This window comes from Polaribacter sp. IC066, assembly GCF_007997085.1.
Taxonomy (GTDB): Bacteria; Bacteroidota; Bacteroidia; order Flavobacteriales; family Flavobacteriaceae; genus Polaribacter.
In genome coordinates, this window is record NZ_VORR01000018.1 from 1 (window position 1) to 57,671 (window position 57,671).

The 57,671-nt window shown below is 32.3% G+C and carries 42 protein-coding genes (1 of these 42 running past the window's edge); 16 read left to right on the forward strand and 26 right to left on the reverse strand.

Annotated elements, in window-relative coordinates; translation table 11 throughout:
- Nucleotides 1-139: 139 nt before the first annotated feature.
- The 11 genes from ES044_RS07935 to ES044_RS07980 all read right to left on the reverse strand — a co-directional run bounded on the left by ES044_RS07935 (nt 140) and on the right by ES044_RS07980 (nt 11,680).
- Nucleotides 140-3,076, reverse strand: coding sequence for a S41 family peptidase (locus tag ES044_RS07935; protein WP_147186986.1), 2,937 nt, complete (start codon nt 3,074-3,076; stop codon nt 140-142).
- A gap of 84 nt (nt 3,077-3,160) precedes the next feature.
- Nucleotides 3,161-3,928 (reverse strand): tryptophan synthase subunit alpha, encoded by a 768-nt coding sequence (gene trpA, locus ES044_RS07940; RefSeq protein ID WP_147118192.1) that lies wholly within the window; start codon nt 3,926-3,928, stop codon nt 3,161-3,163.
- A 14-nt stretch (nt 3,929-3,942) separates the two neighbouring features.
- Nucleotides 3,943-4,713, reverse strand: coding sequence for a DUF3050 domain-containing protein (locus ES044_RS07945; RefSeq protein WP_147118191.1), 771 nt, complete (start codon nt 4,711-4,713; stop codon nt 3,943-3,945).
- Between the two features lie 6 nt (nt 4,714-4,719).
- The gene (gene trpB / locus ES044_RS07950; protein WP_147118190.1) at nt 4,720-5,904 is read right to left on the reverse strand and encodes a tryptophan synthase subunit beta; all 1,185 of its coding nucleotides are present in this window, start codon (nt 5,902-5,904) and stop codon (nt 4,720-4,722) included.
- 69 nt (nt 5,905-5,973) lie between these two features.
- Nucleotides 5,974-6,669 (reverse strand): phosphoribosylanthranilate isomerase, encoded by a 696-nt coding sequence (locus ES044_RS07955; RefSeq protein ID WP_189663184.1) that lies wholly within the window; start codon nt 6,667-6,669, stop codon nt 5,974-5,976.
- Nucleotides 6,666-7,190 carry a DNA-deoxyinosine glycosylase gene (locus ES044_RS07960; RefSeq protein WP_147118189.1) on the reverse strand — a complete coding sequence of 175 codons (525 nt, stop codon included), beginning with the start codon at nt 7,188-7,190 and terminating at the stop codon, nt 6,666-6,668. Before ES044_RS07960 ends, ES044_RS07955 begins: the two co-directional genes overlap by 4 nt.
- Before the next feature lie 76 nt (nt 7,191-7,266).
- A complete protein-coding gene (gene trpC / locus ES044_RS07965; protein ID WP_147118188.1) occupies nt 7,267-8,055 on the reverse strand; it encodes an indole-3-glycerol phosphate synthase TrpC in 789 nt (262 codons plus the stop codon).
- Between the two features lie 201 nt (nt 8,056-8,256).
- The gene (locus ES044_RS18500; protein WP_189663183.1) at nt 8,257-8,430 is read right to left on the reverse strand and encodes a hypothetical protein; all 174 of its coding nucleotides are present in this window, start codon (nt 8,428-8,430) and stop codon (nt 8,257-8,259) included.
- A gap of 140 nt (nt 8,431-8,570) precedes the next feature.
- Complete coding sequence (trpD, locus tag ES044_RS07970) at nt 8,571-9,560, reverse strand: anthranilate phosphoribosyltransferase (RefSeq protein WP_147186988.1); 990 nt, start codon at nt 9,558-9,560, stop codon at nt 8,571-8,573.
- Nucleotides 9,561-9,639: 79 nt separating this feature from the next.
- On the reverse strand, nt 9,640-10,218 hold the full coding sequence (locus tag ES044_RS07975) for an anthranilate synthase component II (protein WP_147118186.1): 579 nt from the start codon (nt 10,216-10,218) through the stop codon (nt 9,640-9,642).
- 70 nt (nt 10,219-10,288) lie between these two features.
- Nucleotides 10,289-11,680, reverse strand: coding sequence for an anthranilate synthase component I family protein (locus tag ES044_RS07980; protein ID WP_147118185.1), 1,392 nt, complete (start codon nt 11,678-11,680; stop codon nt 10,289-10,291).
- Between the two features lie 915 nt (nt 11,681-12,595).
- On the opposite strand from ES044_RS07980, the gene ES044_RS07985 reads away from it, so the two are divergent.
- From ES044_RS07985 to gyrB, 5 genes are all read left to right on the forward strand, one after another.
- Nucleotides 12,596-12,862 (forward strand): hypothetical protein, encoded by a 267-nt coding sequence (locus ES044_RS07985; protein ID WP_189663182.1) that lies wholly within the window; start codon nt 12,596-12,598, stop codon nt 12,860-12,862.
- 65 nt (nt 12,863-12,927) lie between these two features.
- Nucleotides 12,928-14,325, forward strand: coding sequence for an amidase family protein (locus ES044_RS07990; protein WP_147118184.1), 1,398 nt, complete (start codon nt 12,928-12,930; stop codon nt 14,323-14,325).
- Nucleotides 14,325-17,660 carry a bifunctional amidotransferase subunit GatB/aspartate--tRNA ligase AspS gene (gene gatB/aspS / locus ES044_RS07995; RefSeq protein WP_147118183.1) on the forward strand — a complete coding sequence of 1,112 codons (3,336 nt, stop codon included), beginning with the start codon at nt 14,325-14,327 and terminating at the stop codon, nt 17,658-17,660. Before ES044_RS07990 ends, gatB/aspS begins: the two co-directional genes overlap by 1 nt.
- A gap of 190 nt (nt 17,661-17,850) precedes the next feature.
- A complete protein-coding gene (locus tag ES044_RS08000) occupies nt 17,851-18,102 on the forward strand; it encodes a hypothetical protein (RefSeq protein ID WP_147118182.1) in 252 nt (83 codons plus the stop codon).
- Nucleotides 18,103-18,783: 681 nt separating this feature from the next.
- Nucleotides 18,784-20,724, forward strand: a complete 1,941-nt coding sequence (gene gyrB, locus ES044_RS08005; RefSeq protein ID WP_147118181.1) for a DNA topoisomerase (ATP-hydrolyzing) subunit B — start codon at nt 18,784-18,786, stop codon at nt 20,722-20,724.
- Between the two features lie 81 nt (nt 20,725-20,805).
- Here gyrB and ES044_RS08010 read toward each other — a convergent pair whose 3' ends face one another.
- Together ES044_RS08010 and ES044_RS08015 are read right to left on the reverse strand one after the other, a co-directional pair.
- Nucleotides 20,806-21,807: a DUF6588 family protein gene (locus ES044_RS08010; RefSeq protein WP_147118180.1), complete on the reverse strand. Its 1,002-nt coding sequence runs from the start codon at nt 21,805-21,807 to the stop codon at nt 20,806-20,808.
- 50 nt (nt 21,808-21,857) lie between these two features.
- Nucleotides 21,858-22,361, reverse strand: coding sequence for a hypothetical protein (locus ES044_RS08015; protein ID WP_147118179.1), 504 nt, complete (start codon nt 22,359-22,361; stop codon nt 21,858-21,860).
- Between the two features lie 297 nt (nt 22,362-22,658).
- Between ES044_RS08015 and mdh the strand changes: the two genes are divergently transcribed.
- The 4 genes from mdh (at nt 22,659) to recQ (ending at nt 26,799) form a co-directional block, all read left to right on the forward strand.
- Nucleotides 22,659-23,585, forward strand: coding sequence for a malate dehydrogenase (gene mdh / locus ES044_RS08020; protein ID WP_147118178.1), 927 nt, complete (start codon nt 22,659-22,661; stop codon nt 23,583-23,585).
- A 179-nt stretch (nt 23,586-23,764) separates the two neighbouring features.
- Nucleotides 23,765-23,980 carry a hypothetical protein gene (locus ES044_RS08025; RefSeq protein WP_147118177.1) on the forward strand — a complete coding sequence of 72 codons (216 nt, stop codon included), beginning with the start codon at nt 23,765-23,767 and terminating at the stop codon, nt 23,978-23,980.
- A gap of 282 nt (nt 23,981-24,262) precedes the next feature.
- Nucleotides 24,263-24,493, forward strand: coding sequence for a hypothetical protein (locus ES044_RS08030; RefSeq protein WP_147118176.1), 231 nt, complete (start codon nt 24,263-24,265; stop codon nt 24,491-24,493).
- Between the two features lie 185 nt (nt 24,494-24,678).
- Nucleotides 24,679-26,799: a DNA helicase RecQ gene (gene recQ / locus ES044_RS08035; protein ID WP_147118175.1), complete on the forward strand. Its 2,121-nt coding sequence runs from the start codon at nt 24,679-24,681 to the stop codon at nt 26,797-26,799.
- Between the two features lie 200 nt (nt 26,800-26,999).
- On the opposite strand, the gene ES044_RS08040 is transcribed toward recQ, so the two are convergent.
- A complete protein-coding gene (locus tag ES044_RS08040; protein WP_147118214.1) occupies nt 27,000-28,676 on the reverse strand; it encodes a formate--tetrahydrofolate ligase in 1,677 nt (558 codons plus the stop codon).
- Nucleotides 28,677-28,859: 183 nt separating this feature from the next.
- Between ES044_RS08040 and ES044_RS08045 the strand changes: the two genes are divergently transcribed.
- From ES044_RS08045 to obgE, 4 genes are all read left to right on the forward strand, one after another.
- Nucleotides 28,860-29,462 (forward strand): hypothetical protein, encoded by a 603-nt coding sequence (locus ES044_RS08045; RefSeq protein WP_147118174.1) that lies wholly within the window; start codon nt 28,860-28,862, stop codon nt 29,460-29,462.
- 153 nt (nt 29,463-29,615) lie between these two features.
- Nucleotides 29,616-32,597 (forward strand): protein translocase subunit SecDF, encoded by a 2,982-nt coding sequence (gene secDF / locus ES044_RS08050; RefSeq protein ID WP_147186990.1) that lies wholly within the window; start codon nt 29,616-29,618, stop codon nt 32,595-32,597.
- A gap of 198 nt (nt 32,598-32,795) precedes the next feature.
- Nucleotides 32,796-33,914, forward strand: a complete 1,119-nt coding sequence (locus ES044_RS08055; RefSeq protein WP_147118172.1) for an adenylate kinase — start codon at nt 32,796-32,798, stop codon at nt 33,912-33,914.
- 88 nt (nt 33,915-34,002) lie between these two features.
- Nucleotides 34,003-34,992, forward strand: coding sequence for a GTPase ObgE (obgE, locus tag ES044_RS08060; protein ID WP_147118171.1), 990 nt, complete (start codon nt 34,003-34,005; stop codon nt 34,990-34,992).
- Here the strand turns inward: obgE and ES044_RS08065 are convergent.
- The 8 genes from ES044_RS08065 to ES044_RS08100 form a co-directional block, all read right to left on the reverse strand.
- A complete protein-coding gene (locus tag ES044_RS08065) occupies nt 34,989-36,176 on the reverse strand; it encodes an ATP-binding protein (RefSeq protein ID WP_190311492.1) in 1,188 nt (395 codons plus the stop codon). The genes obgE and ES044_RS08065 overlap by 4 nt on opposite strands.
- Before the next feature lie 170 nt (nt 36,177-36,346).
- Nucleotides 36,347-36,769, reverse strand: coding sequence for a hypothetical protein (locus tag ES044_RS08070; protein WP_223269116.1), 423 nt, complete (start codon nt 36,767-36,769; stop codon nt 36,347-36,349).
- A gap of 101 nt (nt 36,770-36,870) precedes the next feature.
- On the reverse strand, nt 36,871-38,121 hold the full coding sequence (locus ES044_RS08075; protein ID WP_147118168.1) for a tetratricopeptide repeat protein: 1,251 nt from the start codon (nt 38,119-38,121) through the stop codon (nt 36,871-36,873).
- Between the two features lie 10 nt (nt 38,122-38,131).
- The gene (locus ES044_RS08080) at nt 38,132-39,685 is read right to left on the reverse strand and encodes a M56 family metallopeptidase (RefSeq protein ID WP_147118167.1); all 1,554 of its coding nucleotides are present in this window, start codon (nt 39,683-39,685) and stop codon (nt 38,132-38,134) included.
- 181 nt (nt 39,686-39,866) lie between these two features.
- Complete coding sequence (locus ES044_RS08085) at nt 39,867-40,229, reverse strand: BlaI/MecI/CopY family transcriptional regulator (protein ID WP_147118166.1); 363 nt, start codon at nt 40,227-40,229, stop codon at nt 39,867-39,869.
- Nucleotides 40,230-40,580: 351 nt separating this feature from the next.
- The gene (locus ES044_RS08090) at nt 40,581-41,180 is read right to left on the reverse strand and encodes a PhnA domain-containing protein (RefSeq protein ID WP_147186993.1); all 600 of its coding nucleotides are present in this window, start codon (nt 41,178-41,180) and stop codon (nt 40,581-40,583) included.
- 163 nt (nt 41,181-41,343) lie between these two features.
- The gene (ade, locus tag ES044_RS08095; protein WP_147186995.1) at nt 41,344-42,987 is read right to left on the reverse strand and encodes an adenine deaminase; all 1,644 of its coding nucleotides are present in this window, start codon (nt 42,985-42,987) and stop codon (nt 41,344-41,346) included.
- Nucleotides 42,988-43,028: 41 nt separating this feature from the next.
- Entirely contained in the window at nt 43,029-44,345 is a 1,317-nt protein-coding gene (locus ES044_RS08100) for a S28 family serine protease (protein WP_147186996.1), read from the reverse strand.
- Between the two features lie 300 nt (nt 44,346-44,645).
- On the opposite strand from ES044_RS08100, the gene ES044_RS08105 reads away from it, so the two are divergent.
- From ES044_RS08105 to ES044_RS08115, 3 genes are read left to right on the forward strand one after another with little or no spacing between them, the layout of a single operon-like run.
- Nucleotides 44,646-47,675, forward strand: a complete 3,030-nt coding sequence (locus ES044_RS08105) for an aminotransferase class III-fold pyridoxal phosphate-dependent enzyme (RefSeq protein WP_147186998.1) — start codon at nt 44,646-44,648, stop codon at nt 47,673-47,675.
- A gap of 48 nt (nt 47,676-47,723) precedes the next feature.
- A complete protein-coding gene (locus tag ES044_RS08110; RefSeq protein ID WP_147187000.1) occupies nt 47,724-50,999 on the forward strand; it encodes an amidohydrolase family protein in 3,276 nt (1,091 codons plus the stop codon).
- 60 nt (nt 51,000-51,059) lie between these two features.
- Nucleotides 51,060-52,019: an ornithine cyclodeaminase family protein gene (locus tag ES044_RS08115; protein WP_147187002.1), complete on the forward strand. Its 960-nt coding sequence runs from the start codon at nt 51,060-51,062 to the stop codon at nt 52,017-52,019.
- A gap of 62 nt (nt 52,020-52,081) precedes the next feature.
- Here ES044_RS08115 and ES044_RS08120 read toward each other — a convergent pair whose 3' ends face one another.
- The 4 genes from ES044_RS08120 to ES044_RS08135 form a co-directional block, all read right to left on the reverse strand.
- Nucleotides 52,082-53,293, reverse strand: a complete 1,212-nt coding sequence (locus ES044_RS08120; RefSeq protein WP_147118159.1) for a M24 family metallopeptidase — start codon at nt 53,291-53,293, stop codon at nt 52,082-52,084.
- A 48-nt stretch (nt 53,294-53,341) separates the two neighbouring features.
- A complete protein-coding gene (locus ES044_RS08125) occupies nt 53,342-55,615 on the reverse strand; it encodes a S9 family peptidase (RefSeq protein WP_147187004.1) in 2,274 nt (757 codons plus the stop codon).
- 150 nt (nt 55,616-55,765) lie between these two features.
- On the reverse strand, nt 55,766-57,448 hold the full coding sequence (locus ES044_RS08130) for a DUF885 domain-containing protein (protein WP_223269118.1): 1,683 nt from the start codon (nt 57,446-57,448) through the stop codon (nt 55,766-55,768).
- A gap of 50 nt (nt 57,449-57,498) precedes the next feature.
- On the reverse strand, nt 57,499-57,671 hold the 3' portion of the coding sequence (locus tag ES044_RS08135) for an MmcQ/YjbR family DNA-binding protein (protein ID WP_147118156.1). It continues 196 nt past the right edge of the window; 173 of the gene's 369 nt are visible here — the last part of the coding sequence; its start codon lies off the right edge, out of view — the gene reads right to left on this strand; it ends in the stop codon at nt 57,499-57,501.

A 57,671-nucleotide genomic window follows, 5' to 3' on the forward strand; every position in this document is an offset into this window, starting at 1 on the left:
CGATAAATACATCTATAACTTTATTCTTGGGTTGAGTCTTAATATCCATTAAAACCCAGGGGTTACTAATTCCTAATAAGTCTGATAAACCGTTTAATTCCATCCTGAAATGTAATCATTTTTAACAGATCCATTGTTTTTAGCGAAGAGCCAAACTTTTAAAAGCATGCGCAAAAATTTCTGCATTAGAATAGCTACTTTCATTTGCTAAAGCCACCAGCGGTTTTGTGTTTACAGATAAAATAGCACGCTCATTAAAAGGATAATTACCCGCAAAATTCTTGTTGTTTTTTTGTAAATCATTTGTAGCGCCTCTTGGCACTGTATACGCGTGTTGTTTCACGGTAAGAACTGCCATTAGTCGATCTGTAGTCCAACCGCCACCATTATTCCTAACATCAATTACAATACCTTTTTTTCCATAACCACTTGCTTTTAACTCTCTTTCAAAACGCTCAAAGCTAGGTAAGTTCATTCCTTGAATGTGAATATATCCTAATTTTCCGTTAGAAAATTCTTCTACTAACTTTTTACGAGAATTTACCCATTCTTCATACAATAAACCTCTAATTGTTCCGGTAGATGACGTTCTTAAAACGATATCAGTCCCATCTATCAAGGTCAACAAAATTTCATTATTTACCGTATTTTTTAGAAGACTGTAAAAGTTTGTGTTTTTGTCTATTTTTTTTCCATTCACAGCGGTTATCACATCCCCTAACTTGAGAGAAACATTTGTTTTTGCCGCAACAGAATTTGGAAGTATGTATTTAATTTCAACCCCATTTTTTACATTAGCAACATCTAAACCTAACAAACCAATAGTATCTTCAGACGTTTCCTCTGGCGTGCTTCCTCGATACCCCATATGACTTGCATTTAATTGCCCTAACATCATATTAAACATAAAAGAATAGTCTTGTTTTGTACTGGCAGTTAAAACCCAAGGTCTGTACCTTTTTACAATCTTATCCCAATTATATCCGTGATATTTTGGGTCATAAAAACCGGCGGTTATGGCTCTAACACCTTCTTCAAAAACTTGCTCATTTAACTTACTAAAATCTGTGGTGTACGTAGCAGAATGCCCAAATGATGAAACTTTATCTGACTTTAAGTCGAACGATTTCAATTTCCCTTTAGACGAATAATATAGCGTACTTTTATGAAAATTTGAGCTCCCCACATTAGATACTCCTTTTACTTCTGTTGGTGTTCCGCCAGTAATTTCAACTTTATAAAAACCGTTTTGATTGGTAACAGGGTTAGTCGCAGAAATATATACGCTTTTACTATCTTCACTAAACATAGCGCCAAGTTCATTACCTGCCCAACTTGTTAACTGAACCAATCTGTCAAAAATTCTATCTTCATCGATTTTCACGACTACTTCTTGCTCTTCTTTTTTATCTTTTGATTTTTCTTCTGTTGGTTGGTAATAGTCACCTTCTTTAAAATCTGCCTTTGTTTTTTCCCAATCCGTTTTTTGCAACCAAACCATCCAAGTGTCATAATTAATTCCACCTCGATCTCCTGCTCTATTTGATACAAAAGAAAGTTTTTTACCATCTGGACTCCAAGCTGGAGAGAAATCTGATCTTGGATGCATAGAGACATTCATTTTTATGGATGCATCTTCTGCTGACTGAATATATATTTCGCTATCGAAATCTAAATCTTGTTGAGAATACGCAATGTATTTGCTATCCGGACTCCAAGAAACGCCATTTGCAGAGGCCCAAGAATCTGAAAACGATTTTGGTTTTTCTATCTTACCCTCTTTAATGTTAGCAATAACCAATTGACCTCTGCCAATTCTATAAGAAATTTTTTCTCTATTTGGTGATAATAAAGGTTCAAAAACATCGATATTACTTTTTGTTAATTGCGTAACTTTTGTTTTTAAACTTCTACTTAAATTCACTTTTTTATCCGTAGAAACAACTTTATACAATTCGTTTTGACCACTTCTGTCTGATAAAAAACCTAGGGTGTTGTTATCAATCCAAAACGGATTGTCATCTCTAAAAGTATGATTACTTACATTATTAGTAGTTGTTTTGTCTTTATCAATTTCTTTTACAAAAATTTCTCCTTTAATGCTTAAAGCAATTAATTTTCCGTCAGGAGAGACATTTAAATCGCCAATATCACCAGAAACTGTTTTTGTTTCTTCTAATTCAAATCTGTTATCAGTGGCTAAATTTAAGTCCATTTTTTTTGTTGCCCCATCCTGTAACCTAAAAACTTCCGTCCCGCTATTATATATAATGGTGCCGTTATTACTTACTGAAAACGATAAAACTCCATTTACTTTTAACGTTGTTAATTGATTTTCTGCGCCCAACTTCTTGCCGTTTGCGTCAATAGAAGTTTTATAAATGTTATAGCGACCGCTTTCTGAGCCGATATAATATAAATTATTATTTTCATCCCAAAGTGGTGTATGATCATTTTTTTTACTCGTTGTAATTTGATGATACTCTTTGGTTGTTATATTATAAATCCAAACATCTCTTTGAGCGGGACCGTTATAATCTTCTCTAGAAATTCTGCAAGTTCCTTTTACAAAGGCAACCAAATTACCATCAGGAGAAATTGTTGCTTGACTCCCTAAAGCAGTCATAAAGCGGTTCGGAGTTTCTCCGTTTTCATCAACCTTATAAATTGAAGCTTCCCTTTCTGTGCCTTTATAAATTCTATTGCTAGAAAAAATAATTGTTCCATCAGCATCCCAAAAACTTGGTATATTGGCAGTTGGATAGTAGGTTAATTGTTTCGGGATACCTCCATTTAAATCTGTCTTAAAGATGTTAGTATCGCCACTTCTATTGGAGTTGAAAACTAATTGATTGCTTTTTGAGTTCCAAATAGGATTGCTCTCATACCCTTGGTGTATGGTTAATCTTTTAGATTGATTTGTAGCCAAGTCTAAAACCCAGATATCACCATCAAATCCAAATGCCATTTTTGTAGCATCTGGACTAATAGTGGGTGTTCTTATTAAAGTTTCTTGGGCAATTGCAAAAAATGCATTGCATACAGTAAATAGAATACATAAAGTTTTTTTCATCATCGTTTTGGCTTTAAACGACTAATTTAAACTTTAAATTACATATACTCTACTAGTTAAGCTCCTTTATAAAGATTTAAGATTTTCTTAACGTATAATTGGTGCTATAAAATTGTCTATGTTATCAACTCCATTTGTACCTAAATCTTTTATGAATGCAGAACCAATAATGGCTCCATGTGCATAATTACATGCAGTAGTAAATGTTTTTTTATCAGAGATACCAAATCCAATAATCAATTTACTTTGCAGATTCATTGCTTTTATTCTTTCGAAATACCCAATTTGACTATTAGAAATTTCTCCCTTTGCCCCTGTAATAGATGCAGATGCAACTACGTAAATAAACGCCTTGGAATAAGAATCTATTTTTCTAATTCGCTCTTCTGACGTATGAGGCGTTATTAAAAAAACATTTGTAAGTCCGTATTTTTCAAATAGTTGTTTGTAATGATTTTCAAACTCTACCATCGGTAAATCTGGCAGAATTACGGTATCAATTCCGCAAGCTACAAGGGCTTTACAAAATTTATCTTCACCGTATTTCAATAACTGATTCAAATATCCCATTGCTACCAACGGAGTGTTATTTGTCTCTTTAATGGTTTTTAATTGCTCAAAAATAATATCTAAATTAATACCATTTTCTAAAGCTTCATGGCTACTTTTTTGTATCGTTGGCCCATCTGCTAATGGATCTGAATATGGCAAACCAACTTCAATAAAATCCACACCGCTTTGCGCTAATGCAGCAATTACTTTAGTTGTATCTTCTAGATTAGGATACCCACAAGTAAAATAAATAGACAATAAATTTTTATCTTTTTTCTTAAATAATTCTTGAATCGAATTCATATTGCTACTTTTAATTATGCTGTTATTTCTTGCTCAATAGCACTCCATAAGTTAATTCTTAATTGCAATGCTCTTTTGCCAGTCTCTAAAACTTCCTCCCATTTTTTTGCATCACTACCGCATAATTCTTCAATCATTCTTAAAGATAAAGGTCCGTGTTCATCGCCATCTAATTCAATATGTCTCTTTAAATAATAATTAAAACTATCGTAAGATTTATTATTTTCAAGTGTAGCTTTTTCAATAATACCGATAAACATATCCGGAATTACATCTTCCCTTCCAAAAGTGAAAGAAGCTGCAATTAAATGCGTTTTATTTGTTTTTATAGTATCAAACGTAAAATTTAAAAATTCTTTTACTGCATTTGGTATCGCTACACTTTCTAATGCTTTTTCTACGGAAATATTTGATGCTAATAATTGAAGTAAATCATTCATTTTACTTGGATCTGAATTTACTTCGTCCATTGCCGTCAAATACATTTCAAAATGACTTTTAACCACGCCATGTGCATCGTGGTCACTTTCTTCAGCTACAACAATTTCATTAATAAAACGGGCTAATTCTGCATTTTTAACAGGTGTCCAAGGAATTGAAACACAGGTTAAATTAAGCTGTATTGCTTTTAAAAGCGACATAAAATCCCACACCGCAAAAACATGCAAGGACATAAATGTTTGCACATCTTCTAAAGTATGAAGTTTCTTGTACAAAGAATGATTTTTTAATTCGTTTCTTAAGCTCGCTAACTCTTTTTCAATGTGTTCTATATTGTTATTCATATTTCTTTATGCTTCTAAATACTGTGTATAAATCTCTAGATCTTTATCTCCTCTACCCGATAAATTTATGACCACAACTTGGTCTTTTTTAAACGTAATTTTATCTAAAACAGCCAATGCATGTGCGGTTTCTAAAGCAGGAATAATTCCTTCTATCTTCGTCAACTCAAAAGCTGCGTCTAACGCTTCTTGATCTGTAGCACTCATAAATTTTGCTCTACCACTTTCATATAAAAAAGCATGCAAAGGGCCAACTCCTGGGTAATCCAACCCTGCAGATATTGAGTATGGCTCTACAATTTGCCCATATTCATCTTGCATTAAAATGGTTTTACTTCCGTGAATAATACCAACTTGCCCTAATTGAGAAGTCGCCGCACTTTCTCCGGAATGTACTCCAAGACCTGCTGCTTCCACAGCAATTAACTCTACATCTTCATCATCTAAATAATGATAAAAAGCACCTGCAGCATTAGAACCACCACCAACACAGGCAATAATAGTATCTGGATTCTCTTTTCCTGTTTTCTCTTTTAATTGCCATTTCATTTCTTCTGAAATAATGGCTTGCAAGCGTGCAACCATATCTGGGTGTGGTGCAGGCCCAACAACAGAACCAATTAAATAAAAGGTTTCTGGATGTTGAATCCAATACCGTATGGCTTCGTTTGTGGCGTCTTTAAGCGTTTTAGAACCACTTATTGCAGGCACTACTTTTGCTCCCAACATTTTCATTCTAGTCACATTTGGTGCTTGACGAACAATGTCTTTTTCGCCCATAAAAACAGTACATTCTAAGCCCATTAAAGCACAAACCGTGGCTGTTGCAACTCCGTGTTGCCCGGCGCCTGTTTCTGCAATAATCTTCGTTTTGCCTAATTTCTGTGCAATTAAAATCTGACCAACCGTATTGTTAATTTTGTGAGCACCGGTATGACATAGATCTTCACGTTTTAAATAAATATAAGCACCATGTTTTTCTGACAATCTTTTTGCCAAATACAAAGGAGTTGGTCTACCAACATACTCTTTTAACAAGGCTTTATATTCGATTTGAAACTCTTCAGATTCGATAATTTGAATATAATTATCTGCTAATTCTTGCACATTTGGATGCAATAGTTCTGGAATAAACGCACCACCAAATTGTCCGAAATATCCATTTTTGTCTGGGTGAAATTTTGATTTCATATCTTTATTTTGTGTAATTGTTAAAAATTAAGCTGTGTAATGGTAAATTACAATTAAACGATTCACCAATTAAACAGTTAAACCTTCTTTAAACTTTTTTAACTCTTTTATCTTCTTTTTCCCTGGTTCACTTTCAAATTTACTATTTACATCTAATGCATATACGGGTAAACCTGAATTGATGATTTTTTGTACTTCTTCAACATCTTCTAAACCGATTCCTCCGCTTAAAAAAAATGGTGTTTCGAAAGGATATTTTGCTAAAACAGCCCAATCAAATTTTGTTCCGTTTCCTCCTCTTTCTTTTCCTTTTGTATCAAATAAAAAATAATCTACGACTTCTTCATAAGGTTTTAAAACATCAAAATCAAATGCATCTTTAATGCCAAAAACCTTTATAATCTCTAGATTTTCATCAGAAATTATGTGTTTATTTTTCTTCTTTCTTATCTCTTTATTTTCCTCAAGAAATAAATCTCTTCTCTCTGCTAAATCTTTCTTTAGATCTTTAACATAAGCTACAGATTCGTCGCCATGTAATTGAATTGCATCTAGCCGATATTCTTCTATTAAAGAAATTACAATCTCTTTAATTTCATTCACAAAAACACCCGTCTTTTTAATTGCTTCTGGTAATTCGGGAATGATTCCTTCAAAATTCCGCTTCGATTTTTCATAAAAAATAAACCCTAAATAATCGGGTTGCAATTCAGCAACTTGTTGGATATTTTCTACATATTTCATTCCGCAAACTTTCAACTTCATAGTATCGTTGTTTTCCAATTATTTAATTTTTCTCTAAACGAAAATCTTGTATTAGCAGGACTCGTAGATAAGACGACCTCGTAAAGTATGCCTTCAATTTTCGTAAAATGTTTATCATATAAATCATGCGCCTTTTGACCATTAAAAATTATCTGCTTTACTGATGGATACATTTCAACGATTTCATTTATCGGATTAGGAACTTCGTTCTTCACATTTGATGCTCCTGGACTTACACGCTGTCCAAACTGACAAATATCCCAAATTGCGATATGATTTCGTTTTAATAGATCTATTCTCTCTGCATAATTTTTACTAAAAACTTCTTCTGTTAATTCATAAATAATTTTCCAGAACGCATTTCCATTATTTGCATAATATTCTTGTTTCCTTAATTCTTGGTTTCCTGGCTTTGTTCCAATAATAAAAATGGTAGGATTTAGCGGTAAAATAGGATCAAGAGAAACCCTCTCTTTTAAATAAGGTAAATTCGAATCGTTATTTTTATTACTTTTATTCAAAATATAATTACATTATTTGTCAATACTTTTAACAACAATAAGAGTCCATTTCCTTCGGGAAGGTTAGGACAGATTTTTACCTCAACTGACTTATAAATTCCATACAAGCCTCTCCTGGATTTTCTTCTTTCATAAAGTTTTCTCCGATTAAAAAACCTTGAAAACCATATTCTTTCAATCCTGTGATAATTCTGGGATCAGAAATTCCGCTTTCTGAAACTCTTACAGAAGTATCCGGAATTTGATTTGCCAATTTAATAGAGTGCTCTAAATCAACTTCAAAGGTTTTTAAATTTCGATTATTAATTCCGATAATTTTATTGTCTAAATCGTTAATCTTATCCAAATCTTCTTGCGTATGTACTTCATATAAAACTTCCAGACCAATATCTGTTGCTAAATTTCCGAATTTTTTCAGCTCTTCGGATGTTAAGCAAGAAGCGATTAATAAAATGACATCGGCACCTATTGCTTTTGCCTCTACAATCTGAAACCCGTCAACAATAAAATCTTTCCTTAAAATTGGTTTTTGTTGATTGATAACCCTTGCTTCCATCAAATCTGCCATAGTTCCTCCAAAAAAAGAGGTATCTGTTAAGATTGATTGCGCAGCAACATTGGCATCTAAATAACCGTTAGTAACATCTGCAATGGTTGCTTTGTCGTTTATGATTCCTTTGGATGGCGATTGACGCTTAAATTCGGCAATGATTCCTGTAGAGCCTACTTCTAACAAAGACTTTTTTAATGAAAAAACGGGTCTTCCAAAATTCGGACTTTCTACTAACTTCTTAACAGAAACTTCTGCCTTTATTTTAGCAATCTCCGTCTTTTTAAATGCTATTATTTTGTCTAAAATTGTCATTTTTATTATTTAAAGATTAAATGATTCGAAAATTTAAAATTGCCTCATTCACTTATTTAATATTTTATTTTACTTGTTTTGAAATCATCTCGACTCAAACTTAATCATTCCTAACAAATTCACTCGACCCAACAGTACATTATTCTCACTGTGTCTGTTCGAGTGATCCCGCTTTTGGGCGGGATTGTATCGAGAACTTTTTTACTCATTATTTATTCTTTTATTCCGACGTGTCAAAACAAAGTAAACAATCACCCCAACGATGAATCCAACGATCGAATATTTTAAAATATTTGTTGTTTGAATTCCAATTGCTGCACCCATCAAAAAAAATGCAGGAATTATTGAAATTAAATTGTTTTTCTTTTTTGCCATATTATTTTCCTTGTTTCAATATCATCTTGATAAAAATTTATAGTCTCACAAAATTCACTCGATGTGACAGTCTGTTGTTATCGCTATGTCAGTTCGAGTGATCCCGTTTTTGGGCGGGATTGTATCGAGAACTTCTTACTTTATAAACCCACCAACTTTTCTAATGTTTGTTTTGCTTTCAATCCAAAAAGTGACTTTTTAGCTTCCTCAAAAGCAGTTTCAAAACTTTTTGTTTCATCCACTATTTTTAGAGCAAAAGCGGCATTTGTTAACACCACATTATTTTGAGCTTCCGTTCCGGCTCCGTCTAAAATTGATTTAAAAATTTTAGCTGCATCGGCAACAGAATTTCCACCAAAAATTTCTGATTGTTCAATTCTTTTTTGCCCTAAATCTTCTGGATTTATAATTTGTTCTCCATTCTTGGTAAACAATTTAAATCCGCCTGTTAGCGAAATTTCGTCATAACCATCTAAAGCATGCACAATTCCGTAATTGATATCTTCATCTTGTAAAATATAATTATACAATCTTGCCGTCTCTAAATTAAAAGTTCCTAGTAACTGATTTTTTGGCGAACTCGGATTTACCAAAGGCCCTAACATATTAAAAAACGTTTTTAATGCCAGCGCTTTTCTTGTTGAACTTACCGCTTTCATTGCCGGATGAAATTTTGGTGCATGTAAAAAACAAATATTTGCTTTCTCTAAATGTGTTCTTAAAATACGTTCATCGTTTGTAAAATTATACCCAAAACTGGCTAACATATCTGAAGAACCCGATTGTGAAGACACGGAATAATTACCATGTTTTGCCACTTTTTGCCCTGTTCCTGCAACAATAAATGAGGTTAAAGTAGAGATGTTAAACGTGTCTTTTCCATCACCACCAGTGCCAACAATATCGATGGTGTTATACGATGATAAATCTACTTTTACACACAATTCTTTTAACGCGTCTCTAAAACCAGAAAGTTCATCTGCCGTTATTGGACGCATCATAAAAACAGTCATAAAGGAGGCTAAATGTGCATCATTATATTTCTCTGCAGCAATCTCTATTAAGATTTTTTTTGCTTCAGATTTAGACAATCTTTCGTGCTGGTATAATTTGTTTAAAATTGCTTTCATTTGTATTAAATTCTAAAATTTAAGGGTCGTAAAGCTTGTATGCAAAGTTAGCTCAAAACTTTGTGAACACTGCAATTGCTTACTTTTTAACACTATTTATAAAGTTTCTCAATAACTGTTCTCCAACATCTGTTAAGATAGATTCTGGATGAAATTGAACTGCCGATATTGGAAAAATTTTATGCTGTATTGCCTGAATTAAGCCATCTTCATCTCTTGCTGTAACTTGAATTTCTTCTGGAAAACCTTCATCGGTTGCTGCCCAAGAATGGTAACGAGCCGCTAAAAACGTTTCTGGAATATCCTTAAAAATGATTGCTGATGAGTCTGTAACCCTCATTTCTGTGGCAACTCCATGAAAAACATCTTCTAAATTGATTATTTTTCCGCCAAAAACCTCTGTAATTGCTTGTAAACCCAAACAAACTCCGAATATTGGTTTGATCCCTGCATAAGTTTTGATGACTTCTTTTAAGATTCCTGCTTCATCAGGAATTCCGGGTCCTGGAGACAACATAATAACATCGTAATGATTTACATCTTCAATACTGATTTCATCATTTCTGAAAACTGCAGGGAATTTTCCTGTAATTTTTTCAACCATGTGCACCAAATTGTAGGTAAACGAATCGTAATTATCTAAAATTAATATTTTCATTTTTAAAGCTTTTGGCCTTTGGCTCTTGGCTTTTAGCAAATTGCTAACAGCGAAAAGCGAAAAGCGTTTTTTATATATCCTCTGCTAAAATCAACGCTTTATTTAACGCTGCTAACTTATTATTTACTTCTTGTAGTTCTTTTGCCTCATCAGAATGTATTACAATTCCTGCGCCTGCCTGCGAGTACAAAACATTATTTTTACTCACAAAAGAACGAATGGCAATCGCTAAATTTATAGAACCATCTAAACCGATAATTCCGACTGCCCCACCGTAAAAACCTCGTGTCTGATTTTCATATTTATTAATCAACTCCATTGCCTTGTATTTTGGTGCACCACTTAAGGTTCCTGCCGGGAAGGTATCACCCGCAATTTCTATCGGGTTTCCTCTTAACTTTCCAGAAACTGTAGAAACCAAATGAATAACATGACTAAAATATTGTACTTCTTTAAAAACATCAACCGTAACATTACTTGCATGTTTGCTTAAATCATTTCTTGCCAAATCTACCAACATTACGTGCTCTGCCGTTTCTTTTTGGTCTTCAGATAATTTCTTACCCAACTTTCTATCCTCCACAACATCACCAGTTCTTCTAAACGTACCTGCAATTGGATTAATGGTTGCTTTACCGCCAGATATTTTAATTTGTGCCTCTGGTGATGACCCCATCAACTTGAAAGAACCGTAATCAAAATAAAATAAATATGGCGACGGATTTATAGAACGTAAGGCTCTGTATACATTAAATTCATCACCCTTAAATTTTTGCTGAAACTGGCGTGACAATACCAATTGAAAAACATCGCCCCTTTTACAATGCGCTTTTGCTTTTCTCACATATTCTTTAAACTCATCGCCTGTAACATTAGAAGTTTCTTTGCCTACAGTTTCAAATTTCTGTGTATTAAATGCTTGCGCATCTATGATGGTTTGCACTTCTTTTATGCGCGATTCTGTACCTTCTTCTATATTTTCTATCAGTGTCATTTCATCATTAAAATGATTGATAGCAATAATAAAACGATAAAAGCTGTATTGCATTTCTGGAATCGCAGAAGGTGCTTTCTTATTTGTAAATTTGATGTTTTCGAAATACTGAACAGAATCAAAGGTTGTATAGCCGTATAAACCGTTAAACGATTTTAGTTCTGCAGGACAGTCTAATTCTACTGAATTCGTGAATTTATCAAACAACGTATAAAAGTTTTTCTCGATTGGTTGTTCATCAATTTTTGTTCCTTTATGTGAAACAGTAAACTGATAATCGTCTACTTTCATGGTAACAATGGGTTCGATAGCAATGTAAGAAAAGCTCTCTTCTTTACTGTGATAATCTGAACTTTCTAATAAAAGCGTATTTGAAAATTTGTCTCTAAAACGTAAATACAAACCTACAGGTGTTACCGTGTCTGCAATTTTTGTTTTATGAATTGTCTTGAATTTTATTTTTTTCATGTATGCTGAATTTGTTTCAGTGTGTATTGTTTATGTAAAATGCTGAAAAAAAATCAGCACAAAAAAAAAAGCTTATCGTGAGATAAGCTTTTTTGTATATAATTTTTAAATACAGGTTTAGTTCTCACTTAAATGTTAAGAGAGTTCCACCACCAAATATTTACTTGTTTTTTTTGCATGATGCAAATGTAAAGCGGGTTTTCTGTTTGAACAAATTTTATGTTGCTTTTTTTATTAAAATTAACATACAAAAATAAATAATTTAAAAATAGCTATTAAAGTAATAATTTATTACTATTTTTAAATTTATAGTTATAAATTATAACTAATTTTAAATTTTGTATTTACAATTATTAATTAAAACTGTTTTTTTGTAGCTCAAACTTGTGTTTGATTTGAATTTATTGAATTAATAAACGCACCAATGATTTATAATTTAAATTGTTGGTGTGTTTTCTTTTATTTTTATTGATTTAACAATTAAACATCAATATTTTAACAATACAATAAGTAATCTGTAAAATGACAAAAAAGAGATTTCTGTATAATTTTTTTAACATATATTTGTCCGTAATTAGTGAATATACTGAATAAAGTTTAGCATACATATGAGCATAAATAATAGCAATCTTAATTTTAATAATCCTACTTGTTAGGGTAAGAAGGTTGTTGTTTAAAAATAGATACATAAAGCCTTCCAAATTCGGAAGGCTTTTTTAATACCCTATGAAGGTGTTAAAGAAAAATAATTTTGATAAAAAAGATCAAGACATAAAACAAAAGATTCTGCTAGCTGCTGAAAAAATTCGGCACAGTAAACGGGATTATCCTGCCAGACAGGCAGGTTCAACTAAAAATCATGAATTTATAGCGTTGCTATTTTTCAAGATTGGATTTCACTAAAAAGATAAAACGATGAGTAAAATGATGACCGTAGACATTTTGTCTAGTATTAAAGGAGCGCAGCCGTCTGAAACTGTGAATAAATTATTTGATGTGATTAAAAATGCCAACATCAGCAATAATAATTCTTTTAATAATCATACGAAAGCGGTGTCTTTAAATGATTTAAGAGATGATGTTGTGGTTCACAGTTCTGCAATCGAAAAACAAATCATCGTAGAAAACTTCCCGAAAGAAAAAAATGGCTATTTGGTAGTTGCAAAAGTGATAGAAGAATAAAAAATAGTTTTTAGTTATTAGTTTTTAGTTGTTAGTAGTAGCAACAAAGCTAAAAAATAATATTTATGAGTCAGATTAGAAAAATACATACTCAATTAAAAAACAAAGAAATTACTTGTACAAAGCTGGTGCAAGACCGATTGGATTTATTAAAACAAAACACACACAATACTGTAAATTCTTTGTTAGATGAAAGTGCTTTAGCATTGGCTAAAAAAGTAGATGCTAAAATTGAAAACGGAGAAACTATTGGTTTGTTAGAAGGAATTCCATTCGGAATTAAAGACGTTTATATGCTTCAAGGCACTTATACAACAGCAAGTTCTGATTTACTAAAAAAATACAAATCTCCTTATACCGCTACTGCAATTCAGAAATTATTAGATGCTGGCGCCATTCCGTTAGCAAAAGAAAATTGTGATAGTTTCGGTCATGGTTCATCTTCTGAAAACACGATTTTTGGTGCGGTAAAAAATGCTATACATCCAGAATTCGTTGGTGGAGGATCTAGCGGTGGTTCTGCTGTAAATGTTGCAAAAGACTTTACTGTTTTTTCAATTGGTGGCGATACAGGTGGTTCTGTGCGTCAGCCGGCAGGGTATAATAATGTCTTCGGATTGAAACCAACCTACGGAAGAATTTCTCGTTTTGGTCTCATGGCGTATGCCTCTTCTACAGATTGTGTTGGCCCAATTGCCAAATCTATCGAAGATATTAGAATTGTTTTAAATGTAATGAGTGGCAAAGATATAAAGGATTTAACCACGTATGAATCACAAGAAATATCCGAAGAGAAAATTTTAAAGGCTAATGATATAAAAACCGTTGGGTATTTTAAGAATTTTATCGAAAATAAAGCAATTGACCCTCAAATTAAAGCTGATTTTTTAACATCCATAGCAAAAATAAAAGCTACAGGAATTGAAGTAAAAGCATTAGATTTCTTTGAATCAGAAACGTTGGTTTCTACTTATTATACTTTGGCCATGGCAGAAACTGCTTCTAACTTATCTAGATTAGATGGCACAAATTATGGCAATAGAATTGAAGGAAAAAACTTAAAAGACACCTATTCAATAACCCGTTCAGAAAATTTTTCAGAAGAATCGAAACGTAGAATTGTTGGTGGAAATCAGGTTTTATCGCAGGGATTTTCTGATGAAATCTATTTAAAAGGATTGAATTTAAGAGATCAGATTTCTGAAAGTTTTGAAAAAGACTTTAAAGAAGTCGATATTATTTTATCACCCGTAACACCAAATACACCTCCAAAAATTGGCGACAGCTTAAAAGACCTATTAGCGATGTATTTATCGGATGCCTATACCGTTGGGTTTAGTTTAGGACAATTACCAACCTTAACAATTCCGAAAGGAACTGAAACAGGAATGCAAATTACTGCTGCTAAAAATAATGACGAACTCGTTTTGAAGTTTGCTAATTTCTTAAAAGACACACTATAATGGAGTTAGAACAATTAAATGAACTACTCAAAAAGCACGATTTAGAGTTAGTCATCGGTTTAGAAACCCATGTAAGATTAAACACAAAATCGAAGTTATTCTGTTCTTGTGCGAATCAAGAAATAGCGCAACCAAATCAAAATATATGCGCTGTTTGTACCGGACAAATGGGCGTTTTACCTTCGTTAAATAAAGAAGCAATTACGAAAGCTATTTACTTCGGTAAAGCAGTAAAATCGACTTTTAAAAATGAGGTGATTTCTTGGGATCGTAAACATTATGAATATCCAGACAATCCGAAGAATATTCAGATTACGCAATTTCATAATCCTGTAATTCCTGACGGACAAGTTTCTTGTTTTAGAAATGATGGTTCTCAATTTACTGTGAATTTAACGCAAGTTCATATTGAGGAAGATGCCGCTAAATTAATGCACGAAAAGAAAATTTCTTTAGTCGATTTTAACAAAGCTGGTGTTCCGTTAATCGAGATCGTAACAGAACCTTGTATCAAAAATATTGAGGATGCCTCTACCTATGCGCAATATATTCAGCGTATTGTTCAGAATTTAAAAATATCGGAAGCAAATCTTGAAAAAGGGGAATTTAAATCGGATGTTTCTGTATCGCTTCGTAAAAAGCATACCTATAATTTAAATCCTAGAACAGAAATCAAAAACTTAAATTCCTTTAAGTTTATGGTGGAAGCCTTAAAGGAAGAAATTGAGAAACAACTTACCTATTATATAGACAAGAAAGAATTTAGACCAGACCAAACTACGGTTTTATGGGATGCTGATTTAAAGCAAACCAAAACGATGCGTACCAAAGAATTTGAAGCGGATTATCGTTTTATTTCTGAACCAGATTTGCCTTTTGTCAATATAAAAGAAGTTGTAAAAAGTATTGATGTTGATATAAGTTCATTGCCTTTTGCTGTAGAATCTATTTTGATAAAAGGTGGCGTTTTGCCACAAGATGCAAAGTTTTTTACTGCGGATTCTCTGCGTTCTGAAACTTTTGTTGCTATGAATGATGTAATCAAAGATCCGTCTTTTGTTGCAAAAACATTGGTCAATAATATTGGTGCAGATGAATATAAAGACATTCATGATGTTGCGCATTTAACAGAAATTTTTCAACTTTTTAAAGCAGAAAAAATTACCGCAGTTTTAGTTCAGAATGCAATTATTCGCTATTTAAAAGACAGAAAGTTTGACTACAATGCGTATTTTGAAGAAAACACAATTTCAGAAGAAAAAATTAAACTTGCTGTACTTCAAGTAATTGCCCAAAATGAAGCAATTGCAAATGATATTAAGGCAGGAAACCAAGGTAAAGCAGGAATTCTTGTTGGTAAAGTAATTGGAATAATTGGCAAAGGTGCTTCTGGGAAAGTGATTCGGCAAGAAGTGTTAAACGCTATTAGCGAAAATTCTGCAGTTAGCAATTCGCCTTTAGCAATTAGCGAAAAGCCAACAGCGAAAAGCCAACAGCCAGCAGCTAAAAGCGAAGAGGAATCACAAACAGTTCCAATCATTATAAAAGAAGAATATAGAACTCATAAAATTTCTCAACTATCAGAAACCTCCATTGAAGAGGAAGTTACTTTATCGGGTTGGGTTTCTAGTGTTCGAGATCATGGTGAATTAATCTTTATTGATTTACGAGATTCGAGCAACCAAATTTTTCAAGTACGTTTAAGCAGAGAATCGTTTCCTAATTTAGATGAGCTTGTAAAACTAAAACCAGAATCTGTAATATCTGTTACAGGTATTATAGTTCAGCGAAAAGAAGATGACTATAATGCAGGTTTAAGAACGGGTAAAATAGAATTAGAAACTTCCGTTTTAGAAATATTAAATTTATCAAAAACACTTCCTTTTGAGATAAAAAGAGCCATGAAAACGAATGAAAATGTTCGTTTTCAGTATAAATTTTTAGATCATAGAAATGAGGATGTTCGCAAAGCAATTGTAAATCGTCATAAAGTAATTAAATTATTACGTGATATTTTAGACGAAGAGGAGTTTTTAGAGATTGAAACTCCGATTTTAACAGCAGGAACTGATGAAGGCGCAAGAGAGTTTATTGTGCCAACAAGAAAACAAGCAGGCTCTTTTTATACCTTACCACAAGCACCGCAACAATTCAAGCAAATGCTGATGGTTGGTGGATTCGAAAAATACTTTCAAATTGCACGATGTTTTAGAGATGAAGATTCACGTGGAGATCGTCAGCCAGAATTTACGCAATTAGATATTGAAATGGCATACGCAAGCATGCAACAGATTATCGACTTGAACACCAAAATGTTTAATGAAGTTGTGCATAAAATTTATGGTAAAAAATGGATTTTACATCCTTTTGAAGTGATTACCTATAAAAATGCGATGGATAAATATGGGTGTGACAGACCAGATTTACGATATGGTTTGCAAATGCAAGATATTACTGAAATTGTAAAAGAAACAACATTTCAAGTTTTTAGCAAACCTATTGATGAAGGCGGAATTGTAAAATGTATCAAGGTTTCTGCAAAAGAGCAAGGCAACAAACGAATGTCTAAAGGACAGATTGAAAACTTAACAGCCATTGCGCAACAAAATGGTTTAGGCGGTTTAGCCTACATTATTGTAAATGAAAATGATTTACAATCGCCCATTATTAAGTTTTTAGGCGAAGAAATTGCGAAAAATATTATCAAAGCAACGATTGCACAGGTTGGCGATATTGTATTTTTCTCTGCGGCTGATTATGCAACAGCAAACAAAGCTTTAGATGCTGTTCGTCAAGAAATGGGACGCATTTTAAAACTCATCAATCCGAAGGAATTAAGACCCGCTTGGGTGGTAGATTTCCCGATGTTTGAAAAAACAGAAGAAGGAAGATGGACGTTTACACACAATCCGTTTTCGATGCCAGCCATCTATGATTTGGAAAAGCATATGAATAATAACGATGCTGAAATCGGAACGATCATTGCACAACAATACGATTTAATCTTAAACGGTTATGAAATTGGTGGTGGATCTGTTCGTGCGCACAAAGCAGAAATTTTAGAGGCAACCTATAAAAACATGGGTTACAACAAAGAGGAAATGCTAAAAAGTGTTGGAACAATGTATAAAGCGTTTCAATATGGAGCGCCACCACATGGAGGAATCGCTTGGGGCGTAGACAGACTAATGATGATTTTAGAAAAGAAAGCTTCTATTAGAGAGGTTATGGCTTTTCCGAAGACAGGATCTTCTGAAGATTTGTTGTTTAATGCTCCTTCTCCACTTTCTGATAGAAAGGTTGAGGAAATGAATGTTCGGGTGATTCGGAAATAGGTTGACACGAATTTCCCGAATTCTCACGGATAGCAACTGACCGAAAACAAATAGCTATTAATTTTATCAAAATAGAAAACTTAAAATCTCACGAGAGTGAGATTTTAAGTTTTTTACTATCGAATCAAATTAAAAAGAGCGCCGAAAGATTACTCTAAAATACCATATATTTATACATAAATAACAAATTATGGACTTAACAACAAGAAAAAACATATTTAAAGAACGTTTTGACCAAATAAAAGATAAAGATTTGGTAGAACGTTTTGAAAAGTTTTTAGAAATACAACTTTCTGGAAATAAAATTGTTGCTTATACAATTCAAGGAGAACCATTAACTAAAGGAATGTACGTTGAAAAAGCTAAAAACGCTTTAAAATCTGTAAATTCAGGAAAATTTACGAGTGTAGCAGATTTAGAAAAAGAATCTGAAAACTGGTAGAATGTCCGATTCAATAAAAATAATTTGGTAGGAAGAAGCAAAAGCAGATTTAAAATATATTCACGATAGCATACTTAAGAAAACAAAATAGATAACAAATGCGAAAAATGTTAAAGTGAATATCATTAATGCTAGTAAAAAATATTGATTTTATAGAGCAATATAAGTCGATGAGTTTTTAGGAAAACCATTTAGACGAATCATCGTAAGACATTTCAGACTTGTTTATTTTGCAAAAAATAAATCTTCAATTGTAATTTTAGAAATATTTGATTCGTATAGAAATCCTATCGAAATAAGAAAATAGTGCAGACATTTAAGGATAAATCTAATTATTTGAAAAGAAAATACAATGAAATTTATGGATTGAAAATCGATTTAAATAACAAGAATTAGCTCTAATCTTTATAATTTTTAAACATTATTATTTCAAAATCTCGCTCCTGTGAGATTTCTTCATTCCTCAAAAAATAAAACATCAAAATAAAATTTAAAATCAAAAAAAAGGCAATTATTAAGCGATTTAAGACACTTTTAATTTTCTAACAAATACCACTATATTAAGAAGTTAATCGCTAAAAAAGCCTAAAATGAACTCATAAAATTGTAAATTTGTTTTTATTAAACTCGTTTTTTAAGTACGAGAAATATCAACCTAAAAACTAATAATTCACTTTTATAATGAGCGAAGAAAAAAAAACATACAGTTATGATGCCTCCAGCATTCAGGCATTAGAAGGAATGGAACATGTAAGAATGCGTCCTTCCATGTACATTGGAGACGTTGGACCCCGTGGTTTACACCATTTAGTATATGAAGTTGTAGACAACTCTATTGATGAAGCAATGGGTGGCTATTGCGACACCATTGATGTTACCATAAATGAAGATAATTCTGTTACAACAAAAGATAATGGTCGTGGAATTCCTGTTGGAATGCACGAAAAAGAAGGTGTTTCTGCATTGCAGGTAGTCATGACAAAGATTGGTGCTGGTGGTAAATTCGACAAAGATTCTTATAAAGTTTCTGGTGGTTTGCACGGTGTTGGTGTAAGTTGTGTAAATGCTCTTTCTGATCTTTTAGTAGCTACTGTGCATAAAGATGGTAAAGTTTGGCAACAAGAATATTCTAAAGGAAAAGCTTTATATCCTGTAAAAACAATAGGAGAAAGTGATTTTACAGGAACCATTGTTACTTTTTTACCTGACAAATCGATCTTTAAACAAACCACAGAATATAATTACGATACGTTAGCAACGCGTATGCGTGAATTATCGTTCTTGAACAAAGGAATAACGATTACCTTAACTGATAAAAGAAATACCGATGATGAAGGAAACTTTATCTCTGAAATATTTCATAGTGATGAAGGTTTACCTGAATTTATTCGATATTTAGATTCTACTCGTGAACAATTAACATCGCAAGTAATTTCTATGGAAGGTGAGAAAAACGGAATTCCTGTTGAAGTTGCCATGGTATACAATACTTCGTATGCAGAAAATTTACATTCTTACGTAAACAATATCAATACGCATGAAGGAGGAACCCACTTATCTGGTTTTAGACGTGGTTTAACAGGAACTTTAAAAAAGTATGCAGACAATTCTGGATTGCTTAAAAATGTAAAGTTCGAAATTGCAGGTGATGATTTCCGTGAAGGATTAACTGCCATTATTTCTGTAAAAGTAGCAGAACCACAGTTTGAAGGTCAAACTAAAACAAAACTAGGAAACAGAGAAGTTTCTGCTGCAGTATCGCAGGCAGTTTCAGAAATGTTAACAGATTATTTAGAAGAGAATCCTAATGATGCTAAAATAATTGTTCAAAAAGTAATTTTAGCAGCAACAGCAAGACACGCAGCACGTAAAGCCAGAGAAATGGTACAACGTAAAACAGTCATGTCTATTGGTGGTTTACCTGGTAAATTATCAGATTGTTCTGAAACAGATCCTTCTCAATGTGAAATATTTTTAGTTGAGGGAGATTCTGCTGGTGGAACAGCCAAACAAGGTAGAGATAGAAACTTTCAGGCAATTTTACCACTTCGTGGAAAAATTTTGAATGTAGAAAAAGCAATGCAACATAAAGTTTTTGAGAATGAAGAAATCAAAAATATGTTTACTGCTTTAGGTGTTTCTATTGGAACCGAAGAAGATCCAAGAGCCCTAAACTTATCGAAAGTAAGATATCATAAAGTAGTTATTATGTGTGATGCCGATGTAGATGGATCTCACATTGCAACTTTAATATTGACTTTCTTCTTTAGATATATGAGAGAAATGGTAGAGCAAGGGTATATTTATATTGCAACGCCACCTTTATATTTAGTAAAAAAAGGACAAAAAAGAGAATATGCTTGGGATAACGATCAGCGTGATGTACTTGTGCAACAAATGGGAGGATCTGCAAGTATCCAACGTTATAAAGGTCTTGGAGAAATGAATGCCGACCAACTTTGGGATACCACAATGAATCCTGAATTTAGAACTTTACGTAAAGTGGTTATCGATAGCCCAACAGAGGCAGATAGAGTTTTTTCTATGTTAATGGGAGATGAAGTACCACCAAGAAGAGATTTCATTGAAAGAAACGCAAAATATGCGAATATTGATGTGTAGTAAATACTACATTTAAATATAATTCAAAAAAAAAAGAGAGGAATATAAATTCCTCTCTTTTTTTTGGTCTATAAATAAGACTTATCTGAAGCTAAATCCTGCAGTTACACTCACCGTATTAAACTCTTGTACTGTATAATCTGCACTTAAATTTATACCGATAACCTTTAAAGAAAAACCTGCATTTGCTCTCAATGAACTACCTGTATAATTTAAACTTATTGGGTCTATATAATCTACATCTTGACTAGTAGTATACGTTCCTAAAACATTTACATCAGAATTAAAAGAAGAAGTACCAATACCTCCGTATAAAGTTAATATAGATAATTTCTTTGAAGCTAATATTTGAAATAAAAATGTTTTTGTGTTAAACTCTAACGCTTGATTTGGCTCATTCTCTACATCTAAAAAAGCTTTCGATTTAACATCATTCCAAGCAACTAGGGCAGAAACATCAAATGGTAATCTTTTTACAAAAGGAATCCATTGTTTTAAATCATGCTGAATTCCGATACCAAAAGCAGAGAACTCATATTCTGGCGCAGATTGTTTTGGAATAAACCTGACTTTTAAATCCGTGTTTTTCCAAAGACCTAATCCAATTTGAACCATTGCAGAAGGTACGGCATTAAAACCAATAGCCTGCTCTAACCCAGCTCCTGGTAGTGTTGATGACGATATTGAATTCCCATCACTATCAGAAAACTCTAATAAAGGTCTGTCTGCTAATTTTTGAGAACCAAATAATGTTGGTAATTCGGCAGAAGAAGTTCCAGTACCTCCATCTAATTGAATGTTTGTATAATCTGCTTCGTTAAATGTAAAAGTTTCTGAACTAGACGGAACCATAGATGCATTCGCAATCACTGCAATATCAAAACCTAAAAACTTGTGTGTTTTCGCAGTTGTATACCAACCTCCGTTAACACCATATCCAAATCCAGTAGGTGCTGGCTGTATGTATCCTCTTAAAAAAGTTTGAGCATCACCAACCCCACCCTCTAAAATTGACTCTAAATCTATTTGTGCAAAAGACACCATACTGCATAGCACAAATACTATTGTTGTTATTTTTTTCATAAATAAGTTTGACTGATTAAATTAAATTAAGTTAGTAAGATAAATTCCAATTATTCAACGGTTGCTCTTATCTTGAACAATACATCTATTGTAAAATCATCATCACCAAGAACTCCGGAAGTAGAAGTTCCTGTAACAGAAACAGGTACCGCATTTGCAGAAATAACAGAAAGTATATTACTTGCATTAGCAGGCACTTGTATTACTAAAGATCCCCCTTTAGTTAAAGTTACATCTTGATCAAACAAAACAATTGACCCCACAGTTATATTCATGTTACCATTTATTGATGTACCACTAAAATCATCTTGTAATTCTAAAGTTACAGATTCTATATCAGCTTCAACAAAAGTAGCTGCACCATCCAATAGGTCTCCAATATTTGTTGAACTGTTTTCTGTGAATGAAGATTCAGCCGCCAATCCCTTAATATTCACAGACGTTGTAAACTCGTCTACGACAATAAACTGAATTGCCCCATCCTCCTCACAACTACTAAATGCAACCACTGCAAAAAGTACAACTACTGTTTTAATTAAATTAAATTTTTTCATAATATTGATTTTTAATAGTTATTATTTGTCTATTGATTTTTTTACAAATATATAAAAAATAAAGTACCGAAAAACAGGTAAAACCCCCTATTCATAAATTATAATTACCTTAAAAGACTAATTTATATGAACTATGGGCATTGGCCAATGTTATTGTGGGAAATTTACAGGCTAAAATTAATTTTTAAATCTTAAAAAAAATATAAAAATTTATTTTCTTAACTCAAAAACACACAAATTACCCTTTTTTTTTGGTATTTTTGAGTAAAATATAACATAAATTTTAATCACTTTTATATGAAAATTACAGTAGTTGGTGCAGGAGCCGTTGGCGCAAGTTGTGCAGAATATATAGCAATAAAAGATTTTGCTTCAGAAGTTGTTTTGTTAGACATCAAAGAAGGATACGCAGAAGGAAAAGCAATGGACTTGATGCAAACCGCCTCTTTAAATAGTTTTGACACAAAAATTACAGGAAGTACAAATGAGTATGCTAAAACTGCAAATTCTGATATTTGTGTAATTACCTCTGGCATTCCTAGAAAACCAGGAATGACTCGTGAAGAATTAATTGGAATTAACGCAGGAATTGTAAAAACAGTTTCTTCTAATTTGATAGCACATTCTCCTGAAACCATTATTATTGTCGTTTCAAATCCTATGGATACCATGACGTATTTGGTTCATAAAACTACAGGGTTGGCAAAAAATAAAATTATTGGAATGGGTGGAGCGTTAGATTCTGCACGTTTTAAATATAGATTAGCAGAAGCTTTAGGCGCGCCTATTTCTGATGTTGATGGTATGGTAATTGGCGGGCACTCTGATAAAGGAATGGTTCCTTTAACCAGATTGGCAACTCGTAACTCTGTTCCTGTCTCTGAATTTATTTCTGAAGAAAGACTAGAGCAAGTATTGCAAGACACCAAAGTTGGTGGCGCAACCTTAACAGGTTTGTTAGGCACATCTGCTTGGTATGCTCCTGGAGCTGCCGTAAGCGCAATGGTGCAGGCGATTGCTTGTGATACTAAAAAAATATTTCCTTGCTCTACTTTATTAGAAGGTGAATTTGGTTTAAATGATTTATGTATTGGGGTTCCTGTTGTTTTAGGTAAAAACGGAATTGAAAGTATTGTTGAAATTAATTTAAGTGCTGCTGAAAAAGCGCATTTATCAGCTTCTGCAGAGGGCGTTAAAGCAACAAATGCCTTATTAGAATTATAATAAATAGTATCTAATTTTTTAGATATTTATGAATAGTAAAAATCCAACTTGAAAAGTTGGATTTTTTTGTTAAATGAGTCCAGAATTCCACAAATGAGTCCAGTATTACTTGTTTTCACGGAATTCCGGACTCTTTTTTTTAAAAAATTTCATGATAGTTTGGATAAAAATAAAATTTTATGATAACTTTAAATTTAAGTTTAGTGCTTTTTGTTTGTTCGTTATTTATTAGCTGTTCAGCTATTGAAAATGACTTGGAATATAACTTACCTTATTTTCAATTTAAAAATGAAGACACACCAAACCTTTTAAATCTTCCAGAACTGAATGCTAGATTAACTTTTGTAAATCAAAATAATGATGAATTGTATTTTGATGTTGTAAAAAGTGAATAAGAAAGAAGATTATACCATACAGGCAATTAGGTAACTTCAAACACTAAAAAGTATTTTTATTTTGATGAACAGAGAATACATTTAAGAACTACTTTATTTAATCATATTGAAAGAAACATAGAAATTACTTTACATAGCCGTCCTGTAGGATTTAATGATGGAAGAAATGGATATCCAATAGTTATTTCTAATGAATCTAAACGAACCCCTTTTGTTGATTATTATGGACCATTTAACAATAGAGATCAAGGAGCTTTAATTAAATATGAAGATTTAATTAATATGAATTTTAATGCTAAAATATTTACTAGAGTATTTAAAATTAATTTAACTAAAACAGCAATCATAGATTTAGACTGGAAATTACCAACATTAAATTTTATGTATTTTGATATTAATGAGGGCATTATTGGTTTCGACGACAGAGAAGGAAATGAATGGAGGTTAAAAGCTAAAAGTAAATTACAAAACCCACAATGTTTATCACTTTGCCGTTTAGGAGAAGTCCCATAAAAAAGTTATCATAAAATTGAGTATTTCTATAGAATTTGTAATAGCTTCAAAAACAAAATTGACTTCAATCAAAAACAGTTTGAAATTATCTTAGTCAAAAAACACTTCCACACCAAATTAAAAATAACTTTGTAATAAATTAAGCAAATCAATCTGCGTACTTTTGCAGCTTAATTGCTAATAAATTGAAAACACAAACCCATATTCTTTTAAAAAATATCTTCGGATATGAAAACTTTCGTCCGTTACAGGAAGAAATCATCAACCGAACCATTGACGGAAAAGACAGTTTTGTTTTAATGCCAACTGGTGGCGGAAAATCGATGTGTTTCCAGATTCCTGCAATGATTTTTAACGGAATTACCATTGTAGTTTCTCCGCTTATTTCATTAATGAAAGACCAAGTACAAGCCCTAAAATCAAACGGAATAAAAGCCGATTTCTTTAACAGCTCTAATTCTCCACAAGAAGAAAATGATGTTATTAATAGAGCGATGAATGGTGAATTACAATTATTGTATTTATCTCCAGAAAAATTAATATCGGTTAGCAACACTTGGTTAAAACAACTCAATATAAAATTAGTCGCTATTGATGAAGCACATTGTGTAAGCATGTGGGGTCATGATTTTAGACCAGAATACACCCAACTAAAGGTTTTTAGAAACTCGCTACCAAATGTACCTTTTATGGCATTAACTGCCACGGCAGATAAATCTGCCAGAAAAGATATTGAGCAACAATTAGGCTTAACAAACTCTAAATTATTTATTTCTTCTTTTGATAGAAAAAATTTAAGCATAGAAGTACGCGGGCAAGTGCAAAAGAAGAAAAAGCTCGAAGAAATTGGTCATTTTATAAAACGAAGAAAAAACGAAAGTGGTATTATTTATTGTTTAAGTAGAAAAAACACCGAAGAAGTAGCTAATTATTTAAAACAAGAGGGGCATTCTGTTGCGTTTTACCACGCAGGTATGAATCATGAAGAAAGAGAAAATACCCAAACCGATTTTATAAATGATGACACAAAAATAATTGTTGCCACGATAGCATTCGGAATGGGGATTGATAAATCGAATGTTCGTTTTGTGATTCATTATAATTTACCAAAAAACCTCGAAGGTTATTACCAAGAAATAGGGAGAGCTGGAAGAGACGGATTGCCATCAGAAACAATGCTGTATTATAATATGAGAGATTTTGTGTTGTACAGCCAATTTGCAGATAATGGCGCAAATTCATTGATGCAAAAAGAAAAGTTAAATAGAATGCTTCAATTTGCAGAAGCTAAATCGTGTAGAAGAAAAATATTACTGTCTTATTTTGGAGAACATCTTTCTGAAAATTGCGGCAATTGCGATGTTTGCCAAAATCCTCCTAAAGATTTTGAAGGAACTATTTTATCACAAAAAGCACTTTCAGGAATCGCAAGAATGAAAGAAAAAGACGGAATTACCATGTTAATTAATGTGTTAAGAGGAAGTAATAATGCAGATATTTATGCAAAAAAATATGCTGGTTTAAAAACATACGGAATAGGGAAAGATATTTCTTTTTTTGACTGGCGAGATTATGTGATTCAAATGGCAAACCAAGGGCTCATAGAAATAATGTATGCAGAAAGTTCTGCTTTAAAAATAACAAACATTGGTTGGAAAGTTTTAAAAGGAGAAAAAACAATACGATTAACAACTCCTGTAAGTCCAGATGATAAAAAGAAGCAAGATAAAGCCGTAAAAATTTCATCGATAGGCGAAACCAATAGCGATTTATTTACAGAGCTCAAAAAAATAAGGTATGCCATTGCAAAAGAAGAAAATATGCCAGCGTATATTATCTTTAATGACAAATCATTAAAATTAATGGCAAGCGAACTTCCTACAACCGAAAATGAATTTTTGGCCATTTCTGGGGTTGGAATGAACAAAATGGAAAAGTATGGTGCCGAATTTATGACTGTAATTCGCAAATTTAAAAGTGTAGCCAAACCTCGAAAAATTTCTACCACACAAAAAACTTTTAATTTTTACAAAGATGGTTTGCATCCCACAGAAATTGCTAAAAAAAGAAGCTTATCAATTACTACTATTTTTTCGCATTTATCTCAATTATATTACGAAGGAAAAGAAATTGAATTAGAAAAGTATGTATCCAAAGAAACTTTAAATAACGTAAGAATAGCTTTTAATCATTTTGATCGAAAAATAGAATTGAAACCAATTTATGACAAACTAAACGAAGAAGTTTCTTATTGGGAAATAAGAGTAAGTATTACGCTAATTTTAAAAAATGAGTATAGCAAGTAACTCATCAAAAGAAACAAAACCGATTTACCTTTAGAGTTTCAACCAAAATTCAGCCATAATAATTTCATAAACAGCAATAATCAAAATAACATGTATACTATTTTGCTTTTTAAAACTCGCGTAGCAGTTACATAAATATTTTACCTCCTTAAAATATCATACCTAACAGGTTTTATAAACCTGTTAGGTCTTTTCTTATATTAAGACAACCCAGAAATCACTCCGTTATCATCAATCATCATATTTTCTGAAGCCGGAATTGATGGCAACCCAGGCATTCGCATCATTTTTCCTAGAATAGGAATTAAAAACTGTGCGCCGGCAGCAATCTCAATTTCTCGAACCGTTATTGTAAACCCTGTAGGACAACCAATTAACTGCTCATCATCTGAAAAAGATTTTTGTGTTTTCGCCATACAAATGGCAAAATCATTAAATCCCAATCTGTCAATTCTCTTTAAATTTAGTTTTGCTTGGTTGGTAAATGCAACATTTTTAGCCCCATAGATTTCTTTCGCAATTTTTTCTATTTTTTCTTTTACAGGACTTTTCCAATCATACAAAGGTTTGTAAATAGTTGCTTTATTTTCCACCACATTTACAACCGCTTTTGCTAAATTTTTAGTTCCTTCTCCGCCTTTCGCCCATCCTTCTGATAAAACAGCCTCTACTCCTAAACCTGCGCATTTCTCAATTATAAAACGAACTTCTTCATCAGCATCAGAAATAAAAGAATTAATTGCTACAACGGGCTCAATATTAAATTTTCGAATATTTTCTATATGTTTCTCAAGATTTTTGAAACCTTCTTTAACCCTTTCTATATTTGGCGTATTGTACTCGTCTGCTTTTGCACCCCCATGATGACGCAAAGCTCTAATCGTTGCCACCAAAACAACGCATTTAGGATTTAAATTAGCAAATTGAGATTTGATATTCAAGAATTTTTCTGCCCCTAAATCTGCCCCAAACCCGGCCTCCGTAACCACATAATCAGACAGCGATAAACCCATTTTCGTAGCAATAATGGTATTGGTTCCTTGCGCAATATTCGCAAATGGACCACCATGAATTATTGCTGGATTCCCCTCTAAAGTTTGCACTAAATTGGGTTTAATAGCATCTTTTAATAAAATAGTCATGGCATTTTCTGCTTTTAAATCGCGTGCAAAAACAGGTGTGTTATCAAAAGTAAATCCGACTAAAATATTCCCTAAACGTTCTTTTAAATTCCCTAGATTAGATGCCATACAAAGAATTGCCATTACTTCTGATGCCGGTGTAATATTAAATCCGTCTTGTCTTGGCACTCCATTTGCGCTACCACCCAAGCCAATTGTAATATCTCTTAAAGCACGATCATTCATATCAATCACCCGTTTCCAAAGAACGGTTCTAGCATCAATATTTAAATTATTGGTTTTGCTTTGAATATTGTTATCAATTAAAGCCGACAATAAATTATTCGCCTTTTCGATTGCATTAAAATCGCCTGTAAAATGGAGGTTAATATCTTCCATTGGTATAACTTGAGAATATCCGCCCCCAGCAGCGCCACCTTTTATACCAAAAACAGGCCCTAGAGAAGGTTCTCTTAAAACTACGGTTGCTTGTTTTCCTATTTTATTTAATCCTTCAGTTAAACCAATAGAAACCGTTGTTTTTCCTTCGCCTGCGGGTGTTGGAGTTAACGCCGTAACTAAAACCAAATTACTTTTTTCTATTTTTTTAGCATCAATAAGTGATAAAGGTAATTTTGCTTTGTATTTACCATACATTTCTAAAACATCTTCATCTACCTGAAGTTTTTTAGCAATTTCTTTAATGTGTTGCAATTTTTTAGCCTGCGCTATTTGTATATCTGAAAGATGTGACATATTCTTACTAATTAGAAGTTTTTTTTTTGGATTCATAAATTTAAGGTAATCCTTTTAAATAATTCATACTAATATACTGTTATTCGCTAAAAAAATTATAGCATTAATAAGGCTCTAATAATGTTCTTCTTTAAGGTTCATTTTTACCTCTAAAGAAAGCAATCTTTTTTATATATTTGACGCATGAATGTAAAATGGTACATTAGTTCACTATTTTTAATCCTTATTTACTTTGGTGGATTTTATGAGCACGTTTCTATACCTAATCAGGAAATTGTATTAGAATTTGTTGACGCTAAAATCAACCAAAAAAACATTAAAAATACCATTACTGATGTTCAAGAAAAACTTTTAAAAATTGGTGTTTCTAATATTAAAATTCAGAAAACAGAAAATGGCACACTAAAAATTTCTTATTACAGTGATGTACCTGTTCATAAAATTAAGGATGCCCTTTCAAAAGAGCATCAACTGGTTTTAAATAAGCAATCAAAAAATAATCAGCAAAACCATTCTTATTCTGATTATAATATTAATATCTATCAATTAACGAATGAAGTAGACATCTCTAATCTTGATGATCAGTTTATATTTGAAATTAAACCTAGCACAGATAGATCTACATCGAATTATAAGTACGCTCTTGTAAGAAATTTTAAAATACACAAAGCAAACCAACTTTTTAAGACAGCCTTTAATGCTGCTAAAAAAAGTCCTTTTACAAAAGATAGAACTTCAAATAAAGAGCCAGAAGTTAGAGCTGGACCCCATGTTTACTACATCTAAAAATGTATTAGTTTACATATTTCTTAAACTACCATAAACAAATGAGTTTGAAACTCATGATTAAAAAACATTCCGCAAAAATAATTGTTAAATTTTAAACGAAGTTATATATATTTGCTCGCTTTAAAATTTTTGACCATTAAAACATATAAAATGCAAAACAAAGGACTTATTAAATTATTCGCAATCCTCTTTGGGTTAGTGAGTTTGTACCAATTATCATTTACTTTTTTAGCTAATAAAGTAGAAGATGATGCCGTAATTTATGCTGATAGCAAGGCTATTGACGATGATGCTAGACAAAAAGCCACTTTCGAAAGAAAATTTTTAGACAGTGTTGCTAATAAAGAAATCATCGATTTAAAATTTGCACAGTACACGTATAACGATGTTAAAGACAAAGAAATGAATCTTGGTCTTGACTTAAAAGGAGGTATCAACGCAATTTTACAGGTTTCTGTAAAAGAGGTTTTAAAAAGCCTTTCTAATGAATCTAAAAACGAAGCTTTCAATAACGCTTTAGAGGCTGCAGATGTTAGACAGAAAAACAGTAATCTAAATTATTTAGATTTATTTTTCGAAGAATTTGAAAAAATTGCTGGAACTACAAAATTAAGTGATCCTTCTATTTTTGGAACAAAGGCTTTAAGCGAAAAGATTTCTTTTGATGAGGGTAACCTTACCGTAAAAGAAACATTACAAGAAGAAATTAACAGTTCTATTGGTACTGCTTTTGAAGTATTAAGAAGTAGAATTGATAAATTTGGTGTAACACAACCCAACATACAAAGAATAGGAAATTCAGGTAGAATTCAAGTTGAATTACCAGGAGCTAGAGATATTGATCGTGTTATTAAGTTAATTACAAGTAAAGCTGAACTGCAGTTTTGGGAAGTGCATACCAATGCAGAGGTTCAAAACTTTTTCTTTGAAGCGAACGCTAAAGTTGCTGAATTATTAAAAGACGATTCGGTTATAGAGAAAGAAAAAGATTCTGTTAAAACAGATGACATTGACGCTTTATTAGGCGAAGAAGCAGATTCTACGAAAGTTCAAAATAATTTATTTACCTATTTACTTCCTAATGTTGCACAATCGCAGCAACAATTAAGTTCTTTAGTGGCACAAGCTAGAGTTTTAGATACTGCAAGAGTAAATGACTTGTTAAAGAACAAAGAAGTAAGAGCTTTGCTTCCTAAAGAATTAAAATACGTTAAATTTTTATGGAATTACAAATCTAATGAAGGAGTTGATGGTACTGAAATCATTGAATTATATGCCATAAAAGGAAACAGAAATGACAGCCCAACTATAGAAGGTGATGTTATTTTAGATGCTAGACAAGATTTTGATCAATTGAGTAAACCAGTTGTTAGTATGACTATGAATAGCTCTGGAACAAAACAATGGGCAAAAATGACTGCCGATAATGTAGGGAATTTTGTTGCTGTTGTTCTAGATGATTATGTGTATACAGCACCTTCTGTAAACCAAGCAATTACTGGTGGTAATACACAGATTTCTGGTGGTACCATGACTATTGAAGAAGCAGAAGATATTTCTACTGTTTTAAAAGCTGGTAAACTACCTGCTGCTGCGAGTATTATTCAAGCAGAAATTGTTGGGCCATCTTTAGGGCAAGACTCTATCGATGCTTCTATAAGCTCATTTGGTTTGGCAATTCTTTTGGTTTTACTTTGGATGATTCTCTATTATGGTAAAGCTGGTTTATATGCTGATATTGCTTTGTTGGTAAACATCTTATTTATATTCGGAATTTTAGCTTCGTTTAACGCGGTGTTAACGTTACCCGGTATTGCAGGAATTATCTTAACCATTGGTATGTCTGTAGATGCCAACGTAATTATCTTTGAAAGGATTAAAGAAGGATTATTCAAAAAGAAAGGTTTAAAACAATCGGTAGAAGAAGGTTTCTCTATAAAGGGCGCTTTATCTGCTATTATTGATGCAAACATTACAACCTTATTAACCGGTATAATTTTATATGTTTTTGGTACAGGACCTATTAAAGGTTTTGCCTTAACCTTAATGATTGGTATTGCAACCTCATTATTTACAGCAGTATTTATTACTCGTTTGTTAATTGATGGCGCTGTTCAGAAAGATGCTAAATTAACCTTTGACACTTCTGTTTCTAAAGGCTGGTTCCAGAATATTAATGTTGAGTTCTTAAAAAAACGTAAAATTGCTTACGTTATATCTGGTGCAATTATTATTGGAGGTCTTATTTCTATTTTTACCCTTGGTTTAAAACAAGGAGTTGACTTTAAAGGAGGTCGCTCTTATGAAGTTCGTTTTGATAAGAACATGAGTGCAACAGAAGTTGCTACAACTTTAAAAGATGTTTTCGGTTCTGCACCAGAGGTTAAAACTTATGGTTCTGATATCAAATTAAAAATAACTACCGCTTACAGAATTGATGAAGAAGGGCAAGAAGTAGATAACGAAGTTCAGACTACTTTATACAATGGTTTAAAACCTTATTTAGGCGAAACTACCTATGAAGATTTTAAACCCGGCTTTGAGAAAAGTGAAAATGACATGGGTGTTTTAAGTTATATTAAAGTATCTCCAACAATTGCAGATGATATTAAAACATCTGCTTTGTATGCCGTTTTTGGCTCTTTGTTAATTGTTTTCTTATATATTTTATTAAGGTTTAGAAAGATTTCTTTCTCTATTGGTGCTGTAGCTGCAGTTTTTCATGATGTATTAATCGTATTAGCTGTATTCTCTATTACCTATAGTTTTATGCCTTTTGATATGGAAATTGGCCAATCTTTTATTGCCGCCATCTTAACAGTAGTTGGGTACTCTCTAAATGATACCGTTGTAATTTTCGATAGAATTAGAGAATTTACAGAAACCCATTCAAAATGGAAATATAGTAAAGTTGTAGACAAAGCATTAAGTTCTACTTTAGGAAGAACAATAAATACCTCTTTTACAACATTATTAGTAATGTCTGCTATCTTTTTATTCGGTGGAGATTCTATTAAAGGATTTATGTTTGCCTTAATTATTGGTGTGGCAGTAGGTACTTACTCATCATTATTTGTGGCAACACCAATCATGTTTGACACTTCTAAAAAAGAAGAAAAAATAGAAGAATAATCTTATTTAAAGATATATTAAAACCGTTTTCTTTATATTGAACTTGTTTCAGTAGCTATAAAGAAAACGGTTTTTTCTATCCTGTAAGGTTTGTATCAAACTTAATGCAGTATCTTAAAAACCTTGTAGGTATTTATAAATAAGACCTTTATATTTGCACAAAGATTAAAATTCATTTAATAGCGTTAGTTACAAATAATGAGCATCATAAAACTTCACGATTTATACTTTAAACCTTATATTCATAAGGAAGAAATATCTGCAATTACTAAATATTTAGCGCAACGTGTAAAAGCGGATTTGCCAGAAGATGAGGTACCAATTTTTGTTGGAATTTTAAATGGCTGTTTTTTGTTTGCAGCAGATTTCGTTAGAGAATATCAAGGAAATTGCGAAGTTTCATTTGTAAAGTTAGCTTCATATCAAGGCACCTCTTCTACCGAAAAAATAAAGCATTTAGTAGGTATTAATGAAAATTTAGAAGGCAGAACTGTTATCATTTTAGAAGACATAATCGACACAGGTGCAACACTGCAAGAAATTTATAATATTTTTAGACATAAAAACGTAAAACAATTAAAAGTTGCTACCTTATTTTTTAAGCCAGATGTTTTTAGAAAAGAGCTCCCAATAGATTATATCGGCAAAAGTATTGAAGATAAATTTATTGTTGGTTATGGATTAGATTATGATGGTTTAGGAAGAAATTACCCAGCAATATATCAACTAACACCACCACCAAAAATGAAAAACATTGTACTATTTGGCCCTCCTGGTGCAGGAAAGGGAACGCAAGCAACCTTCTTAAAAGAAATGTATAATTTATTGCATATTTCTACAGGAGATGTATTTCGTTTCAATATTAAAAACCAAACAGAACTTGGTCTGTTAGCAAAAAAATATATGGATGAAGGCGATTTAGTGCCTGATGAAGTTACCATAAATATGCTAAAAGCCGAGGTAAATAAAAATGCAGATGCCAATGGTTTTATTTTTGATGGTTTTCCTAGAACTGAATCTCAAGCAACTGCTTTAGATGAATTTTTAGCTGAAAAAGGAGAACAAATTAATGCGATGGTTGCTTTAGAAGTTCCTGAAGATTTGCTAGTAGCACGTTTGTTAGAACGCGGAAAAACAAGTGGTAGATCTGATGATACAGACGAAGTTAAAATTAGAAATCGTTTTAACGAATACAATACCAAAACTGCTGTTTTAAAAGATTATTTTGAAGCACAACAAAAATATTATGGTATTAATGGTGTGGGTTCTATTGAAGAAATTACACAAAGAATTGCTATAGTATTTGATACTTTATAAAACGTTTAATCGTTAAATTGTTTATACATTTAGCTGCTTTTAACCATACTGGTTATACCGTAAAAAAATAAACGCATACCTAGAAATAATGACGGAAGGAAATTTTGTTGACTACATAAAAATATACGCTACTTCTGGTAAAGGAGGGCAAGGTTCTGTGCATCTTCACAGAGAAAAATTTATTACCAAAGGCGGTCCTGATGGTGGCGATGGTGGCCGTGGTGGACATATTATTTTACGAGGTGATAAAAATATGTGGACGTTGTTTCACCTAAAATTTAAGCGTCACTTTAGAGCAGAACCAGGCGGATCTGGAAGTGCAAGTAGAAGTTCTGGTGCGGATGGAAAAGATATTTATGTTGATGTACCTTTAGGTACCATCATAAAAGACGCAGATACCGATGAAGTAATTCTAGAGATTACAGAAGATAAAAAAGAAGTTGTTTTATTACGTGGTGGAAAAGGCGGACTTGGAAACTGGAATTTTAAAACCTCTACAAATCAAACTCCTAGATATGCACAACCTGGTATGGATGCCATTGAAGGTTGGTTTAGAATGGAATTAAAATTATTGGCTGATGTTGGTCTAGTTGGTTTTCCGAATGCGGGTAAATCTACTTTATTATCGGTTTTAACCTCTGCAAAACCAAAAATTGCAGATTATGCCTTTACCACACTAAAACCTAATTTAGGCATTGTTGAACATAGAAATCATCAGACATTTGTCATTGCAGATATTCCTGGTATTATAGAAGGTGCTGCCGACGGAAAAGGTTTAGGACATCGCTTTTTACGCCATATAGAGCGTAATTCGGCATTGTTATTCATGGTTCCTGCGGATAGTGATGATATAAATAAAGAGTACGCGATTCTATTGAATGAGCTTAAGATGCACAATCCAGAATTGTTAGACAAAGAAAGATTGTTAGCAATTACTAAAACAGATATGCTAGATGATGAGTTGCAAGCAGAAATAAAAGCAGCGTTACCAGAAGGTGTTGAAGCTATTTTTATATCCTCTGTTGCTGAAACAGGCTTACAAGAATTAAAAGACAAACTCTGGAAAATGTTGAACTAAACAGGTAATGTAAAATAAAAAGTACTACCTATATGAACTTGACTTTCTAAATAAATTTCACCTTTATTTCTGTTGATTATTTTCTTTGCCATAGACAAACCTATGCCAATAGCATTCCCTGTTTGCTCAATATCTAGTCTTTGAAATAATTCAAATATTTTTTCATGGTATTCTTCGGCAATTCCCATACCATTATCTTTTACTGAAAACGTATAAAAGTCATTGCTTTGGGTACAATCTACTTCAATCTCACAAACCTCTTTATCGTTGTATTTAATTGAATTTTTAATTAAATTATCAAAAACTTGATGTATTTGAGATTTATTAATGGCTATTGTAGGCAGCTCTTTTTTTATCGTTATTTTACAGTTGTCAGTTTCATGCAATTCTTTTAAATCATGCACTAAAAGATCTAAATATACAGCTTCATCACTTCTTAGTACTTCATTTTGCAAAGAATACTTTAAAACACCTTGTAAAATTAAATCCATTTGATGAGTTTCTTTTTCAATAAGTTTTAAATGCTCTTCTATATGTTCTTTATTATTCTCTTCAATCTCTTGTTGTAACCAATTAAACAAAGCCGAGAGGTTTCCTAAAGGAGTTCTTAAATCATGTGAAACCACATTCGCAAATTCTTCTAAATCCTTATTTTTTTCTTCTAAATCTTCGGCTCTTTTTTTTAATTCTATTCTACTTTTCTCTAACACTTTATTATTATCAGCAAGCGAGTACCTAAAAGCAGCAGAATCATTTAAAAGAAGCAAAGCAAAAATAAACATTAAAGAAAAAGAGCTTAAAACCGAATTATACGTGATATCATCTATTTTAGATGTCGTTAATGCTAGTAGCAAATGAATAAATACGGTCACTAAATAGATATTGATAAATATCCTGTTATTTAACAAGAGAATAGAACCAAAAAAAACGGCATAGAAACCTAAAATAAAACGAATATTAAAACTATTAATATGTAAGTTAATTAATGAGTAATGAGAAAACAATAGAATTACTAAAAAGACAATCCATCCATAAAAATAATGTATCGATTTTTTAAAAATAAAAGGAAAAATACTCGCAATGAAAAATAACAATGCAAAAAACTCTGTAGACCCTTCTACTCTTTTATTTACCTGTTCATAGTTATGTATAAAATAAGACCAACCAAAAAAGATTGGTGCCATCAAGAACAATATTAAACTACTGTTCTTTAGTTCAAAATTTTCAACTTTGCCAAGTTTGAGTGTTTTCTTAAGAAAATTATTCATTTGTAAAATATCAATTAATTTGATATATTTTTATCGGGGGTTATAAAATAAATGTTCATTAAAGGTAGTCTTTATTATTTTAAAACTTAAGGCAATTCTTTCAATTGTATCCTAATTGGCAATTGATATTTTGAAGTAACAGGAATCCCTCTTTTTATGGCAGGATGAATAGTTGGTAATTGATCTACAGAAATTCTAATTAAACTATCTAATGTGGGTAGTTGATTTTTAATCAGTTTTGTTGCCTGCAATTCTTTAAAAATAATTTCTCCTGCAGAATTAATTATCAAATCGACCAAAATAGTTTCATCAATAGCATCTTTACTTTCTAAAGTATGCTTTTGCAAGGAAGCTCCTATTTTTTTATAAATAGTATTTCTAAAGCAATTTTCTTTTTCTACTTTCTCAATTAAAGAGTCACAAACTTTAAAAGATGGATAAAAATCTACAGAAGTAAAATCTATAATTGTATCTAATTTTTGCAGATTATGCTGTTTTGCAGGTGACAACTGATCACACGAAATGAAAAAAACACAAACAACCAAAAAATAAAAACCACGTAATAACATACCCTAATTTATGGCGTGAAATTACTAAATTTTACCGACTTTTATTTTAAACTTTCTCCCCTTAAAAAATAGTCTTTTTTAATCTCTTTTATTCTACTTCTTACAAAAGCAGCAATGTCCTTATCTGAATCATAAAAGCGCTCTATGTAGGCATTGTAATGGCGATACGCTATTTTTTTATCCTTGTAATAATCATCAGAAAGTTTAGCTAACTGATACAAGGCCCTGTAATTACTTCTATTTTCTTTATAGGCTTCTTCAAAAGCATTCATCGCTTTCTTTGGCTTTTTAGTTTCATAATACATGGTTGCCATGCCATAATACGCTTCATCTCTTTTTTCTTTTCCTTTAAAAGTTGCCATCATATAATTTAACCTAGCAACGTTATAATCTTTCTCTTTCATAGCAATATGACCCAAATATGTATTCGACTCAAAATCTTTATCATCCAAAAAAGCCAATTTTGTAAAATACTTTTTAGCTTTCTCTAAACTATCTATATTGTAATAAGATCTTCCTAACATGGTTGTGCTATAGGTGTCTTTTTTATCAATTGTGTCTAAATTTAACAATAAAGGAATCGTTTCTTGATATTTTTTATCTGTAAATAATTGATTAATTTTCAATTTATTTAAGTCAATATGATTTTTATTTAACGTCAATCCTTTGTCAATAAAAAGCTGCGTAGAATCTTTATCATTTAACTTTTTAAAACTTTTTGCCAATTGCACAACCGCTTTTAAGTGTAATGTATCTTTCACATACGTATCGATGAAACTATTAATCATGGGATCTCTTTGTCCTTTTAAGGCATACGCTAACCCTAAATGATACGAGTAATTAGCATTTGTATCGTCCTTACTAATTAGATACTTAAAAATAGTTTCGGCTTTTTCAGGCTTTCTTGTAATAAGATATAGTTTGCCTACTTGATATTGCAAAACCAAGTTTAAAGAATCTTTTGCTAAAATTTCTTCGTAAATTAAAATTGCTTTTTGTGTTTGTTTTAAACGACGATAATTCTTCGCTAATTTTAATTTTGCGTTTTCATCTTCTTTAAATGCTACTGCATTCTCTAAAAATTGAACCGCGTTTGTATAGTTATCGATAGATTCATAAATAACCGCTTTTTTATAGTTCGATAAAAATGAAGGTTGCTTTTTATCTAATTCTTGTAAAGCCAATTTATATCTGCCTTTTGCAAACAAACTATCTACCACAGAAAAAGTTGAAGATTGCGCTTCAACTTTTATAACTACAAATAATAATACAATTAAAATTTTCTTTTTCATCGTTTTTAATTTATTCTACAACAATCGTAAACGGAATTGAATATTTAACAGCTACAGTGTTCCCATCTTGTTCCCCGGGAATCATTTTTGGTAGCGAACTCATCGCAGATAAAACTTCCGCTTTTATATCCTCATGTGGTGCTCTTACTTGAACATCTACAATAGCGCCTTCTGTATCAATTTTAAATCCGATAAAAACTCTTTTCCTTCCGGTAGTCAGGCCTAATGACTTTGGTAAATCAGCATCAAAATTTCTTGAGAAATGCTTTTGAACACTTTTAGAAAAACAATCTTTATCGCCAGATTCACAACCAGGAAACGTTGGTGCTTTATCAATTGTCATAAAAGAAGCTTCTTTAGTTTCTGTGACTATTTCTGTATCATCATCTCTTTTCATTTTAGAAAAATCTATAATAGTTGCTAAAACCTTTCTATTATTTTTTCCTTTAAATATTTTATGTGTGTACATATCGGAAAACTTACTTTTCACACTTTTCTGAATTTTATCCATTACTTCATCATATTCAGATTTTTCGTTTAAAGTAAGACCACTATAAGCAACCTCTACTCCTTCAGGTTTTCCTATACCAAAATAACTATCTAAATAAGTTTCTTTTTCACCTTTACTAGTTTCTATACCTTCCTTCATTTCGAAGTATCTTGTCTGCAATTCTTTTTTACTCTCAACAATATCTCCTGCCGAATTTTCTGAACATGAACTATAAATAAGCATACTTGCCAATACAGGAACCAATAACAAATACTTTAACTGATTCATTTTTTTTGATTGTTTTTTAGTCATCATGATAATTCTTTTTTTAATTAATGATTGTTTATAAAATTGATTGACAAACGCTATGTTTTCAACCTGAAAATAGTTGGATAATAAATTGTTGATATAAATCTCTTTGGCTTCTTTTTTGGAGACAATACCATCCGAAATATATTCATGCAATAAGGTAATTCTCTTTTGATACAAATAAATCATCGGGTTAAACCACATGACAATTTTTAAAAACTCGAAGAACAATAAATCGATTGAATGTTTTTGTTTGCTATGCACCATTTCATGTTGAATGATTTTTTCTTGTTGCGAAAACGGAATTTCTTTACCCAGAAATATATAGTTAAAAAATGAAAATGCTTTGGTTTGGTTTGGAATAAAAACCAGCGTAAAATCATCTTGCTGTTCTGCCTTATATTTTTTAATTAAGTTGATGATCTTTCCTAATTTCATCAAAAATAAGATCGAAAAAAAACAAACTCCCAACCAAAATAAAATAGAAATATAATTGATAGAATCATTTAAATTACTGCCTTGCATCACTTTTTGAATTGCTTTTTCTGGCGATAAAAAAATCTCTGGCAAATACACAATATATTCTTGTGGTACTGCTTTTTGAAAGCTTGGTATTTTTATCAACGGAATTAAAAAAGACAAAATTGGTGTACTTATCAAATACCACCTGTTTTTTGTAAAGAAAGTTTCTTTGCTTAAAAAGAAATCATAGATAGCTAAAAATAAGACTTGAAATAAGACGACTTGAAGGATATAATTGATCATAAGTTTATTTTTTTTATTGCTTTCACACTGTCACTTCGAGTGATTCCGCTTTTTTGCGGAATTGTATCGAGAAGTAATTTGTTGTCCCTAAAAGTTCTCGATACAAATTTTTCGTTCCTCAAAATTCACTCGAACTGACATTAATTTAAATTTTACTGCAAACTGAATACTAAAAAATTGTTTACTGATTCTTATTCACTTCTTTTAAAATAGACTCTAATTCAGTAATGTCCATATTGTTTTCTTTTACAAAAAAGGAAACCATACTTTTAAAAGACCCATCAAAATAACCATTCATAATTTTGTGTAAACTTTGGTTACTATAGGTTTCTTTGTCAATAATAGGATAATATACATACCCTCTCCCCTCGGCTTTATGACCCACAAATTCTTTAGTTTCTAAAATTCTAATAATGGTAGAAACGGTATTGTAAGCAGGCTTTGGTGTCGGTAATTTCTCAATAACATCTTTTACAGAAGTTTCTTGTAAATCCCACAAAACTTGCATAATTTGTTCTTCTGCTTTTGTTAATTGTTTCTTCATAATTTCAACTAATCTTTTAGTTTGATGTGACAAATATAACTAAATAATTAGTTCAAACTAATTATTTAGTTCAAATTTTAACAGAAAAGGGTTTGTTCATTAAAATATCCTAGTTTTAACCTTAAATTTTAATTCTTGCCCCGCAAAAAAGAATATCCAAAAAGTTTCGTCTTTACAAAGACGAAAGGGAGAAGTAAGCTGTTCATTAAAATTCCTGCTTTTCGATAAAAAGATTGCTTCGTACTCGCAAAGACGGGTTTTCACAAACACAAGTTTCAAAAAACAAAAAACCAAGAACAAATATTTATATATTTATTCTTGGTTTCAATTAAAATTATAAAAACGCAGTTTTTATTCTTTCTCTGCCATTTTCTTTACATAATCTGTAATAATTACAATTTGTGTCGGTCCTACTTTACCTTCAATATAATTGGCATTTTCATGATCTAAAGAAATTCTTCTTACGGCAGTTCCTTGTTTTGCAACCATGCTAGAACCTTTTACCTTTAAATCTTTTATCAAGACAACAGAATCTCCTGATTCTAAAATAACACCGTTTGCATCTCTATGAATTATTTTTTCGCTTTCGTCTAAATGATCTCCAGATTCTTTAGCAAAGCGTACATCATCATCTTCTAAATACATCATATCTAACAAATCTTTTGGCCAGCCTTCATTTCTTAATCGAGAAAGCATTCTCCAAGCAACAACTTTTACAGCTCTATGCTCACTCCACATAGAATCATTTAAACAACGCCAATGGTTTGCCACAGTCTCCTCTACACTATCAATTTGAGTTGTACATGTTTCACAAGCTAGCAAACTGCCATCTACACCACTGCCACCAACCGTAGATGTTGGTTTTACTTCATACACAGATACATTCTCTTTTGAAGTACATAATTCGCATTGATTACCACTTCTGTTTTCTAAATCTTGTTGTAAACTCATTGTTGTTTTTTATTGATTTTGGCAAAAGTAGTGTTTTATTTGAAGCTATTTCCTGCTTTCACTACTCGCTTTTTTTATCCCAAAAAAGGGAATAAAAAAGAGCTCAAACAAACCGTTCAATCAGGGCTAGAATTGCATATTTACTAGTTGCCTTAAAAAAGGGTTATTTTATTTCTAAAGAAGTAAACTTAAAAGAAGTTCCGTCAAACAATCCTTTATCAGATAATTTTAAAGACGGAATAACCAACAATGCCATAAACGATAAACTCATATAAGGGGCTCGTAATTTACTTCCCATTTGTTTTGCCATTGTATCTAATTCCGCATACGATTTACCAATTTCTTCCGCAGATAAATCAGACATAATTCCGGCTACAGGTAAAGAAACAATTTTTTCTTCGGATGCATTTATAGCACAAATTCCTCCGCTATTTTCAATAATTAAATTTACCGCTTTACAAATCGCTTCATCAGAAACTCCAATAGCAATTATATTATGCGAATCGTGCCCAACAGAACTTGCGATTGCTCCTTCTTTGATTCCGAAGTTCTTGATAAATGCGATGGATGGTTTTGCGTTTTTGCCTGCCTGTCCGGCAGGCAGGTACCGATTTACAACCGTCATTTTTAAAACGTCCGTTGCTTTATTCGAAACTAAATTACCATCCACAATTAAAGAATTCGCTTCAATTTGATTCGTTACTAATTCGCCATCTAAAGCTTCTATCACTCTAATTTTTTCTGATGAAGATTCAAATCTAAAATCTTGAACCTTCTTTTTATCTGTCTTAAAATTATTTAAGATTTCAAACGGAACGGACTTCACAAAACTTTCTCTGTTTTTGGCTACTAGTTCTCCGTTAATATAAGTTTCTAAAACATTGAAGTCTTTTAAATTATCAACCATAATAAAATCTGCAGCATCACCTTTTTGTAACAATCCAACGTCTAAATTATAATGTTTTACTGGATTTACACAAGCTGCTTGCAATACTTTAAAAATATCAATTCCTTTGGCAACCGCTCTTTCACAAAGCTGATTAATATGACCTAATAATAAATCGTCTGGATGTTTATCATCAGAACAAAACATCATATTTTGATAATGTTCTGGTAATAAAGCGATCAACGCTTCAAAGTTTTTTGCAGCAGAACCTTCTCTAATAATTACCTTCATTCCTTTTTGTAATTTCTCTTTTGCTTCCTCAAAAGAAAAACACTCATGGTCTGTAGAAATTCCTGCAGAAATATATTTAGTAGCATCTGCCCCTCTTAAACCCGGCGCATGACCATCAATAGGCTTATTATTATTTTTTGAATGTTGGATTTTTTTCAGAACTTCATCATCATCAAACAAAACGCCGGGGTAATTCATCATTTCTGCCAAATATTTGATATCAGGATTTTCCATCATCAATTTAATATCGTCAGCATCAATAATCGCTCCTGCACTTTCAAAAGAAGTGGCTGGCACACAACTTGGCGCGCCAAAATTGAATTTTAACGGAACTTTCTTTCCGTTTTCAATCATAAAATCAACACCTTTTACACCCAAAACATTGGCAATCTCATGCGGATCAGAAACGGTGGCAACAGTTCCATGAATTACTGCGATTTTAGCAAATTCAGAAGGAACTAACATAGAACTTTCTATATGGATATGTGCATCTACAAAACCGGGTAAAATAAAGTTTTCTATAGTGTGATTTACCTCCCGAATTTCTAAAATCTTACCATTAGTAACTTCAACTTCTCCTTTAAATATTCGTTTGTTAAGTATATCAACTATATTTCCTTGTACAATCATTTGCTTTCTATTTCTGCAGCAAACTTACAAAGAAAAACAGCTTATTCAATAGGATATATTTTCACCTCTTTACCCAACCAACTTTGTAGTTTATTATATATTTTTTGTTGCTCTTCTTTAGAAAAATCTTTAATTCTTGTACCGTGATCTCCTCCTTTTAAAACCATTTTTAAAGCATCTACTGCTGGCTTCGGATTTGGCGCACAGGCTCCCCAAGGATCATTAGCTCCATAAATATACAGCATGTCATTTCCATTATTTTCTATGTAATCTCTCACTTCATTTATATACTTTGGGTTGTATGTTAAAGCAACATCTTGCGGCGCAAAGCTCATTAACGAAGTTGTTTTTACAAATTTTAATACGTCTTTAACGGGTGTAAAATCATAACCATAATAACCCAATTCTGTCATGTTTTGATAAAAAGAAGGTAAATAATGATAGACTCCTGCATCCGAAAATAAATAAAAACCGCTTACTTTTTCTAAATATGTAAATAATTCTTTTGGGTTTGCGTTTTCATCCGGTATATCGTCACAACTACTTCCCCATTGCCAAAAAGAAAAAGGAAACTCTAATACTGCATGCTCGAGTGCTTCATCGATAGACATTGTTGTAAAAGAAATATTCTCTTCATCCGCATAATTTTTTAACGCCACCATAATTTCCGTTCTATTTTTCAAAACGGCTCTTTGAAACTTTTTAATATTTTCTCTGCATTCGATACTGCCAATAGAATTAATGAAGGCTGTAGTTCTTTGGTCTTGTTTTGTATTAGCTAATGGAGCAACATAAGGCACAGCAACATCAATATCTTTTGGATATTTAGATTTGTAAATGATTGCTGACCCTCCTCCTTTACTTATTCCTGTAGATAACCATTTCTTTTTATAAATCCCTTTTAATTTGGTTACAATAGCATGATAATCTGCAACTGCTGCATCATTATTTAAGTACTTCCATGGTATAGAATCTGGTCTCGATTTTCCGTAAAAACGATACTCCACTTGTATTTGATTTGCTTTTAACAGCGTACTTAACTCATAGGTTTTACGCCTAGCATTATAACCCTCTGTTACTAAAACGGTTGGATTGTTATAATCTGAGTGCGACACATATATATGATGGTCAAACGTTCCTGCTTTTAAGTTTTTATGATCTAAAGGTTGTTGTAAAATCAACTCAAATGCTTCTGTAAAATGATCTGCTATTTTTATTGAATTTATTTTTGCCTTGGGAAACAAAACCTCTAAATGCTCTTTAAAAGTTAAACCCTCTACTTCTGATTTTGCAGTAGAACAAGAAACCATTGCTACATTTACAAATAGCAACAATATTATTTTTTTTAGTGTTTTCATTTTTACAATTTTTATTTTCTAAAATTAGATGAAGTAAGGCAATTTAACGGATACCTTTTTAACCCAATATTTGTCTAAACTACAATAAACCACGATAGTTTGTTATAAAATTGAGCCTTTTCGTTTTGTAGCCTATAAAAAACCGCAGTGAAAAAGATCAATTTATAACTTTATCTTTATCTTTATTTATTTTTATAAAAATATTCGGCTAAATAATCATTTCAAAACTATTTTACTCAAAACTGCAAATAATAAAAGTTGTTGTGATGTGCATTCTAAACTTTATCTTATTTTTAGTTCATGGTAGAAAATGCAAACGAAATAACTTCAAAAGAAGCTGAAAAAATTCTTTTGAACCTATATACAATTCAAGGTAAAGCGTCTAGATTACCGGGTGAAGTTGATGCTAATTTTAAAATAAAGGTTGATGATAAAAATCAATATATTTTAAAAATTAGTTCTAAAAATATTGATGAAAATGAATTGGATTTTCAGCAACATATTCTCCACTATTTAGCAGATAAAGATGCTTCTTTAGAATGCCCTAAAGTAGTTTTTGATAAAAATAAAAATGCTATTTCTAAAATCAGCATCGATAGCGAAACAATTCTAAAAGTTCGCTTATTAACTTGGATTGATGGCAGAGTTTGGTCTTCTGTAAATCCGCAATTAAATGATACACGCTTTAGTCTAGGCAAAAAAGCTGGTGAAATAACAAAGAATCTACAAGGATTTCAACATCTAAAAGCCGAAAGAAATTTTGATTGGGATATCGCCCAAGCCATATGGACAAAAAGTCATTTACATCTTTTTAAAGCAGATGAAAGAGGAATCCTTATTCACTTTTTACATAAATTTGAAGACAATCAAGAAGAATATTCTAAACTTCGAAAAAGTATTGTGCATAATGATGCAAACGACAATAATGTTTTAGTTTCTGAAAACTTAATCAATCCTAAAGTAACGGCAATAATCGATTTTGGTGACGCTATAAAAACACAAATCATCAATGATGTTGCCATTACCTGTGCGTACTCAATGATGCATCATCATGATCCTTTAGAAGCAAGTTTACCAGTTGTAAAAGGCTATCACGCTTCTTTTCCTTTAGAAGAGAAAGAGTTGGAATTTTTATATGTTTTAATTGCCATACGTCTCGTAATTTCTGTAACCAAATCTGCCATTAATAAAATTGAGCATCCAGAAAATGACTATTTATTAATTAGCGAAAAACCTGCTTGGAATCTATTAAAAAAATGGATACAGGTATCCGAAGATTTTGCACATTTTGGCTTTAGAAATACTTGCGGATTTTCTGCACATCCAAATCAGCAAAAATTCGAAAATTGGGCTAAAGCGCATACTTTTTCTTTATCAGAATTATTCCCAACAATCAACAGAACTGAAATTCACCATTTAGATTTAAGTGTCGCTAGTTCATTTGTTGGGCATCAAAAAGAGTTTAATAATTTAGACTTATTTCAATTCAAAATTGAGCAATTACAAAAAGAAGTTCCGAATAAAATTCTGTCTGGCGGTTATTTAGAACCTAGAAATTTATATACCTCCGCAGAATATGATACTGTCGGAAATTACGGAAAACAAAGTAGAACCATTCATATAGGAGTCGATTTCTGGTTGCCAGAAAATACCCCAGTTCATGCGCTCTTTGACGGGGAAGTTGTGATGGTAGAAAATGATGGTGGAGATAAAGAATACGGGGGTTTTATCGTTCTAAAACATCAACAAAAAGACTGGTGTTTTTATACTTTATATGGGCACAATACACCAAAAAGTGTTTTAAAACATTCACTTGGTGCTATCATAAAAAAGGGAGAAGAAGTTGCCGTTTTAGCAAATTATCCTGAAAACGGAAATTGGGCGCCTCACCTTCATTTTCAAGTCATGTTGTCCTTGTTAGATTATAAAAATGATTTCCCTGGAGTTGCGTATTTTAACCAAATTAAAGTTTGGAAAAGCGTTTGTCCTGATCCTAATTTATTATTTAAAGTAGATGGTTATATAGAAAATTTAATTGATAATTCTGATACAATTCTTACTCAAAGAAAAAACTATTTAGGCAAAGGAATGAGTTTGCAATACCTAAAGCCGTTACATATTGTAAAAGGCTCTAATCAATATTTGATTGACAAATTTGGACGAAAATATTTAGATACCGTGAATAATGTGGCGCATGTTGGACATGAAAATTTCGAAGTTGTAAAAACGGGTCAAAATCAAATGGCATTGCTGAATACAAACACGCGTTATTTGCATGAAACCATCAATGTACTAGCCCAAGAATTATTAGAAACCTTGCCAAAAGAATTGTCTGTATTCCATTTTGTAAATTCTGGCAGTGAAGCGAATGAACTTGCGATTCGAATGGTAAAAACCTGCACAAATTCTGATGAAATTATTGCAAGTGAACATGGTTATCATGGAAACACAAACGGAACTGTAAATATTTCATCGTATAAATTTGATGGAAAAGGTGGAAAAGGAAAACCAAAACACACCCATGTTTTTCCGATTCCGGATGCGTTTAGAGGAAAATATCGAGGCGAAAACACAAGCGAAAAATATGCAAATGAAGTGCAAGTTTTGATAGATGAAATTCATCAACAAAATAAAAAAGTAGGCGGATTTATCATGGAACCTATTATTTCTTGCGGCGGTCAGGTAGAATTGCCCGAAGGATTTTTAAAACAAGCCTATCAAAAAGTAAAAAAAGCAGGTGGTTTGTGTATTTCTGATGAAGTACAAACTGGCGTTGGAAGAATAGGAAAAACCTTTTGGGGTTTTCAAATGCATGATGTTGTTCCTGATATTGTTACCATCGGTAAACCTTTAGGAAACGGGCATCCAATAGCTGCCGTAGCTTGCACAAAAGAAGTAGCAGAAAAATTTGCAAACGGCATGGAATTCTTTAACACCTTTGGCGGCAACCCAGTTTCTTGCGCCATTGCAACCGAAGTTTTACGGGTTGTAAAAAGAGAAAATCTTCAAGAAAATGCACTGCTGATTGGTGATTTTTTAAAATCTGGCTTAAAAAAGTTAGCTATTAAATTTCCCATAATTGGCGATGTTCGGGGTCAAGGTTTATTTTTAGGCATCGAATTGGTTGATAGCGAAATGAATCCGCTTGCGGAAAAAACAGCTTATTTAATCAATAGAATGAAAGAATTCGGAATTTTAATGAGCTCTGATGGCCCAGATCATAACGTCATTAAAATAAAACCACCCATTACTTTTACCATAGAAAATGCCAAAGAAGTTATCTTATACTTACAAATGGTATTTGAAGAAGACTTTATGAAACAGATTTAAAATATAAATCTTACATTTATACACTATAATTTTTAACCCATTACAATCATGTCTAAAAATTTATTTTTACTACTTTTATTAAGCATTTCTATCAACATAAATTCTCAAAAAAAAGAAGAAAAACCCAAAGAATGGGATGTTAACAATCCGCATAAAGATTGGCGATACAACTCTTTTAAGTTAAACACTACCGAAGGAACTTGGATGAATTTAGATGTTTCACCCGATGGTAAAACGATCGTTTTTGATTTATTAGGTGACCTTTATAAAATGCCAATTACGGGCGGAACAGCAACCATTTTACGCGCTGGTTTGGCGTATGAAGTGCAACCAAGATTTAGTCCAAACGGCAAATACATTTCTTTTACAAGTGATGCAGAAGGTGGTAATAATATTTGGGTGATGACTGTGGATGGCAAAAATGCAAAATCCATTACCAAAGAAAAGTTTAAATTATTAAACAATGCCGTTTGGACGCCAGATGGTAAGTCTTTAGTTGCCAGAAAACACTTTACTTCTCAACGCTCTGTGGGTGCAGGTGAAATGTGGCAATATCCGCTTTCTGGTGCGGCAGGATTGCAATTAACCAAAAGAAAAAACGATCAGCAAGATGTAAATGACCCCTCTATTTCTTCTAATGGCAAGTATTTATATTATGCAGAAGACATGTATCCTGGAGGTTCTTTCCTTTATAATAAAGATCCGAATAAACAAATTTATGTTATTAATCAATACAATTTTGAAACTGGAAAAACCGAAAGAATTACTGGTGGTCCTGGAGGCGCTGCAAGGCCCGTAATTTCTAAAGATGGGAAACTATTAGCCTTTGTAAAACGGGTACGAACAAAATCAGTTTTATACATTCATGAACTAGAAACGGGTAAAGAATGGCCTATTTATGAGAATTTAAGTAAAGATCAAAGTGAGGCTTGGGCTGTTTTTGGGGTGTATCCTCATTTTTCTTTTATGCCAAATGACAAAGACATTATTATTTGGGCACAAGGAAAAATCAACAAAATAAATGTTGAGAGCAGACAAATTACAAATATTCCTTTTCAGGTTGATCAAGAAATTAAATTAGCAAAAACACATCACGTTAAAAGAAAGGTTTTTGAAGAAGAATTTACTTCAAAAATGATTAAAAATGCGCAAACTTCTCCTGATGGAAAAACAATGATTTTTACTTCTTTAGGACATATTTATAAAAAAGAATTGCCAAACGGAACACCAACAAGAATTACAACTTTATCTGACTTTGAAGCAGAACCTAGTTTTTCTGCGGATGGAAATTCTGTCTTATTTGTAACTTGGAATAATGAAACTTTAGGCGCTATTTATAGAGTAAATTTAGATGGTTCTAGTTTGGAAAAGATAACGAAGGAAAAAGGCATTTATAGATCGCCAACGCATAATAGTTCAGATTCTCACATTGTATATCGCAAAGAAGCAGGCAATGGAGACCAAGGTTTTGATTACACAAAAAAGACAGGTCTTTATATCGCAAATGCTGATGGAAGCGAGCATAAAAGAGTTTCTGAAACTGGAGAATTTCCAATGTTTTCTGCGGATGATAAACGTATTTTTTATCAGACTGGAGGTTCATTTTTTGGAGGTTTAACTAAAAAATTAAAGAGTGTTGATTTAAATGGAAAAGAAGAAAGAAGTCATTTTTCTTCAAAATTAGCCAACAGATTAGTGCCAAGTCCTGATAATAAATGGATTGCTTTTATTCACTTACACAAACTATTTGTTGCGCCTTTTGTGATGAATGGTAGTGAACTTAACCTAGACCAAGAAACTAAATCTTTTAATGTAGAAAGTTTGTCTAAAAACGCCGGAATCAATTTGCACTGGTCTGCAGATAATAAAAAAGTACATTGGACTTTAGGCGATGCCTATTTCTCAAAATCTATTATAAATAATACCACAGATCCGTTTGCAAAAACAAATGTAGCAGCAGCAGAAGAAGTTGAGATTAAAATCAATTTAAAAGAAAAGTCTGATGTTCCTGAAGGAAGAATTGCCTTTAAAAATGCACGGATTATTACCATGAAAGGAAATCAAATTATTGAAGATGGAACGATCATCATCCATAATAATAAAATAGAAAAAGTAGGTACAACAAGTGCTATTGATATTCCTTCGGATGCAAAAGTATACGACATGAATGGCAAAACAATTATGCCAGGAATGGTAGATGTACATGCCCATGTTGGTGCCTTTAGAAACGGATTAAGCACACAAAAACATTGGCAATTTTATGCAAATTTAGCTTTTGGCGTGACCACTTCTCATGATCCTTCTGTAAACACGGCAGCCGCTTTTACTTTGGAAGAAATGCAAAGAAGCGGCGAATTAGTAGGACCGCGACTATTTTCGACAGGATTTATTTTATACGGAGCTGAAGGCGATTTCAAAGCCGTTGTCAATAATTTAGACGATGCGCGTTTTGCCATTGCAAGAACAAAAGCATTTGGCGCAAAATCGATTAAAAGTTACAATCAGCCAAGAAGAGAACAGCGCCAGCAAATTATGCAAGCAGCCAGAGAATTGGGCGTAAATGTGGTACCTGAAGGCGGCTCTAATTTCTACTCTAACATGAGTATGATTTTTGATGGGCATACAGGAATTGAGCATAATATTCCCGTAAATCCTGTTTATAAAGATGTTATTTCGCTTTGGAAAAACAGTAAGACTGGCTACACACCTACTTTAATTGTAAATTATGGTGGTATGAATGGTGAGTTTGAATGGTATCAAAAAACCAATGTTTGGGAAAACAAAACTTTGCTAAAATATACACCTAGATATGTGGTGGATTCAAGATCAAGACACAGAACGATGGTTCCTGAAGAAGAATATAAAAACGGACATGTTTTAACCTCTGAAACGGTTACTGCTTTGGCAAACGAAGGTGTAAAAGTAAATTTAGGTGCACACGGACAGTTGCAAGGTTTAGGTGCTCATTGGGAATTATGGATGTTACAACAAGGTGGTTTATCGAATCATGAAGCCTTAAAAGCTGCCACAATCAATGGCGCTGGCTATATTGGTGTTGCTGATGAATTAGGTTCTTTAGAAAAAGGAAAATTAGCAGATTTAATTATTTTAGATAAAAATCCTTTAGACGATATTAAAAATTCAAATTCTGTCATTTACACCATGGTAAATGGTCGTTTATACGATATTAGTACGATGAACGAAGTTGGGAATTACGACAAAAAAAGAAGCAAATTTTACTTTGAAATGGAGGGCTATAATCAAGGTGTTCCTGTGAATATGGAAACAAATAGTTTTACAACGCCAACTTGTAGCTGTCATTAATCAAAGGCACTACTTGTATTATGTTGCGGACATTATTAAGTTGTCAAAAAATGATATCTGATGGAAAATATCTTACAAATAGATGCTAATTTTATTGATACAAATACTGTATTTGCAGAATTAGTGGAAGAGCTGCGATCTAGCTTCTCAAAGCAAAATGTGATTGTACCGATGCGGCATCATCATGACTTTCCGAACTCGAAGATGAATGCAGACTCTACCCTTTTGCTAATGCCTGCATGGAGTCCTGGAGAAAATTCGGGTGTAAAAGTGATTACAATAAGTCCTGAAAATAGTCAATTTAAGATGCCTTCTATTCAAGGTGTTTATATTTATTTTGATGCATTAAAAGGACATGTAAAAGCTATTTTAGAAGCTAAAAGTTTAACTGCTAAACGAACCGCAGCAGCTTCTGCGTTAGCTTCGTCTTTTTTATCTAGAACAAACTCAAGTTCTTTATTGATGATTGGCACTGGTGCATTGTCTACTAATCTCATTAAAGCGCATGCCGCTGTTAGACCTATTAATACAGTCTATATTTGGGGGAGAAATTTTAATAAAGCAAAGGCTATTGCAGCCGAATTAAAAGAAGAATCATTTCGTGTTACAGCCATTGAATCTATCGAAGAAAAAATAAGACAAGTCGATATTATTTCTTGTGCAACGTTATCAAAAACACCTTTAGTTTTAGGTACCTTTTTGCAAGAAGGCCAACATATCGATTTAGTTGGTGCTTATAAAAAAGACATGAGAGAATCCGATAATGCAACGATTAGCAGAGCCAGCGTTTATGTAGATACTTTTCAAGGCACCCTAAAAGAAGGTGGCGATATTGTTATTCCGATTCAAAACGGAACTCTAAAAAAAGATAATATCAAGGCCGATTTATTTGAGCTCTGCTCATCCCAGAAAACAGGACGAGCTTATGAAAAAGAAATCACACTTTTTAAATCAGTAGGTCACGCTCTTGAAGATTTAACTGCGGCGGCTTATTATTTTGATAAATTTAAAAAGAAATAGCAGTTTCCGAAACATTCATTATAAAGTGAAACTTTTATAAAAACTGACACTACGTTTGTTTTTTATTCAATACCAAAGGGATTTTGAATGCTATACGATGGTTCTGTAAACCATACAGGACCATCATTCGTCATGTAAATATGGTCTTCTAATCGTATTCCAAATTTACCTGGAACACAAATCATCGGTTCATTGCTAAAAGCCAATCCTGGTTTTAAAACTGTTTGATCATTGCGAATCACATAAGGCCATTCGTGAATTTCTAAACCAATTCCGTGCCCAGTTCTATGCGGTAATCCTGGTAATTTATAATCGGGTCCCAAACCATAAGCTTCTAAAACTACTCTCGCTGCATTATCTACATCAGCGCAAGTATTCCCTAATTTCGAAGCATTAAAGCCACCTAGTTGTGTTTCTTTTTCGATATTCCAAATTCGAGTTTGTTCTTCATTTGCTTTTCCAAAAACGTAGGTTCTTGTAATGTCTGAAATATAATTATGTAGCATACATCCTGTATCAATTAAAACAACCTCATCTTCTTCCAAATTTTTTGGCGATTTTACACCGTGAGGAAATGAGGAATCGACTCCAAATAATACAATACAAAAATACGAACCAGAAGTGGCGCCATATTTTATATGTGCATCGTTAATAAAATCGGTTACTTCTTTTGCCGAAATACCAACTCTCAAAATTCTTGCTGTTGCTTTTTGAACTTCTAATGTAATGTTCATAGCGTGTTGCATAATTGCAATTTCAGCATCAGACTTAAGCATTCTACAACCTGCTGTAATTGGTTTTGCATTGATGAATTGATATGAATCTTGGCAATTTCTAATTCCGTCAAAAACAAAAAAAGGTGTTGCTTCATCTATAAAAACATCTCCAGATGCTACCCCATTCTCTTTTAATAAGGTTATAAATAGTTGATGCGGAGATTTATGTTCTTCCCAACCGCGAACACTTCCTTCTATCAACATAAAATCGAAAATAGTTCCTTTTTCAAATTCAGGAGCTATATAAATCAATTTGCCATTAGAAAATAGCACTGCGCCAACCATTCGTTCGCTTGCATTCCATTGAAATCCTGTAAAATAGAAAAGATTTACACCTGCATTTAAATACATAGCAGGTACATTTTGTTCTTCCATTAATTTGCAAGCGTTCTTAATTCTTTGTTTAAATTCTTCTTTTTGAATTGGTTTTGCCAAATGCGCAGTTGGCTGAATTGCCGCTAATTCTGCTTTTATAGTTGATCCTCCGATTCCTATCATGTATCTTATTTTTTTAATTATGCATTCATTTTTGCAAAAATTATATTTTTATAACTCTTCTTTTTTCATCTCAAAATCCCAAATAGGTGTTTGATTTCCTAAATGCTCTACAAAATAATTCCATCTTTTTTTAATAAAATAATTTTTGTACGCTCCTTGATAGCTGTGTCTTTGACTTGGTAAAATTAACAAATCAAACTCTTTATCTGCTTTTATCAGTGCTTCGGCAAACTTAAAAGTTGCTGACGGATTTACATTGTCATCGATTCCTCCGTGCACTAATAATAACTTTCCTTTCAGGTTTTTAGCCATCGTTATATTTGAAACTTCATGATAAGTAGAATCTACAGGCCAACCTTGGTACATTTCTGGCCACCAAGCTTTTTCCATTCTAAAATCGTGATCTGCAGAACTTGCTACAGCAACTTTATAAAAATCTGGAAATGCCACCATTGCATGACCTGCATCATAACCACCTGCGGAGTGCCCAAAAATCCCAACTTTTTCGCCATTTATCCATGCATATTTTTTAGCCAATTTTTTAATGACCAATACATGATCTTCTAAATTATTTCCCATGTTTTTGTAAGAATGATTGAGAAATTCTTTAGATCTTCCTGAAGTTCCTAAACCATCTACCGCTACAACAATAAACCCTAATTCTGCTAAAGATTGATTACTAAACCCCAAATCAAACTGTTCTGGAAATACTTGGGTATGCGGTCCGGTATAACTATTATCTATGATTGGGTATTGTTTTGATGCATCAAAATTTGTAGGTTTCCAAAGCGCTCCATAAATTGTTGTTTTGTTATCTTTTGCCGTAAACTCAAAAACTTCTGGAGTTTCCCAACCTTTAGAAATCGCGTCTGAAACATCCGCTTGCGTTAACGCTGATAAAATTTCTCCAGTTTCTGAACTTCTTAAAACTGTTTTTGTTGGGATTTTAATCGTTGAATAACTATCTACAAAATAGGAACCGTCTTTAGAAAAGCTTACTTCATGATTTGTTTTCTCTGGGGTTAATAAGGTTTCTTCTCCTTTAAAATTTACTTTATAAACTTGCTGATGATAAGGGTTATTGTCTACCTCTTTTCCAGAAGCTAGATAGTAAATAACCCCTGCTTTTTCATCGATATGCTCAATGTCATTTACAACATACGTATCACTTGTAAGAAGATTGGTTGTATTGGTTTTCAAATCGAACATATGTAATTGTCTCCAACCTGTTCTTTCTGATAAAAAAATGATTTTTTGTGCATCTTCTAAAAAACGATATTCAAAATTATCGATATTTGTTTTTGATGTTTCTGTAATTAAAACTTTCTGTTTTTGAGTATTTAAATCAACTTCGATTATTTCTTCCTTTTGAAAACCTCTTTGCATTACGTCTGCTAATAAGACTCCAGATTCATTCGTCCACTGGCTTCTAACAGCATTTATATGAGTTTGGGTTGGTAATTTTGATGCTACTTCTAGTTTCGTTGTAACATTATAAAACACAGGTTTTATCATTACCATCGTTGTATCTCCTGGCGAACCTCTGTAATAAGACAACAATTCTGGCTTAAATAATTCATCTTTACTCCAATCTAACAAATACATTTTTTCTGCATTTCTTGTATCGACCACTTGCGTATAAATCCATTTAGAATCTGAAGACCAATCTACAGAAAAGTGTTTTGGGCGATCTCCATTCTCCCCTTTCATTATATCAGCCCAACCATACCAAGAAGCATATTCATATCCTTTTTTTCCATTGAAACTTAATTGATATTTTCTTTTTGTTTTGGTTGATTTTATAAATAAATTATAGTTATTTACATAAGCAGTCCATTTTCCATCTGGTGACTTACTTTCAAACTCGCTTTGTTTTTTTTCTTCTTCTTTTTTTTCTTCAGTAATTTCATAAGAAGTTAAATCGACAATATAATTTTTAGCTTTAAATGTAAAAGAAAGTCCGTTTGCTACTTTTTCAATGTTTGTTAATACCAAATCATTTTCTGTAACAGCTACTTCTTCAATTTTATTTAAAGCACCCGCAAGTTTAGCATGATCAAATAATTCTTCAACTTTAGATGAATTTTTAAAATCTACCTTGTTATAGGTTTTGTTTTCTTTACTATAATCGACAAACCAAATACCAGATTCATCGTCAAACCAAGAAACGGAAGTATACAAATTAAAGGCCGTTTTATTACCGTAGTTCTCATACATAAACGAAACTGCATTTTTATAATCTTGTTGGGTAATTTCAGTTTTTGTGTTTGAACAAGAAGCTAAAACTAACCCTACAAAAAGCAATACTATATTTCTTACCATCCTATTTTATTTTAAAATTATTTTTATTCCTTTTTTTAAAAACGAAATTGTTTTTAGTTGCTCGTGTTTGCATTTAAAACAAACAAGCACCATTTTAAATTCTTGTAGGGTGTCAAAAAAATAGCTTTGTAAATGTACAAAAAAGTATGTTTACTCTTTTTTAGTTTTCTCAATATAACCAAGAACTCTTTGTTCTAAAATTACCAAAGTAACCGTTCCTTGTTCTAAAATAATTGTGTGAAAATCTCTGACATCAAACTTACTTCCTAACTCCTTTTCTGCCTTTAACCTTAATTCTCTAATTTTTAATTCGCCAATTTTATAAGATAGCGCCTGCCCAGGCCAAGAAATATATCTATCGGTTTCTGTATTAATTTCATGAATAGAAAGTGCTGTATTTTCTGACATATAGGCTACAACTTGCTCTCTAGACCACCCTTTTGCATGGATACCAGTATCTACTACCAATCTACAAGCGCGCCACATTTCATACGTGAATTTGCCAAATTTCTCATAAGGAGTTGTGTACATACCCATTTCATCTGCTAAAAATTCTGAATATAAACCCCAACCTTCTCCATATGCCGATACGTATAAATTTTTACGAAATTGCGGAATAGAATCTCCTAATTCGTTATTTAAACTTCCTTGTAAATGATGCCCAGGAACGGCTTCATGCACCGTTAATGCGGGTAATGTGTATAAGGTTCTACTTGGTAAATTATAAGTATTTACCCAATAATAACCAGGTTCTGTGCTGTTTTTTGTGGTTCCTATATACCGCCCTGCTGTGTATTTCGGTGCAATTGCAGCCGGAACGGGAGCAACTCCGTAGGGTTTTCTTGGCAATGTTTTAAAGAATTTTGGTAATTGCGCATCTACTCTTTTTGCAATATCTCTTGCAATCATTAAAATTTCTTTGGGTGATGTTGCATAGAATTGCGAATCGGTTCTTAAGAATTTTAGAAAGTCTGCAAAACTTCCTTTAAAATTAAGTTCGTGAATAATGTTTTGCATTTCTGCTTTAATTCTCGCTACTTCCTTTAAACCAATTTCATGAATATCATCTGCAGAATACTGTGTGCTTGTGGTGTAAAAATTAATTCTATTTTGATAATAAGCGTTCCCGTTTGGAGTTTCAGAAACTCCTAAACTAGTTCTTGTTTTAGGTAGATATTCCGTTTCAAAAAATGTTTTTATTCTTTTAAATTGTGGCACTACTTTCTGTTCAATAGCAATTTTTGCCTCTATTAAAATGGCGTCTTTTAACGCTTCAGAAAAGTTAGCAGGTAAATTGTTAAAAGGCTTGTAAAACATACTTTCTTTAAAATCTGTCACAATATGCGTATTGTAAGTGGACTCATATCCTTTAAAAATAACTTTTGGTTGAGACACTCCTTTCATTAAACCCTCTCTTAAATTCACAAAGTTTTGATCAACAAATTCGGGTAAAGCATTTAACTTTCGTAAATATTCTTTAGCATCAAAATCGTCATAAATAGGTCTTATTTGATAATTTAAACTGCTATGAAAACCTGAATCTGATAATAGGGGATTTAAAAAACGTTCGAATTTGTAATAATCGATTTGATCTTGTAAAACGAATTGTAATAATTTTGCAGAAATTTGTTCAGTTTCAGCAAAACCAGCCGATTCTATTTTAGCTAGTTTTGCCAATAAATTTTCTGCAAATTCGGCTTCTGACTGGTAATAGGTTCTTGTATACAAACCTAAAGGATACTCTTTTTTATCAAAACCCTCATGATTTTCGTATTCCTTAATAATGCTTGATAAGTTTTCTAAATTTGAATCCTCTTCTTGCTCGCAACCCATAAAAAATGTTGCCAAAACTAACCAAAATATTGTTTTTAAAATCCTCATAATTATAAATTTTCTAATTGTAATTTTACTTTTTTTATCAACCCTTGTACCACCAAGTTATAAGAGTCATTAATGAGCCCTTTTGCTAAATCATCAGAAACATCCGCAGAATTTAGGCTTACTGTGTTCCATAATCTTTTGTTCATGTGCCAACCAGGCTGCACACCTTCGTATT

Bases quoted from the DNA above. Each gene is read 5' to 3' on its own strand.
- ES044_RS07935 (WP_147186986.1), bottom strand. From the start codon at position 3,076: ATGATGAAAAAAACTTTATGTATTCTATTTACTGTATGCAATGCATTT.
- trpA (WP_147118192.1), bottom strand. From the start codon at position 3,928: ATGAATTCGATTCAAGAATTATTTAAGAAAAAAGATAAAAATTTATTG.
- ES044_RS07945 (WP_147118191.1), bottom strand. From the start codon at position 4,713: ATGAATAACAATATAGAACACATTGAAAAAGAGTTAGCGAGCTTAAGA.
- trpB (WP_147118190.1), bottom strand. From the start codon at position 5,904: ATGAAATCAAAATTTCACCCAGACAAAAATGGATATTTCGGACAATTT.
- ES044_RS07955 (WP_189663184.1), bottom strand. From the start codon at position 6,669: ATGAAGTTGAAAGTTTGCGGAATGAAATATGTAGAAAATATCCAACAA.
- trpC (WP_147118188.1), bottom strand. From the start codon at position 8,055: ATGACAATTTTAGACAAAATAATAGCATTTAAAAAGACGGAGATTGCT.
- ES044_RS18500 (WP_189663183.1), bottom strand. From the start codon at position 8,430: ATGGCAAAAAAGAAAAACAATTTAATTTCAATAATTCCTGCATTTTTT.
- trpD (WP_147186988.1), bottom strand. From the start codon at position 9,560: ATGAAAGCAATTTTAAACAAATTATACCAGCACGAAAGATTGTCTAAA.
- ES044_RS07975 (WP_147118186.1), bottom strand. From the start codon at position 10,218: ATGAAAATATTAATTTTAGATAATTACGATTCGTTTACCTACAATTTG.
- ES044_RS07980 (WP_147118185.1), bottom strand. From the start codon at position 11,680: ATGAAAAAAATAAAATTCAAGACAATTCATAAAACAAAAATTGCAGAC.
- ES044_RS07985 (WP_189663182.1), top strand. From the start codon at position 12,596: ATGAGTAAAATGATGACCGTAGACATTTTGTCTAGTATTAAAGGAGCG.
- ES044_RS07990 (WP_147118184.1), top strand. From the start codon at position 12,928: ATGAGTCAGATTAGAAAAATACATACTCAATTAAAAAACAAAGAAATT.
- gatB/aspS (WP_147118183.1), top strand. From the start codon at position 14,325: ATGGAGTTAGAACAATTAAATGAACTACTCAAAAAGCACGATTTAGAG.
- ES044_RS08000 (WP_147118182.1), top strand. From the start codon at position 17,851: ATGGACTTAACAACAAGAAAAAACATATTTAAAGAACGTTTTGACCAA.
- gyrB (WP_147118181.1), top strand. From the start codon at position 18,784: ATGAGCGAAGAAAAAAAAACATACAGTTATGATGCCTCCAGCATTCAG.
- ES044_RS08010 (WP_147118180.1), bottom strand. From the start codon at position 21,807: ATGAAAAAAATAACAACAATAGTATTTGTGCTATGCAGTATGGTGTCT.
- ES044_RS08015 (WP_147118179.1), bottom strand. From the start codon at position 22,361: ATGAAAAAATTTAATTTAATTAAAACAGTAGTTGTACTTTTTGCAGTG.
- mdh (WP_147118178.1), top strand. From the start codon at position 22,659: ATGAAAATTACAGTAGTTGGTGCAGGAGCCGTTGGCGCAAGTTGTGCA.
- ES044_RS08025 (WP_147118177.1), top strand. From the start codon at position 23,765: ATGATAACTTTAAATTTAAGTTTAGTGCTTTTTGTTTGTTCGTTATTT.
- ES044_RS08030 (WP_147118176.1), top strand. From the start codon at position 24,263: ATGAATTTTAATGCTAAAATATTTACTAGAGTATTTAAAATTAATTTA.
- ES044_RS08040 (WP_147118214.1), bottom strand. From the start codon at position 28,676: ATGTCACATCTTTCAGATATACAAATAGCGCAGGCTAAAAAATTGCAA.
- ES044_RS08045 (WP_147118174.1), top strand. From the start codon at position 28,860: ATGAATGTAAAATGGTACATTAGTTCACTATTTTTAATCCTTATTTAC.
- secDF (WP_147186990.1), top strand. From the start codon at position 29,616: ATGCAAAACAAAGGACTTATTAAATTATTCGCAATCCTCTTTGGGTTA.
- ES044_RS08055 (WP_147118172.1), top strand. From the start codon at position 32,796: ATGAGCATCATAAAACTTCACGATTTATACTTTAAACCTTATATTCAT.
- obgE (WP_147118171.1), top strand. From the start codon at position 34,003: ATGACGGAAGGAAATTTTGTTGACTACATAAAAATATACGCTACTTCT.
- ES044_RS08065 (WP_190311492.1), bottom strand. From the start codon at position 36,176: ATGGCACCAATCTTTTTTGGTTGGTCTTATTTTATACATAACTATGAA.
- ES044_RS08075 (WP_147118168.1), bottom strand. From the start codon at position 38,121: ATGAAAAAGAAAATTTTAATTGTATTATTATTTGTAGTTATAAAAGTT.
- ES044_RS08080 (WP_147118167.1), bottom strand. From the start codon at position 39,685: ATGATCAATTATATCCTTCAAGTCGTCTTATTTCAAGTCTTATTTTTA.
- ES044_RS08085 (WP_147118166.1), bottom strand. From the start codon at position 40,229: ATGAAGAAACAATTAACAAAAGCAGAAGAACAAATTATGCAAGTTTTG.
- ES044_RS08090 (WP_147186993.1), bottom strand. From the start codon at position 41,180: ATGAGTTTACAACAAGATTTAGAAAACAGAAGTGGTAATCAATGCGAA.
- ade (WP_147186995.1), bottom strand. From the start codon at position 42,987: ATGATTGTACAAGGAAATATAGTTGATATACTTAACAAACGAATATTT.
- ES044_RS08100 (WP_147186996.1), bottom strand. From the start codon at position 44,345: ATGAAAACACTAAAAAAAATAATATTGTTGCTATTTGTAAATGTAGCA.
- ES044_RS08105 (WP_147186998.1), top strand. From the start codon at position 44,646: ATGGTAGAAAATGCAAACGAAATAACTTCAAAAGAAGCTGAAAAAATT.
- ES044_RS08110 (WP_147187000.1), top strand. From the start codon at position 47,724: ATGTCTAAAAATTTATTTTTACTACTTTTATTAAGCATTTCTATCAAC.
- ES044_RS08115 (WP_147187002.1), top strand. From the start codon at position 51,060: ATGGAAAATATCTTACAAATAGATGCTAATTTTATTGATACAAATACT.
- ES044_RS08120 (WP_147118159.1), bottom strand. From the start codon at position 53,293: ATGATAGGAATCGGAGGATCAACTATAAAAGCAGAATTAGCGGCAATT.
- ES044_RS08125 (WP_147187004.1), bottom strand. From the start codon at position 55,615: ATGGTAAGAAATATAGTATTGCTTTTTGTAGGGTTAGTTTTAGCTTCT.
- ES044_RS08130 (WP_223269118.1), bottom strand. From the start codon at position 57,448: ATGGGTTGCGAGCAAGAAGAGGATTCAAATTTAGAAAACTTATCAAGC.